This is a genomic window from Olivibacter ginsenosidimutans, from assembly GCF_039542865.1.
In the GTDB taxonomy this organism is placed as follows: domain Bacteria; phylum Bacteroidota; class Bacteroidia; order Sphingobacteriales; family Sphingobacteriaceae; genus Olivibacter; species Olivibacter ginsenosidimutans.
On record NZ_BAABIQ010000041.1, the window covers coordinates 115344 to 173014 of the forward strand.

The window sequence follows — 57671 nt, forward strand, 5'->3', positions numbered from 1 at the left end:
TATTGTCCTTTATGGTAATAATGGCTTTGACAATACCCGCATTTTCACAGAATGGTCTTATTTCGGGAAGGGTTGTAGACAAGAATGGCAGACCGGTAGTTGGTGCAACCGTTTTGCTGAAACAGCAAAGTACCCGAGGTATAAGCGATAGCCTAGGTAAATTCCAGATCCATACAACTACGACAAAAGGTACACTGGTGGTATCTAATGTAGGGTTTATTTCGAAAGAAGTTTCCTTTAGCACGCTAGAACCATTACAAATTGTGCTGCAGGAAGATCAGACCCAGTTGGACGAAATTGTTGTAGTGGGCTATGGCAAACAGAAAAAAGTGAATCTGACCGGATCGGTGGCTACTATTTCGGGAGATGAAATCCGGGAAACGCCAACGACCAATTTGATGAACGCTATTGGTGGAAGACTTCCGGGCGCCGTAACGGTTAATGGAAATGGTAGACCGGGCAGCGGGTCTAGTTTGCAGATTAGAGGGTTTAGCACCTTGAATAATAATGATCCTTTATATGTAGTTGATGGTGTGGTGCGGACTGATGGGATTGGTAATTTAGATGCGGCGGAAATAGAAAGTATGTCTATTTTGAAAGATGCTTCTGCTGCTGCGGTATACGGAGCTAGAGCGGCAAATGGTGTAGTGTTGGTAACAACAAAGAGAGGTGCGTTGGGAAAACCGGTATTCAGTTATTCGGGTTTGTTTGGTATACAAACGCCTACGCAGTATCCGCGTATGATGAATGCGCTGGAATATGCGACTTTTCGTAATGCGGGATTACGTAATATGGGATACGATATTACGAACCCTGCCCATACCGGTATGTTTTATACGGACGAGGAAATTGATGGCTTCCGTAATGGTGGAACGGATTGGTATGACCTCACCTTTAAGAAAAATAGTGTGCAAACCCAACACAGCCTGACGATAAATGGGGGGTCGGAAGCGATCAGATATTTTTCTGCATTGGGGTATACGGATCAGGATGGGATGTACGACAACATCAATTTTAAACGGTATAATTTACGTACGAATGTAGATACCCGTATTAATAAGCGGTTTCAGATTGGATTGAACCTGGAAGGGCGTCAGGAGGTATCTAAAACTCCGGGATGGGATGCGAATCAATTGTTTCAGTACATCCAACTTTCTAACCCAACATTACCGGCCTATACAAAAAGTGGGCGGCCATTTAATACCAATGGTGCGCATCCGGTAGAGATGATTTACAATTCGGGTTACGGAAATAATCAATACAGTGTTTTCCAAGGGACATTGCAGCTTGACCATCAACTGGATTTTATTACAGAGGGATTGTCAATTCAGGGTGTTTCATCCTATTATAAGCAACACCTTTTTAACAAGAGTTTTGTTATGCCGCATACGATGTATGAGGAGGATGAGAATGGCAATATCACGAATACGAAGGTTACGGGTGATCCGACTTTTTTAACGGAAACGTTTCAGGAAATCAACAATGTTACGCTCAATGCCTCGCTGCGCTATGCGCGCACCTTTGGAGATCATGACCTGAGTGGGCTGATGCTTTTCGAACAGTTTAAATCATCGGGCAATGGCTTTGATGCGGCTAGACGCGATTTCCATACCAACATTAAAGATGAGTTTTTTGCCAGTGGCCCTAATAATCAAACGATTGGCGGCAGTGGTATCGTAAATGATGCCCGCCGCAGCTTGGTGGGAAGGGCAAATTATGCGTTTCGCGGGAGGTATTTGTTTGAAGGGACTTTCCGTTATGATGGGTCGTACCGGTTTCCGGAAGGGCGTCGCTTCGGTTTTTTTCCTGCATTTTCTGCTGGATGGCGGTTGTCTGAGGAAGGGTTCTTTAAAAATTCGGCTGCCTTGGGTTTCGTGAATGATCTTAAGCTACGAATATCAAAAGGAGTGATTGGTAATGATCGTGTCTCAGCATTCCAATTCATGGATGCATATACCATCGTAACGGGCTCGGGCCCTATATTCGACGGGCAACCACAACCATTGATTAATTACGGGGTTTACCCTAATCCCAACATCACCTGGGAGAAACAAGACAATACTAATTTTGGTTTAGATGCTTCGCTTTTTAATAGCGTGCTGGGTGTTGAGTTTGATTATTATTTCAGGAATACGAAAGATATCTTGTGGTCGAGAGACAGATCGGTGCCGGCAACTTTTGGTAGGGGGCTGCCAAATGAAAACTATGCCGTGGTGAAAAGTAAAGGCTTGGAATTTACCATAAACCACCAGTATCATATTGGTCAGGTAAATTATCACCTTCGCTTAACGGGTAGTTATGCAAGCAGTAAGGTAACGCAGATAGATGATCCGGCTAATGCGCTTGATTTCCAGAAACAGCTGGGCCGCCCGGTGGGCTTTCTTGCAGGCTATCAAGCGGAGGGAATTTTTCAAAATCAGGAGGAAATAGATAACTGGTATGGGGGTACACAGTTTGGTTATAAACCACAACCTGGAGATATTAGGTATGCTGATCTGGACGGTGATAATCGGATTACCATCAGTGATCAACAGGTTTTATCGGATTATGGGGCTACGCCACGCATCATGTATGGGATTGCCGGCGGCTTTAGCTGGCGTAATATTGATCTCGACTTTCTCTTTCAGGGGGCTACGCAACGTGCCATGTTTTTATCGGGTACTGCTCGGGTGATGTACAACAATGGTTCGTACAATAATTTTGCTTACCTAGACGATGCATGGTCGGCCGAAAACCGGGAAGGGAAGTACCCCGAAGCATGGGTGGGATCTAACACTATCAATGATAGGAACTCTAGTCTGTGGCTACGGAATACGGGATACATACGCTTAAAAACGCTTAACCTGGGCTACACGTTTCGCTCGGAATGGTTGGCATCGCGGCATATCCAACGCTTAAAGGTGTTTGTTTCGGGATACAACTTGTTTACTTGGAGCGGATTTAAAGAGTTTGACCCGGAGGCAGAAACCGGGGGTGGGTGGTATTATCCACAGCAACGTAATATAAATATTGGTATCAATGCATCATTTTAATCGCTTATAACGATGATTAGGAAATATTTAACAAGCTTAGTGTTGGGCAGCATCGTGCTTCTGCTGTGCGCTTGCAACAAAGATTTTTTAAATCCGGATAATCCGGGAGAAATTACCGACGAAGATGTATGGAAAGACGAAAATCTGATACGGATGTATGTCAACAGTTTATACAACACACGTGGTGGATATGATTATCTGAATACGCTGGATAATATTACCGATGAGGGTCGGAATAATTATCCGCAATATGCGCCCAACTTGATTTTGGCCGGGCAGTGGGATCAGATTTCGAACCCAATGGATATTTGGGGGGGTGCTTATGAAGGGATCAGAAAGGCTAATGAATTTTTCGCCCGTATTGATGAAGCTCCTGTTGAGGAACAGGCGAAAACAGAGATGAAGGGGGAGGCGCGCTTTCTGAGAGCTTTTCTATATTTTGATCTCCTGAAACGTTATGGTGGTGTGCCGCTTATTGAACATGCGCAGAGCCTGGAAGAAGATCTGGAGGTAAGCCGCAATACGCTAGACGAATGTTTTGCTTTTGTTGATCGTGAGCTGAGTTTAGCGGCGGAAGAACTTCCGGTTTCAGTTCCGCGAGGTAGGGCATCAAAGGGTGCGGCAACGGCATTGCGGGGCCGCTTAGCGCTTTACTATGCTAGTCCTTTTTATAACGAAGGACAGGATAACGAACGCTGGAAAAATGCGGCTGATATCAACAGGTCTATTATTATCGATGGAGGCTATAGCCTCTATCCGGATCTCAATCGACTCTGGCTGGAAAAGGGTGCTAATCCGGAAGCGGTATTTGAGGTGCAGTATCGATTACCTGAAAAGCAGCATAGCTGGGACTCCGGTCTGAAACCGCTTATTTTTGCAAACGATAATGCGGGGCAGCTATCCCCGCTACAAGAATTGGTAAACGCTTTCCCGATGAAAAATGGTAAGCTGATCGCCGAAGCTGGTTCGAGTTATGACGAAGGCCACCCGTATGAGGGGCGTGATGATCGGTTTTATGCTTTTATTGCCTATAATGGCTCTAAAATGAAGGGAACGAATAGTGGCCCGCCGGTGAAGGAAACAACGTTGCAGATCTATCAGGGTGGGCGTGATTATGATGCAGACCCCACGGCGAAAATATACAACACCATTACGGGGTATTATACACGGAAGGCTATAAATCCGGAGAACACGGAATATATTGGGAATAGGGGGAGCGACCAACCGTGGATAGAAATACGCTATGCCGAGGTATTGCTGAATTATGCTGAAGCGCAAAATGAATATTTAGCTAGCCCTGACGCAAGTGTTTATGAGGCGGTCAACGCTATTCGGGCGAGAGCGGGTATTACGAGTCCGCTTGTTATGGGGAGTTTGAATAAAGATGCCATGCGCTCCTTGATCAGGAATGAGCGTTATGTTGAACTTTGTTTTGAGCAGAAGCGGTACTGGGATATCAGGCGCTGGAATTTAGCGGACGAGATGCTAAATGGGAAACGCTATACAGGGGTATTTATCAAGCGCCAGGCGGATGGTAGTTTTACCTACGAATACATTCCGGTGGATGCGCGGCCAAATGTATTTACGCCTGCCATGAAGTTTATGCCTATTCCGCAACAGGAGATTACCAAGAACAGAAATTTAGAACAGAATGAAGGATGGGATTAACGATTAAAAAGATCGTATGGCTATTCATTTGCCAGGCGGTGATCATACCGTTGTGTACGGCACAGGACATCATCAAGCCAAACGATTTCATGTTCTTAGAAGGCCTGACCAAGGCGGTATTGGATAGCTCGCGTATACAGCCGGGGCAGCAATTGGTAGCACCTTTTGGTGCCAATAATACGGGGGGTGTCTTGATACGGCCCGGAGGTAGAGCAACATACCCTTCTTTTTGGATCCGGGATTACGCCATGACGCTTAGTAGTGGCTTTGTTGCTAATGAGGAGCAAAAGCATATGCTCCTGCTGACGGCTTCGACGCAATGCAACCAATCGTGGATCACGAAAGGGGGGAGCTTGGTGCCGCTTGGTGCAATTGCAGATCATATACGGGTGGATGATCGTAAGCCGATCTACTTTCCAGGCACCTATGATTATGAGGAGCAGGGCGTAGAGGAGTTTGGTATGACGCCTCCTTATTGCGATCAATTTTATTTTATCGAGATGGCCGATTATTATCTTCGGACTACAAATGATGATAAAATTCTGGAGGAGAAAATCAAGGGTACCCGGCTGATAGATCGACTGGAAATGGCCTTCAAAGTTCCTCCTTCACGGGCACAGAGCGCATTGGTATATACTACCGATAATTTCCGAGGTGTTGATTTTGGCTTTCGGGATGCTATTCGTATTACGGGCGACTTAAGCTATCCCTCGATCTTGAAATACCGAGCAGCGCTTCAATTGGCGGCTATTTTTGATCGGCTAAAAGATCAGGAGAAGGGAAAAATTTACCGGCACATCGCGCAGCGATTAAAGGAAGAAATTCCGCGCACTTTTCTGAATCGGGATGGGATGTTAAGGGCAGCTAATGGGAAGAGTGGGCAGCCTGATGTATGGGGAACAGCGCTTGCCATTTACCTTGGTATTTTGGAAGATGGGGCAGCGTTATGGGCTGCGCAGCACTTGGCTAATGCTTACCAAAATGGAAAACTTGCGTATAAAGGGAGTGTTAGGCATATTATCGCTGGAGAAGATTTTAGCGAAGAAACGGCTTGGGAAGATGCCATCGTACCGCATAATCAATACCAAAATGGTGCTTATTGGGGAACCGCCACCGGTTGGGTTGCGTTTGCAATAGCGCAAGTTGATGAGTCGCTCGCATCACAGCTGGTAAGCGAATATATCGATGGTCTTCGGGAAAGTGATTTTAGAAAAGGTGGTGAATTTTCAGGGCCTTATGAGTGTTATTACCCACCACAATACACGCGTGGACCTGTTTACCTGACAACAGTAAGTTGTCCTTATAGTGTATTAAAATCGATGCTCCAGAAAAAATAGCATATTAGCACGTAAATTGATTGTTCGGATAATGAAATCATTGAAAAACTATCTTTTATATCTCCTGATCTTGCTTCCACTATGGATGATGGGAAGCACCATTCGACCAGATGAGCTAACGTGTGAGTACCTGAAAAAACCTTTGGGCTTGGATGTGCACTTGCCCAGGTTCAGCTGGACTCTTGCGGCAGATAAAAGGGATCAGCAACAAATGGCTTATGAACTTATTGTAGCGGATAATTTGGAAGCTATTCAAAAAAAGAAGGGTACGGTATGGTCTACGGGTAAAGTAGTTTCTGAACAGAATATACAGGTGGTGTATAAGGGTAAGCCGCTTCAATCGTTTACGCGTTATTATTGGTGTGTGCGGGTATATGATAAACAGGGTAAGGTTTCTGATTGGAGTGAACCGGAGTGGTTTGAAACGGCAATGTTGGCTAGCTCGGATTGGACAGGGCAATGGATAGGGGATGGCAGTAAGCAATTTACACGAGATGAAAATTTTTATGGTGACGATCCTATGCCCTTGTTCAGAAAATCATTTCATGTTTCCAAAAATATGGTGTCAGCTCGTTTGTATGTAAGCGGTTTAGGTTATTATGAGGCTTATTTAAATGGTAGCAAAATTGGTGATCATGTGCTGGATCCGGGTTGGACAACTTATGATAAACAGGTGTTGTACTCGGTTTACGACATCAGTAAGCAACTTAGCAAGGGAGATAATGTAATTGGGTTTATGCTGGGTAATGGTTGGTATAATCCTTTGCCCTTACGTTTTTGGGGAAATATCAATATGCGCGATGCCTTGGAAACGGGACGACCTAAGGTAAAGGCAATGCTTCGTTTAACGTATCGGGACGGAACGGTTAAGACTATAGCGACTGGTGGCGACTGGCAAACTGCTCCGGGGCCGGTAATTCGAAATAATATTTATTTGGGAGAGCATGACGATGGGCGCCGTTATGATCCGGATTGGTGTACCGTATCAGCATCTAGTAATGGATGGAAACAGGCGGTTGAGGTGGAAGGGCCTGCTGGGGTATTAACCGCTCAGCGACAGCCGCCTATACGGGTAACGAAACGGATAAAACCTGTTCGTATTCGGGAGACTTCGCCGGGTACCTTCGTAGCGGATATGGGGCAGAATTTTGCCGGAGTGGTCGGCATTCGTGTAAAGGGGCCGGCGGGAACAAAGATAGTGCTGCGCTATGGGGAGGATGTTTATCCGGATGGAAATGTGAATGTAATGACTACTGTTGCAGGCCAGATTAAGCAGGGTAATGGTGGCCCGGGGGCACCGCCTGTGGCCTGGCAGGAAGATAGCTATATTCTAAATGGGAAAGGAGTGGAAACCTGGGCTCCTCGTTTTACATTCCATGGTTTTCGTTATGTAGAGATAAAAGGATGGCCGGGAAAACCTACTGTTGAAGATATTGAGGGGCTACGCATGAATACAGACCTCGCAGAAAAGGGGCAATTTGCTTCGTCTAATGCATTATTTAACCAATTACAGGAAAATATACGCTGGACATTTATGAGTAATGTATTCAGTACAATATCCGATTGCCCGGGCCGTGAAAGATTGCCTTATGGAGGCGACATTTTGTGTACGGCAGAAACGTTTATGTACAATTATGGAATGGCCAATTTTTACGCTAAAATTATTCGTGATTTTGCAAATGAACAACGTACACTTGGCGGAATTACAGAAACGGCTCCTTTTGTAGGTATTGCCGACGCCGGGCCGGGAGATCAATCGGGCCCTTTGGGTTTTCAATTGGGCTTTTCATATATAATTAAAAAAATGTACGATTTTTATGGTGATAAGCGCATTGTGGAAGAAAATTACGAGGCGGTGCGCAAACAAGTCGAGTTTCTGCGTACTAGGGCGACTCAACACCTGCTTGATACGGACTTGGGCGACCATGAATCGCTAGCAGAAAAATCGATACCATTGACTGCCTCAATTTTTTATTATCAGCAGGTGTGTTTATTGACGGATATGGCAACGATTCTTGGCAAGGGAAATGATGCTACGCTTTATGCAAACCTAGCTAAAGCGATCAAGAAGGCCATTATTCAAAAATTTGCACAGGGTAAGGGGCAGTTTGGTAAAAATACACAATCAGACTTGTTGTTTGGATTATGGAGTGGGGTAGTGGATACGGCAAATGATGAAGGCCTATGGAAAACATTGATGGATGCCTTTGAAGAAAAGAAGGGGCATTTGTCTACCGGTATATTTGGTACCAAAATGTTATTTGATGTTTTGAGGTCAGCTGATGAGTATGAAATGGCTTATCGAATAGCCAACCAACGCGATTTTCCGGGTTGGGGATATATGGTTGCGCATGGTGCTACCACACTGTGGGAAACATGGAAGGCCTCTGATAATACGTTTTCAAAAAATCATCCCATGTTTGGTTCTATAGGCGAATGGTTTTTCCGATCGTTAGTTGGGATTAATGAAGCGGCGCCAGGATTTAAGAAAATTATAATTAAACCACAGCCGGCTGGGGATTTGTGCCATGCAAAAGGATCGTTTCAGTCGGTTTATGGAAGGATTGGCAGTGCATGGAATATTAACGAAAAGGGTTTTAACCTGGAGGTTGAAATTCCGGTAAATACTACGGCAGAGGTATGGGTGCCCTTAGCTTATGGCAAAGAAGTAATAGAAAATGGCACACCGTTGAAAGACGTGCCTGAGCTTAGGTTTTTGCGTAATGAAAGGGGGTATGCGGTGATTGCAATGGGTTCGGGCCACTACCGTTTTGCGACAATGAAGTGAAAGGATCAACGTTAAAAAAAGCGATATGCAGACGAAGACTATAAAAGCTTTTTGTGTGACTGTAATGCTGGTAGCGTTTGTGTTTTGTCATGCGCAAAAGCAAATACCGCTCTATGAAAACAAGATACCCAATTCGAAACCGGCAAGTAATCGGGAAAGGAAAGAAGCGAACGAACAGGTAGATACCTTGGTTTATCGTGTTTCGATCCCTGATTTGACCGTTTTTCAACCACCTCCGGATAAGGCTAATGGTACGGCCGTAATTATTTGTCCGGGTGGCGGATACCATGTACTCTTGTTTAAGCGGGAAGGATCAGATATCGCAAAAGCATTGGCTGAACACGGAGTTACCGCATTTGTGCTAAAATACCGCTTGCCTGATGAGGAGATTATGGTTGATAAAGCTATTGGCCCGTTGCAGGATGCACAACAAGCGATACGGATTGTACGTGAAGGGGCGGCTCGTTGGGGGATAAATCCGAGAAGAATTGGAATGATGGGATTTTCCGCTGGTGGACATCTAGCTGCTACTGCAGGAACACATTTTGGAAAAGCGTATGTGAACCATCCTGAGCAGATTAGTCTGCGGCCGGACTTTTTACTCCTAATTAATCCAGTGATTAGTATGACAGATAGCATTGGTCATGTTGGTTCGCGGAATTGTCTCCTGGGCGCAAATCCTCCGTCGGAACAAATCAGGCTGTTTTCCAATGAACTACACATTAATGCACAAACACCGCCTACTTTTTTGGTTCATGCGGTAACGGACGAGGTTGTGCCTGTAGAAAACAGCTTGTCGTTTTATCAAGCACTTCGAAAATACCATGTGGCTGTCGGATTGCATATTTATGCTAAGGGTGAGCATGGTTTTCTATCGGCGCCACCATTTAAGGAATGGTTTGGGCGTTGTATTTATTGGATGGAAGCGCAAAATTTACTACAGCGATAGATGGTATAGTAAGAGCAGCTGTTAAGTCTGTACAACAAAATAATCATATCGCATTTGTCGTAAAATAGCACTTTCGTCCTAATTTGATGCTTTTATCCGATTACGCGTTAGTTTGATACTTCAAACGAGCAATAAGGATATAAAATAATAAAAACTATAAAACCTATAGATTTTATTTGTTTTAGATTGAATTTCTCTTACATTTGTTGCCGATTACGATCAACAGCAGATGCCATCATTACGAAAACGGACATTTAATAAGCAATTGCATAGATTTTTTTCTCAAGAAAATCGATGTTGTTGTTAACGTTTTGATTTATGGAAATCTGTGTCTCAACAACCTACTATTTAGTAAAGAATAATTTTTAAAAGAAAGGAGTGCCTTATATTTTATATATGTAATTAACTAGAAATTTTTTATAAAGAAGCCGCCAAAAGCGGCTCCAGGATTTAAAGATTAAGAGACAGGCATTCAATTGGCGTTGGCACCTGTTTCTCGTGTTCCATTAAACCTTTAGCAAAGCTATGCAATTTCATAACAAAGTCTGGAAGACTTTTGTAACTTTATCTTATACGTGCACGTTTGTTGCTTTTACAACCACCTTATTTACAGTATTGCCTGACGCGATATATGGTCAGAACAAGCCGATGGTGAATGCGGTATTAAAAGGTCAGGTGCTTGATGCGCAGGCGAATACTGGCCTCAGTGGTGTGTCCGTGCAAATAAAAGGGGTAACCAATGGTACTACTACGGATGACCATGGTGCCTTTACGTTATACACCGGACAAAAATTACCTTTTACCTTAGTGGTTAGCTACATCGGTTACGAAACGCAGGAACTCGTGGTCGATGGAAGTCCAGTCACCATTCACTTAAAAGAAGCATTTAACCAGCTTAATGATGTGGTGGTAGTGGGTTATGGTACGCAAAAACGAAGCGACCTGACGGGATCGGTAGCTTCCCTGCCTAAAGAAGCATTGAACCAACAAGTGAGTTCCTTTGAGCGCCTGTTGCAGGGTGCAGTACCTGGTGTGCAGATTACGCAGACTTCTGGGCAGCCGGGCAGTCCGGTAAGTGTCCGGATTCGTGGTGGTAACTCGATTACCGCAGGTAATGAACCACTTTATGTGGTTGATGGGTTTCCCATTTATAATAACAATGGCGATGCCAGTGCGGGCGTTGCCAGTGGTCCGAATATCAATGCGCTATCGGGACTTAACCCGAGTGATATTGAATCCATTGATGTGCTGAAAGATGCATCGGCAACAGCCATATATGGCTCTAGAGGGGCAAATGGTGTGGTATTGATCACTACAAAAAAGGGAAAGGCGGGAAGAAATGTGGTCACCTACGATGGGTCATACGGTGTACAACGGGTAGGTAATAAGGTGGATGTGTTAACAGACGCAAAACAGTGGGCATTGCTGAAAAATGACGCCCGGGTGAATGCAGGAAAAAGTCCTTATTACTCGGATGAGGAATTGGCCAATTTAAGTGGGGGTACGGATTGGCAGGAGGCAGCCTTTCGCACAGCGCCTGCGCAAAATCATCAGTTAACGATACTGGGAGGAGATGAAAAAACCCACTATACCGTTTCGGGTAATTATTATAAACAAGAGGGGGTGCTATTGAATACCGATTTTGAGCGGATTTCCGGTCGACTGAACCTGGATCGGCAGGTATCTACGAAATTCAAGGTGAGCGCCAATTTCACTGCCAGTAAAACAAATGCACAGATTGCGGAAGATAATATTGTACGTTCTCTATTGCTCATGCCACCAACGGTTCCTATCTGGGATGCCAATGGTGCCTATACCTATCAAAGTGCCTTTGAAACGCCCTTGGGAAACCCTATCGCTACGTTAACACAGGAAACAAACCAGAGCAATACAAGTCGGATTCTGGGAAATGCCTATGGTGAATATCAAATAGCTGATGGCTTAACGGCTAAAATATCTTTTGGTGCTGATATCATCAACAATAAAGAGAATCGCTATATTCCAACCACGCTTTATCAAGGGGCTAATTCAAATGCTACGGGTACAGCTGCTGTGGGTGCTAAAACAGTATCGTCCTGGCTGAACGAAAATACCTTGAGTTATGTAAAAACTTTTGGGGAAAAGCATACCATCAATGCAGTAATTGGTTTTACGCAACAAGCCTATCGTGCAGAAACAGTAACAGCCGGTTCGCAGGGTTTTAGTACCGAACAATTAACTTACAATGACCTCGGAAGTGGCGTGGTATACACCAAGCCTACTTCTGGTTCGTCTGAATGGGCCTTAAATTCTTTTCTGGCGAGGGTGAATTATTCCTTAGACGATAAATACTTATTTACGGTTACCGCTCGTGCTGATGGATCTTCGCGCTTTGGGGCAAATCATCGCTGGGGTTATTTCCCATCTGCTGCCTTTGCCTGGAATGCGAGTAAGGAGCGCTTTTTGAACTTACCTGATGTGATCAATAACTTAAAACTTCGCTTAAGTGCTGGATTAACCGGGAATCAGGAAATTGGGGTTTATCAATCGCTATCTACGTTGGCATCCAGTACCTATTTTTTTGGAGGCGCAACGGTCATTGGCTATGCGCCTAACCGTATTGGTAATCCGGATTTAGGTTGGGAATCAACAGCACAATATGATGCAGGTATTGATATTGCCTTAGCCAATAGTCGATTTACCTTTACCGTAGATGCCTATTATAAACATACTTCAGACCTCTTGCTGGATGTGCCACTACCGTATACTACCGGACAGTCTACTTCCTTGCAAAATTACGGTAAGGTTTCCAATAAAGGACTGGAGTTTGCACTGAATTCCCAAAATACCAGTGGCGCATTCAATTGGAGTTCAGCGCTAACCTTCTCGCTTAACCGCAATAAGGTGCTGAGTTTGGGCGAAGGGGTGGAAAGTATTATTTCTGGCGTTAGTATTGCTCAAGTAGGACAGCCTTTGGGATCTTTTTACGGGTTAAAAACCAATGGTATTTTTCAATTGAGCGATGATATCGCTAACCTTCCAGTGTACTTAACGAAAAACCAACCCGGCGACCAACGTTATGTGGATAAAAATGGGGATAACGTCATTACCACTTCGGGCGATCGCTTTATCTTAGGAAATGCACAACCTAAATTTTTAGGTGGATTGAGCAATAATCTGAGCTATAAAAATGTTGATCTGAACATTCTTTTTCAGGGATCTTATGGAAACAAGATCTTTAACCAAAACAAACAGCAGCTGGAAATTTTGAGTGGACAACAAAATGCATCCATAACGGCATTGGATCGTTGGACACCCGAAAATCAGGGCAATGTTATTCCGCGAGCATACGAAGATCCTGCGGCAGAGGCTTCTGACCGCTATGTGGAAGACGCTTCTTACTTACGCTTGAAGAATCTCACTATTGGTTATACCTTCCCTCTGCACCTATTGAGCACAACTTCCAATGCGAAACTCAGAATTTATGTTGCTGCACAAAATTTGATTACCTGGACAAACTATACCAGCTATGATCCAGAGGTAAGTAAAAACGGACAGAGTACTTTAACGCAGGGAATTGATTATGGTGTATATCCAAATGCCAAATTGTTTACGGGCGGTATCAATCTTACGCTTTAAGGATGGAAGGTTAAAACGATTATGCTGATGAACAAGAAAATATATTATATGGGGCTGCTGATCGTAGCCCTTTCGGCCTGCGCGAAATTAGAAGAACAGCCCGATTCTATCTTAACAACCCAACAATTTTATAAAACGAGCGAAGATGCCATAAGTGCGGTAAATAGCGTCTATAATGCAGCTTTAAACAATGGTGGTATAACCATGTACAATCGCTTGTTTCACCTGGCATTCGAAATTCAAACCGACGATGCCATTGCCGGACAACGGGTAACGAATATCGACGTACGGGCAATGGCTGCTTTAACGCAATCGCCCTCGAATGATCGGGTGGATGAGAATTGGCACGAACATTATACGGCAATTAACCGTGCGAATATTGCTATAGACAATATTCCGAATATTGATATAGATGTCACGCTCCGTAACCGGTTGGTTAATGAAGCTAAATTTTTAAGGGGATTGTTGTATTTCAATTTGGTGCGGATTTGGGGTGATGTGCCTTTGGTTTTGCATGAGACAACTTCTTTGGATAAAGATGCGATACAGGTGGAAAGAACATCAGTAGAAACGGTGTATGAGCAAATCATTGACGATTTAACGGCCGCGGAAGATCTACCCGATACCTATGATGCTAAGGATGCAGGCCGTGCAACGGGAGGGGCTGCGAAGGCCATTTTGGCTAAAGTTTACCTGACACGGCAGGATTGGGATAAGGCGGCAGCGAAAAGCTTGGAAGTGATTCAGGGGCCTTATGGCTACGGATTGTTTGCGGATTTTGCCGATGTTTTTAAGGTAGAAACAAAGAATGGAAAGGAGCATATTTTTTCCGTGCAATGCTTGGGAGGAAATGGACAAGGAAATCGCTTGGCTTCTTCTTGTACCCCGGTAGGTATTCCGGGCATTGCGGCAGCGGGTACCGATGAGCCTACAGAAGAGGCTTATGAAATTTTTGATGATCAGGATAGGCGTAGAGATGTTACCTTCTTCACGTCTTTGGTGAGCCCAAAGGACGGCAAAACCTATACATTTGCTCCTCATTTTCGTAAATATTGGGATCCGTCAACGATTGCCAATCCGACAGAGTCTAACCAAAATATTCCGGTCATCCGCTTTGCAGAAGTCCTATTGATTTACGCAGAAGCCTTGAACGAAGCGAACCACGGACCGACGATGGAGGCGTATAACGCTATTAACCAAGTAATACGGAGGGCTTATGGCAAGCCTACTACGGTGGCTGATGCAACGATTGATCTGGTGGGTTTATCGTATGACCAATTTCAAGAGGCAGTTTATGTGCAAAGGCGTAAAGAATTGATGTTTGAGTTTCAGCGTTGGTTTGATTTAATCCGTACCCATCGTATGGTAGAAGCCTTACATGCCGTTGGAAAAACGAACGCCGCAGAAAAGCATTATTTGGCACCCATACCTCAGCGGGAAATTGATCTTAACTCGGCTTTAACGCAAAATTCGGGATGGTAACCATGTTTAACGTTAACCAAGAAAACCATGTATAAACGATTGATCTTGCTTAAAACGTGTCTGTTAGGTGTACTTCATTTATATGCCGTTAGTTCGGAGCAGCCGAAGAACAGGCAGGATGCACCGAATATTGTGTTCATTATAGTCGATGATCTGGGTTGGAGAGACGTGGGATATAAAGGAAATCATTACCTGGAAACACCGAACATTGATCAGCTCTCGAAAGAGGGAATGGTATTTAACAATGCTTACTCGAACGCGCCAAATTGTGCGCCAACGCGTGCAGCCCTGATATCCGGACAATATGGGCCGAGAACGGGTATTTACACGGTAGGTACGGCAGAACGAGGAGAGACAAAAAACAGAAAATTGATTCCGGTAAAAAATAAAACCGAATTGGATAGCGCTGTGTACACGCTTCCCGAAGCATTGAAGGATCACGGTTATGCTACCGGAATTTTTGGAAAATGGCACTTGGGAACCGGTAGTGAAAACGGACCAGAGGTACAGGGATTTGATCGGAATGTGGGAGGTGGAAAGGCAGGTTCGCCCAAAAGCTATTTCAGTCCGTATCATAATCCGCAACTAAAAGATGGCGTGGTAGGGGAAGAATTGACTGAAAGACTGACCTCAGAAGCCATTTCCTTTATAGAGCAGTCTAAACATCAACCTTTTTTTGTCTACTTGCCTTATTATGCGGTACATGTGCCTTTGCAGGCAAAGCCCGAACTGGTGGAAAAATATAAAAAGAAGGCCACGGATGAAGAGCGCTATAACCCAACCTATGCAGCGCTTATGGAAACGGTAGATACACAGATTGGACGTTTGTTAACCTACTTGAAAACGGCGGGCTTAACGGATAATACCTTAGTGGTTTTTACTTCAGATAATGGGCCTTTTTTTCCGGTAACATCGGCTGCTCCCTTAAATGGATCGAAAGGAATGTTGTATGAAGGGGGTATTCGGGTACCGCTTATCGTTAAATGGCCAAATAAAATAAAAGCGGGTTCCGCCAGTGACGAGCCGGTAATGAGCATCGATTTTTTTCCTACTTTTTTAAAACTTACCAACGCGAAGGTGCCTGAAACAAAGGCTTTAGATGGGGTAGATCTGTCGCCCATATGGTTAAAAACGGGCAAAATTGCCGAGCGAACGCTGTACTGGCATTTTCCCGCTTATTTGGAAGCTTATAAGGGAATGGATCAACTGTGGCGGCAGAAACCAGGAGGAGCCATACGCAAAGGAAATTGGAAGCTCATCCAGACATTTGAGGATAACCGTGTGGAACTTTTTAACCTACAACAAGATGAATATGAAAGGCACAATCTGGCACAGGAACATCCTGATAAGGCGGCTGAATTGTTGCACGACCTGCAGCAATGGCAAATAGCCATTAAGGCACCTATTCCTACGGCATTAAATCCCTTGTATAAACCCTAGAATGTATTGTATGAAAAGACGAAAGAAAAGAACTACTCATCCAAATGGCTTTTTAATAGGATGGTTCTTGGTCGGAATTTTCGCGGCGAATCCGACCTATGCCCAGCACAGTCCGCAACAGCCCTTTAAAGGCCATATTGGAAAAACGCTGGAAGAATCGGTTCCCTATAAAATAACATATAATAAAAAAGCCGCGCCGGGTTCGCCCAATATCGTATGGATATTGATTGATGATGCGGGCTTTGGGGCTACTAGTGCCTTCGGTGGATTGGTGGAAACGCCTAATATCGAAAAATTAGCCAATAATGGACTTCGGTTCAGTAATTTTCATACCACGGGCATTTGCTCGCCAACAAGGGCTTCGTTGTTGACCGGCAGAAACCACCATTCGGTGCATATGGGGATGCTCACACCGGCCACTAAAGACTTTCCGGGCTACGATACTTGGATGCCTTTTGAAAAAGCGAATGTTGCCGAAATTCTGAGGGAAAACGGTTATAACACCTTTGCAGTGGGCAAGTGGCATCAAACACCGGTAGTAGAAAATGGGCAGGCAGGGCCATTTAACCGTTGGCCATTGGGTAGGGGATTCGATCACTTTTATGGCTTCTTACCGGGCGCTACGGATCAGTGGCATCCTGAACTCTGGGAAGACCAAACGAAGCTGGATATCGAACCTAATGCAGATCATCTAAATAAATTACTGGCCGATAAGGCGATTAAATACATTTCCAACCAAAAATCGGTCGATCCGGAAAAGCCTTTTTTCCTGTACTTAGCTACGGGAGCTACACATGCTCCGCATCAGGTGGCTAAAGAATGGATTGATAAATACCGGGGTAAGTTTGATATGGGTTGGGATAAGTATCGGGAGCTGGTATTGGAAAAACAAAAGAAGTTGGGCGTGGTACCGGCCAATGCTACGCTTCCGCCACGTGGGCAGGATGTTAAGGCATGGGAATCCTTAACAGCAAAGGAAAAAAAAGCTTCTGCAAAATTCATGGAGGTATATGCCGCTTTTTATTCGTATACCGACTATGAGATTGGTCGTGTGATCAACTATCTGGAACAAATTGATCAGTTGGAGAACACCTTGATTTTTGTGGTGCTTGGCGATAACGGAGCAAGCAAGGCAGGTGCACAGACGGGAAACCTGAACGGAGAAATTAACCAACTGAAAGGTGAAGAAAAGCTTGACGCGATACTAGCAGCAGGTGATATTATGGGAACCGACTTATCGCATATGGATTACCCGAAAGGATGGGCGATGGCAGCCAATACACCATTTCAGTACTGGAAGTCTGATGCAAATGCTGAAGGGGGGACCCACAATCCTTTAATTGTCTATTATCCGAAAGCGATTAAGGATAAAGGTGGCGTCAGAAACCAATACGGCCATGTGATGGATGTGTTGCCAACGACCTTAGAACTGATTCATGCTGAATATCCCGATACCATTAATGGCTATCCGCAGGAACCAATAGAGGGGGTGAGCTTAGCCGATGCTTTGCAGCATGCCGATGCTCCTGATAAACATAAGGTGCAGTACTACGAAATATCAGGCTCACGGGCAATCTATAGAGACGGTTGGAAAGCAGAAACCTGGCATAAACCCGGTGGTAATTTTGATCAGGATGTTTGGGAACTCTATCACTTATCAAATGATTTTAATGAGCAAGTCGACTTGTCGGCAAAATACCCCGATACGTTAAAAGCCTTGCAGAACTTATTTGACCAACAAGCCTGGAAATATAACGTTTATCCGCTAAAAGATTTTACAAGCGCCAGATTAGCGCAGAACAGAAGTGTGTACAGTAAGGTTTCGCAATTAACCCTATACCCAGGTGTAGACAACCTCGTGGGGGTAAGTACGCCGGTTTATAATGGAAAGTCGTTCGACGTGGTTGCGGAGGCTAGTATTATCACGGGCAAAGAACAGGGGGTGCTCTTTGCTATAGGGGGTATTAAAAGTGGTATCAGCCTCTTTATTCAGGATGGTAAACTACAGTATGCCCATAAAGTTGATGATCAAGTGCAGTACCTCGTGGCGGATAAGGTGCTTCCCAAAGGAAGAGTGCGTTTTAAATTGGCCTATCGGGTAAACGGTGCTGGCAAAGGTCGAACCGGCACAGAAACGCTCTACATCAATGACGAAAAAGTGGGCGAGCGCAATTTGTCCGATGGCCAATTACAGATCGTAAGCGAAAACCGGGTAGATGGAACAGATGTTGGCCGTGACCTGCATGCTGCGGTGGCCGACAAATACCAAAGTCCGTTTAACTTCTCGGGCAATTTACATAAAGTAAGCGTAAATTTTTTGAAATCAAAAGACGCGGCTGCTTCGGCTAATGCGGATACGGAAGAATAATACGTCAAAACAATGAACCGAAAATGGATACCGATGGTTTTAGTGGCTATGCTGCTGAACCGCTATTTAAGTTACGCACAGGAAGGTGCGCAACAAGTTTATCAGGGTATAGTGGGAAAAACACTTGCCGAATCAAAGGAATGGTGGCCTGATCCAGTGAAGGCTCCGCAGGGGGCGCCAAATGTAGTCTGGATTTTACTGGATGATGTGGGCTTTGGCGCATCGAGTGCTTTTGGCGGCCTGGTGGAAACGCCTGTATTTGATAGTTTAGCGAATAATGGCATCCGGTATACCGACTTCCACGATGCGGGGATCTGTGCGCCAACGCGGGCTGCTTTACTTACGGGGCGTAACCACCATTTTGTGCATGAAGGTGGTTTCTCCCATCGGAGTAATGCTGCGGGCTTCCCGGGATGGGATGGCCGTATACCGGCAAAAGATGGGACGATAGCGGAAATTTTGCGGGAAAATGGATATAATACCTTTGCCGTGGGCAAATTTGGCTTGACTCCAGATGAAGAAGCTACCGATGCGGGTCCGTTTGATCATTGGCCTTCGGGTAAAGGCTTCGAGCATTTTTTCGGTTTCCTGGAATCGGCCACGGATCAATATAAGCCCAATTTGGTGGAAGACCATACCCATATCAAACCTGATGGTAGACATTTAAGCGAACAGATAACTGATAAAGCCATTGCATATATCGGCCGACAGAAAAAGGCGTCTCCCGATAAGCCTTTTTTCTTATACTATGCACCGGGAGCTACCCATACCCCACATCAGGTGGATACGGCATGGAGCAACCGGTATAAGGGTAAGTTTAAGGAGGGCTGGGATGTTTACCGGGAAAAAACCTTGGCCAATCAGATTAAACTGGGCGTGGTACCAGCAGATGCCAAGCTAGCGGATCGAAACCCCAATGTGAGAGCTTGGAAAACATTAAATGCTGACGAAAAGCGTTTGTATGAACGGTTTATGGAGGTCTATGCAGGGTATTTAACGTATACGGATTATGAAGTGGGTCGACTAGTGAACTACTTGAAGTCGATTAATCAATTAGATAATACGCTCTTTTTAGTGATCATTGGCGATAATGGAGCGACAAAAGAAGGAGGTTTCCATGGAGCGATCAATAAAAATCCTATACGGAACTATGAAGGTGATTTCTTTGCCGAGAATTTAGCGAATATCGACTTAATTGGAACACCTAAGGGGCACCATACCAGTTATCCCATTGGCTGGTCACAGGCATTAAATACACCATTTAAATATTGGAAGAATGATGCCAATGCGGAAGGGGCTACCCATACGCCACTGATTGTCTTTTATCCTAATAAAATTAAAGAAAAGGGTGGTATACGTAAACAGTATGGTCATGTGATTGATTTACTGCCAACCACCTTGGATTTTGTTGGATTGAAAGCTCCTCAAGAAATCCGCTCGGTTAAACAGGATACGGTACAAGGCGTTTCGCTTTATTATTCAATAGCGGATAAGGAAGCACCATCCCGTAGGCATACCCAATATTATAGTATCTTTGGATCAAGAGCCATCTATCACGATGGATGGAAAGCCGGTATCTTTTATCATCCTACGCAAATTGATTTTCTACGCGATCAGGATAAAGCCTTGACGAATACTTATGATAACGATCAATGGGAGCTTTATAATTTGAGTCAGGACTTCAATGAGCGGATTGATTTAGCGAAAAAGCACCCTGCAAAATTAGAAGAGCTGAAAAAGCTTTTTGATGAAGAGGCTAAGAAGAATAATATTTATCCAATTATTGGTTGGGATGATATTTATGAAGGAAAAGTGCATCAAAATTTTAAAGAATGATGAGTTTCATGCGTATCCGTTTTAGACGATCATTGGTGGTTTCGCTAGCTGTGTGTATTGTTGGATTCAGTAGCTACAAGACAAAAGATGGCGATGAAAATGAATCGATTGACGTTGCGTTCTCAACTGCAAAACCATTGAATATAGTGCTGTTTACTGCCGATGACCTGGATCGTAATTCCTTGAGTTGTTATGGATCTACGGTAAAGGATATAACGCCGAATATTGATCGTTTTGCGAAACAATCGCTGAATTTTAAAAATGCTTATGTTAATGCTGCGATCTGTGTACCGAGCCGAGGTATTTTGGCAACTGGGCGATATCCGCATAATAATGGGGTAAATGGTTTCTTTAAAATGAAAGCGGGTAATCCGACCCCTTTACTGATGGAAATCCTGCGTAAACATCACTATACGGTAGGCATCTTAGGAAAATTAGGACATTCTACACCTAAATCGGATTTTATATGGGATTATGCATTCGATCAGGCCGATTTAGGTGACGGCCGTAGTCCATCTTTATATTATGAACGTACGAAAGCTTTTTTTGAGCAATGCAAGAAGGGGGACAAGCCTTTTTATTTCATGGTGAATTCCCATGATCCACATCGACCATTTTTTGATCCAGAAATTCCTTTGAAGAACGGACAGGAAAGACCTTCAAAAATTTACGCACCGGAAGACATTACCGTACCGGGTTTTGTGCCTGATTTGCCCGGTGTACGAAAGGAACTCAGTTACTATTTCAACTCTGTACGCCGTTTGGACGATACTTTCGGGCGCGTTATGCAGGCCTTGGAAGAATCAGGTTATGCAAATAATACCTTGGTTATCTTTCTTTCTGATAATGGTATCGCCATTCCTTTCGCTAAAGCCAATGCGTATTATGCGAGCAACCGGACACCATTTCTGGTGCGTTGGCTGGGAGTCACAAAAGAAGGAACTGCGAATGATGATGATTTTATTGCCACGGTAGATTACCTGCCTACGCTATTGGATGCGTTACACATTCCACTTCCAGATGGTGTTGACGGACGATCGTTTCTTCCACTCTTGCAGGGAAAGCAACAGAATGATAGGACTAAGGTGTATGCTGAAATAGATTATAAGGCAGGTGGCGGAGCTACACCGATACGAAGTGTACAAAACAAGCGCTACACCTATATTTTTAATGCCTGGGCAGATGGGGAACGTGTTTATGCCAATAATAATGAAGGTTTAACACTGAAGTCGATGATAGATGCTTCTGCCACCAACGCCAAGGTTGCCGCGCGCGTAAATACCTACCAGCTACGGGCTCCTGAAGAATTTTACGATTTAGAACATGATCCGGATGCGTTGCATAATTTGATTCATGAACCCCGTTATCAAGGCGAAGTGGCTAGATTTCGTAAGGATTTGGAGGCTTGGATGGTGAGGACGTATGATCCTTTGGTAAAGGTTTATCAGTTACGGAATAAACCCTCCCTAGCACTTCAAGAGTTTTATAAACTTTACCCGGAAGCGAAGGAACTGGACCAGGATAAACAACGCTACAGTCGGGGAGGATTGGGGAAACGCGATTAGCAACAGAGTAAACAGACGATATCTTTGCTTGGATAATTGTATTTTTGCTTTTTAGCATATACAGATGACAAGTGACTTTTCGTTAAGGCCAGCCAAGCCTAGGGATCAAAATAGGATCTGGGAAATCCTCCAGCAGGCCATTGAACTTCGGAAACAGGAGGGAAGCCAGCAATGGCAGGATGGTTATCCAAATCTGAAAGTCGTGCAGCAGGATATCGATAAGGGATATGGCTATGTACTGGTTACGAGCAATGGATCGATTGTAGCTTATGCTGCGGCTATTTTTGATGGCGAACCAGCTTATGATGCCTTGGAAGGAGAATGGCTGAGTAATCAGGATTACCTGGTCATACATCGGGTGGCAGTGGCACAGGATAATAAAATAAAGGGAATGGCAACCCATTTAATGAAAGTATTAGAAGGGCTTGCTCTTTCCCATCAGGTCTACAGCATTAAAATAGACACCAATTTCGATAATAAGGCGATGTTGCGGATTTTAGAGAAATTGGGCTACCAACATTGTGGAAAGGTCTACTTTCGCGGGAGTGCACGGGAAGCTTTTGAGAAACTTCTTACAGCATAGCATGTTGTAAGAAGTAATACCCTTATACCACCAGTAGTGTTTATTTGTTTCGTTTGTTCTTATAGAAACCGCTCATCAGTCAAGGCTTTATTAACCATTGCTCCCGTCATATTTCCGGTAGCAACGGCTTGGGCTACCGATCGCATAGGAGATACACTATCGCCACAAGCAAATATTCCGGAGACTGTAGTGTTATAGAAAGAGTCTACTTGAATGTGCCCTTGTTCGGTAAGAGTACATCCTAGACTGGCAGGAATATCACTATGTTGTTCAAAGGGTACAGCGGCATATAAGGCCCGTAAGGGGAGCGTATGACCATCTTTTAGCTGTACCTGTTGTAACATGCCTTGTTGATGGACAATGGTGGTAATTTCGCTGGTGACAACCGGGATACCGTGACGCTGAAGTATGGCATATTGCTCTGGCGTGAATTGTGCCTTCCCATTGGTCAAAATCCGTAAATCAGTACTTAAATTATGTACGAGACCCGCTAAATGAAAAGCGCGTTCGCCATTGGCCAATATGCCTGTTGCCTGATTGTGATATTCGTAACCATGACAGTAGGGGCAATGAATGACTGAGATACCCCAACATTCGGCAAATCCAGGAATTTTAGGTAACAGATCTTTTATTCCGGTAGCAAAAATTAACTTGCTGGCGGTGAATGTTTCGCCAGTCAGCGTCGTTATGGCAAAACCTGCTGCTGTTCGATGACCTTGCGTGACAGTATCGTTTAACAATCGGACATGAGGGTACTGCGCTATTTGCTTGCGCGCCTGTTGGCTGATGGCTTGTGGTGTTTCCCCATCGTGGGTTAAGAAATTATGCGAATGTGGTGTTTGTGCGTTGCATGGTTTGCCGCTATCGATAACCAAGGTTTTTTTCAAGGAGCGCCCTAGGGCCATTGCCGCCGATAAGCCGGCATAACTTCCACCAATAATGATGACGTCGAATGCAGTTACTGTTGTCATAGCTTTTATATGCAATTATGTTGCAAACATACAGCTAATCTTTTATTGTTTCGATAATAGAAAAGTCATTTATTTCGATGGATAAGTCATGTATCCTAAGTAAGTTTCTAGAAACTTACTTAGGATACATGATTTTTTTAAAATGATTTATGCCTATGCTCGTTTGCGTGAAGGCTATCTAGCATTTGTGGCCACGGTAATACTTGATGGCTATCTGCCCATTGCTGCCAGGCAGCAGCTAATGTTTCTACTTGCTCAGGCATTTCGCCAGCTAAATCATGCTGCTCGGTACGGTCTTGCTGAATATTATAGAGTTCCCAGTGTTGTTGCTCTCCTTTCCCGTCTTGCCATTTCATCACTGCTTTGAAGTTGCCCAAACGGACGGCCTTATTCCCTTCATGCTCCCAGAAAATGGGTTGATCGTGTACCGGTTTATTTTTGCCTTCCAATAGGGAAGAAAGGCTTTTGCCGGCCATAGCTGGGATGGGTTTTCCATCTTTCTGAAGTGCATAAGTAGCTCCGGAGATGTCTACGAAGGTGGCCATAATGTCGGGCAAAAATCCATATTGCTGAATGAGCGTACCATGTAATTTTTGAGGGATTTTTGCCGGCCAGTGCGCAATAAGCGGTGAGGATATTCCACCTTCATGTACCCAGTGTTTATATTCACGATAAGGAGTATTGGATGCATTGGCCCATCCTTTACCGTAAGAGAGAAAGAAGCCGATTTTTGTTTCCAAATTTTCTTTTTTGCCACCACCTAAATCGCCTCCTTCTGCACAAGCACCATTGTCGTTAATAAAGACAATGAGCGTATTTTCATAAAGGTTATGTTTCTTGAGATAGGTTACTAGCTTGCCTATGTTTTGATCCATGCGGTCGACTTGAGCGGCATAAATGGCACGTCTTAGGGCCATTTCGTCTTGCTTTTCCTTACTTAGGGTTTCCCAATCAAAAATGTCTTGTTTGCTTAAAGGCCAGCTGTCATCTACCAGTCCCATCTGAATCATGCGCTGATAACGCTCTTCACGTAATTTGCCCCAACCGGCATGATAACGGTCACGGTACTTATCAATCACTTCTTTAGGAGCTTGCAAAGGCCAATGTGGGGCATTATAAGCTAAATATAAAAAGAAGGGACGTTTGCTATCTTGCTGCTTGCTCTGGTCAATAAACTGAATAGCATGGTCTGTAAAAGCATCTGTTGTATAGTAGTTGGGATCTTCTATATTGACAGTGTCGTTCTCAAGTGTAATGCCTCTGGGATAGGTGGGACGGAAATAATTGGCTCCGCCATCTAAAATACCGTAATAATGGTCAAAGCCTCGTTGCAGGGGCCATTGTTCCTTGCGCTCCATACCCAAATGCCATTTGCCTGTCATGAGCGTAGTGTAGCCCGCCGTTTTTAATACTTCCGCTAAGGTATGGGTCTGTGGGTTCATCTCTCCACGATAGCCCGGTACATGATAGTCGTGCTGCGTAAAATTTTCACTGGGATTGGTCATGTGGCCAATCCCGGCCTGATGAGGGTATAAACCAGTCATTAGTGATGCACGTGATGGACAGCAACGAGCACCATTATAAAATTGGGTAAACCGTACGCCGGTAGCTGCTAGACTATCTAAGTTGGGTGTTTCGATTTCACCACCATAGCAACCGAGATCTGAATAACCCATATCATCAGACATAATCAGAATGATGTTGGGTTTTGTCGATTGCTCGGCCGGTGGTTGCTTGCAACTGGAAGAGAAACTGCAGATCGCCGTGACGAGGAGACCAGCAGCGGACAGGGTATAAATACACTGTTTTTGTAATAACTTCATGGTGTTACGTAATTTTAAGGGTTTAAAAATCAATAACCATCATTCTGAACAAGATTGGGATTAGCGTCCATTTCGCTTTGTGGAATGGGAAACAATTTCCGGAAAGCTTGTGCATGCTTACCCCGATCGATCGCGTTTTGTAAGAATTGATCTTGGCGCAGTAAATCTTGCCGTCTGCGGCCTTCACTGAAAAACTCCCATTTACGTTCATTCAAAACGAGCTCAATAAAGTGATCTTGATCCGGAATGTCTACTTTGCGATAAGGAGCTAATCCCGCACGAGTATGTACCTCATTGAGATAAGGTAGTGCATCGGCTATATTTTTACCGGCCATCACGTCTGCTTCTGCTTTGATTAATAGTATTTCAGCATAACGCAAAATAGGAAAGTCCATGCCGCCGTGCCGTTCTACTTGTGCCGGATCAAGCGGATATTTAAAGCTGCGCGGATTTTGGTATTCCTCACCAGTGGTAAGATCGATAACGGCACCGTTTTTATTGGTGTAGCGCGTTAAAATCAATTCTTTGCGCTGATCACCGTCGGTAAATGTTTGATAAAATGCTAAGGGTAAGCATACCTGTGTGGCGGTGTTCATAACGTCGGTGGGGTAACCGGGAGGTAAGGCATTGGCTATCCACACATTGCCATAACCGGTCATAGCAATGGCTGGAGCAGCATAAATCATTTCTTTATTACCTTCATTATTCAATGCAAATAAGGTGCGTACATCTGACCAAAGGCCATATAATTTCAAATCCATTACTTGTTGGGCCGTCTCACTGGCTTTTTCCCATTGGCGAGTTTGCAGGTAGTATTGTGCAAGTAAGCCCAACGCAGCTCCTTTAGTAGCCCGGCCATATAGTGGTGTGGTTGTATTCAGCTCATCTGCCGCTGCTGATAAATCGCTTTCGATCTGCGCACGGGTTTCGGCATCGCTTGATCGGGCAAGTAACAATTCGCTATCTGGTGTAACGAGCGGTACCGACCCGAACCAGCTATATAAATAAGCGTAGGCAAAACCGCGTATAAAATGCATTTCGCCACTTAGCTGGCGTTTTTCGTCATCATTCAACTGCGGATGCTCCGGAATGGCGTTCAGTAATAAATTGGCATCGCGGATGGCACGGTAGTTACTCCGCCAGAAGTCTTGAAGATAACCTTGTGAGGCGGCCCAAGTAAAATCCATAAAGGGCTGTAAATTGCCATTTAATAAGCCCCTGAAATTAACGAAGACATCGGTACACGATTCTTCGACATAAATACGGTTTACGCCGGCATCTCCCGTTAATAAAATATTCTGATAGGCAGAATTGGTGATGGCTTCGATGCCTTCTTTGGTATTTAGAAAATCTGACGAATATTGTGAACCGGGTTGCACATCTAGAAACTGTTCGGCGCAACTGCAGGCTAAACAACTGAAGGCGAAGCCGATGATGAATGTTTTAAGGGATATATTCATGGTATATTTTTTATCGTATTAGAAATTGACATTTAAACCGAGCATATACGTTCTAGACGCTGGATAAGCATTCCGATCATAACGGATATTGCCCGTTCCAGTAGCATTGACATCAGGGTCAAAGCCAGGATAGTCTGTAAATAACGCTAGATTTTGGCCAGACAAAGACACTTGGATGCCTTTAATGGCTTTGGTGTTTTTAAGCGGTATCTGGTAAGACAGTTGTACATTTTTGAGGCGAATATACGAGGCATCCAAAATGGTGAAACTATTTGTTTTAGAATATTGAAGTTGTGCGATGGATACGCTCGATGGCCATTCGTTGGTAGGGTTTTCAGGTGTCCAGCGATTCAATAGCGGTGCAGCCATGCGATTGCGATACGGGTCATTCGCGTATAGCGCATCTACCGTTTGCCAATGGAAAAGATCTGCTCCGAATGCTCCTTCAAAAAATATCTTTAAAGCAAAGTTTTTATAAGTGAAATCATTACTGAATCCGATATTTAGATCGGGATAAGGGTTTCCCAGAATAACACGATCGCGCTCGTTGATGACCTTGTCATTATTGATGTCGTCCCACTTAGGATCGCCAGGTTTGGCGTTGGGCTGTGCCGAGGCGCTAATCTCTTCAGCTGTTTGGAAAATGCCCACCGATCGATAACCAAAATAAGAAAACAGCGCTGCTCCGGGGCGAACGAGCGTGGTAGGTTCATTCGAAGGTACATATTCGTTAATGGACCCTAAATTATCTACCTTATTGGTAATCTTGGTTAAATTAAAAGTACTACGCCAACCGAAGGTTCCGGTGATATTATCTGAAGTGACGTACAGTTCAATACCTTTATTGCTGATTTTGCCGATATTATCGGTATAAATGGCAAATCCAGAAGAACTCGGAATAGGTAGATTGAACAAGAGGTCTTTATTGGTTTTGATGAAATATTCTACGCTTCCACTGATCCGACTGTTGAAGAATCCGAAATCGAGCCCGATGTTGGTTTGTTGACTGGTTTCCCATTTTAAATTGGGATTGGGGATACGTGCAGGAGCGATGGCTGTTTGTAAGGCCCCACCTAATACGACATTGCCGCTTCCGGCATAGGTGGATAAGCTGGTGCCAATACCAATATCGTCGTTTCCAATCTGGCCCCAGCCCAGACGTAATTTAAGTACGGAGATAGAAGAGGCTTGTTTTAGAAAATCTTCTTCGGTAAGATTCCAAGCAGCAGAAAACGAGGGGAAAAGTCCAAATCGATTGTTCGCTCCGAAGTTGGAGGAACCGTCTGCTCGGATGGTTCCGGTAAAGAGGTATTTGTTTTGGAAGCCGTAGTTTGCACGGGCCAGGTAGGATAGCAGGCGTCTGCGGCCAAAATAACTGCCAGCCGTATTAAACTCGACGGTACCTAAACCAAGATTGTTTGTGCCAATCACATCGGAAGCAAAACCTTTTGTACCCACGCCTACGGTGCGTTCGTCAAACTGTTGTACGGTGGCGCCGGCAACCAGATGGAGCGTATGGTCTTGTTGGATAGTTTTATTATAAGTGAGCAAAGCCTCTACCAGAAAATTATTCAATTCGCCCGACTGTACGGAAGCGCTGCCGTCTACCGAATTACCTACTTGCGAAATACGGCTCAGGTAGAGGTCGCGTCGTTTGTTTGATCGGTCTGAACCGATATTGATACGGGCCTTTAAGCCAGGAATGAGCGTGTATTCGCCAAAAAAGTTAGCCAATGTTCTATTAATACGGTCAGTTGCCCGCTGCCCTTCTACGATAGCCAATGGGTTATCCAATGTGACCGAAATGGGTTCACCGCTTTCGGGTCGATAGTAGGTGCCGTCAGGATTACGAATGGGAAATATGGGCGGTGTGTTGAGTGCGGAGTTGATGGCGTCCGCATCTTGATTGATCGCAAAGCCATTAACGGGTACCGAATAATTATTTTCTTGCGAGGTATTGAAGTTAAAGCCGAATTTGAATCGCTCGCTTACCGTGTGTTCGAAATTTAGCCGACCTTGGAGTCGTTGATAGCGAGTATTGGGGATGATACCGATTTGGTTGGTATAGCCCAACGAGGTATAATAATTGGATTTACCTACCCCACCGGATAACGATAGGTTATGGTTTTCGCTATGCCCTTTTTTGAATAGGGCTTGTTGCCAATCGGTGCCGGCACCAACGGACGCAATAAAGGCATCGTCAAAGACAGGGTTTCCACCACGGTCTTTCGCCAGATCGTTCATGACACGGATGTATTCATCAGTGGTGAGCACGTCTATTTTTCGGGCGACTTCGTTCGTACCGAAAGTGCTATTTAGATTAGCGGTAAAAGCCCCGCCACCGGTTTTGGTGGTGATTAAGATGACACCATTTGCACCCCTTGAGCCATAAATGGCCGTTGCGGAGGCATCTTTTAGGATCTCAATGGAGGCGATGTCTGCCGAATTGATGATATTCAATGGGTTAGAGGGAGGGAGATCGCCACTAAATGAGCTTGATCCTTTACTATCAGCGGTCGCGCGATTATCGATTGGAACCCCATCGATAACATATAAGGGTTCGTTACCGGCATTGATTGATCCAATACCCCGAATCCGAATCGTGCTTCCTCCGCCAGGGGCATGGCTGCTTTGAGTAATCTGTACGCCAGGGGCCCTTCCTTGTAACATCTGGTCGGCAGAGATGCTATTGACTGCATTTAAGTCTTTCGGACTGAGCGAGACAACGGAACCCGTAACGTCTCTCCTTCGTAAGGAACCATAACCTACGACAACCACTTCGTCTAATTTAGCATCCGTCATGCGTAAGACAATGTGCTCCAAATCTCCTCCTGCTGCTATTTCAAGGGTTTCATAACCCACGTGGGTTATACGCAGGGTCGCATTTTTGGACACCTGTTGGAGTACAAACCGACCGTTCTGATCGGTACTTGCTCCTTGTTGACTACCGACCACGTGGACCGCAGCACCTACAAGAGGATTATTGTTTTCATCTTGTATTTTTCCACTAATGGCTTGTTGTATTGCGGGGACCATAGCAAATGATTTATCTGCTAACGAAGTGTCTTTTACTTTGACCACAATTTCTTTGTTGGCGATAACAAAATCTAAACCCTTATCGGCTAAAATCTTACGTAGTGCAGGTTCTAAGGGCTCGTGATCCAGAGAGACGGAAATGGGTGGGATATTCTGGACGTATTGTACACTATAAATAACCGAATAACCGGTTTGATTTTGAATATCCTTAAAGATTTCCCGTAAATTGGTTTTGTCTTTTTTAATGGTTAAGTATTGGGCTAAGCTGTCGGCATGCGACTGGAAAATGAAAATCATCAACAAAAAACACGTTAATTTCATAATTTTCAATGTTTTTAAGACATAAGCCCTAAAGGTGCCATTATAATAGCTTGGCAATTTGATAAGCATAAATAATGTATTTCGGAGGCATACCTATACTTTTTTGCTTGCTTTACGGTACATTTGTATAAGCAGGCAAGGTTCGTTAAGTTTGCCTAGGTTTTGACTGATGGACAACCTGATGTTTGAACGCTTAAGGCGGTCCAAGTGAATTAATGCAAATGGTCAGAACATATCCGGAGGGCTTCAACCTCCGGATTTTAATTCCCTACTGGTTTAAATGGTTTAATAGTTGGTCACAACAATCCTCCTTTCATAAATTTTGAATCGAACTTGTTCGGTTAACTCTAATCTTCGCAAGACTTCAGAAACATTTGCGTATCGAGATACCCTACCACCAAAACGGAGGGAAGGATTCACATCCTGATAAGCGACATCGACATTATACCATCGGCTAATTTGGCGCATGATGCTTGCTAAGGTTTGCTCATTAAAAGCAATATATCCGGATTTCCAAGCGGTTTCTTCATCGGCATCTACTTCACTTATGGTTCCTCCATTAGATGCTATTGTTGCGCAGTAGCCGGGATGAATGATTTCCGAAAAACCGTTACTTTCTATTTTGATCTTTCCAGCAACTAGCGTCGTGCGTTCCAGTTGTTCATCTGGATAAGCTTGCACATTAAACGATGTTCCTAAAACCTGTATGGTTTGAGTTTTAGTTTTAACGCGGAATGGACGATTTTTATCTTGGGCTATTTCGAAATAAGCTTCGCCAATAACTTCTACTTCTCTCAAATTTCCTGTAAATTCACTGGGAAACCGAAGTGAAGAGGCTGCATTTAGCCATACCTTAGTGCTATCTGACAAGACCACTTGGTATTGCCCACCTTTCGGTGTTTCCAATTCATGATAAGTAATCTGTTGTGGATGATTGCCAACATCTTGATGAGCAATGGGGGCACCATTTACATAACTAATCGCTGAAGCATGGATGGCAATACCTGTGTTTAGACTATCCAGTTTGATGGTACGGCCGTTACTTAATTTCAGCGTAGCCCTGTTACTGCCAGAGGGTATGTCGACAACCTGTTGGTTTGAGGAAGAAAGAGGCCTCATGGCCGTATATTGCATGATACCGAAACTTAACGCTAGTAATACTACTGCCGCAGCGCCGTACCGATACCAATGGTTTTTACGTCTTCGCAAATGTAGATGCTCCTCAATACCTTTCCAGACCTCATCTTTGGTTTGATCATCGGCTTGAGCGGATTGCATCGTATGGCTATGCAGATAAAGGCTCTCGACCATGACCTTTTCTTCCTCGGTGCAGGTGCCGTTATGATAGCGTTTTAGGAGTTTAGTTAGTTCTTCATTCGTCATATTGTCGTGGTTAAGTGGATTTTCCCCTAACGTATTGAAAAGACGAATGAAGGAGCGTTTAGGGTAAGAAAAAAATTAAAAAAAGGAGAAGTAAGGATTTTTTTAAACGAATTAAAGCATTTTTGATTTGACGATTTACATTATCCCGGGAGATTTGGAGGCGCTCGCTAATTTCTTGATGACTAAGATGATCTGTGCGACTAAACTCAAAAATGGTACGCATTTTAGGAGGCATTTTTTCCAGACAAGCTTCGAAACGCTGGATTAATTCTTTCTCAAATAATAGGTAATCCGCTGTATAGCAGCCTTATTGGTGGTTTTTTGCCAATGTAGCCTTGTAACGTTCAGCATATTTTGCGTGGGTAGATCGGTCGATTATTTTATTCAACGTAGTTCTGTAAAGATAAGCACGGAAAGAACGTTTGAGTTGCAAATCTGTTCGTTTCTGCCAAATGGAGGTAAAGACGTCTTGGATAATGTCTTTTGCGTCATCCGCATTAGTAGTACTCGAAACGTAATGCCAAAGCGTATCCCAATACCTTTCATATAGCTCCTTGAAAGCCAAGTCATCTCCCTGGCAAACCCTGTCGAAAAGTTGTTCGTCGGTATACAACGTGTATTTGGGCATAAAAGGTAAACTTATTTCGATTTATTTTTTTGGCTCATGGCAAATATAATAGATTTTTTAATGTCATGATCATCATTAACGTTTGTAAAATCGCACTGGATAGAAGAAATGGAAACAGCTAGGTTTATCATATACATTAATATTTATTAATGGGGCAAATATAATAGTATTCTAAATATAATCTATAAATTCTATAGACTTTATTTTATATAATGATGTGTACGCATGGTGTTATAGATAAGGATATGAATATGTTGCCTAAAGATGAATAGTCCACGCGATTAGATGTTTAATGTGATTGATAACCTTTCTATATCTAAGGCTATGTTGTGCTTATTCCTGACTGTTGTAGTTTTTACGTTTCAGTCATGTAAAAAAGAAGAAACCGGTTCAGGAAATACCGAAGAACAGTTTTTAGGGTGTAAAATAAATGGGAAATCCTATACGTTCAATGCGCATGTAAATGCAAACGATAGGCCATCGGAGGAAGTGGTTCATTTTGTCGTGATCAGCGGCTGGGAAAATGAGGATACTGCTACCTCTCCGGGCTTTGGTATTGACTTAGTTTTACCAGAGGGGGCGGAAGAAGAGACCTATTCGGTGGCTGGAGGTAGTACTTCGGAACTAGATGGCCAATACTATATCCAGAATTTTAAGGATGGAAAACACATAGGGACTACGGTTTACGACGGAGGTAGAACGGATGGTACCAAATTTACCTTGACGATAACAAGCTTGACTGATTGGGGAGTAAAGGGAACTTTCTCCGGTGTATTGAAGCTCGTTGGGGGTAGCGAATACTTAACCGTTACGGATGGCGAGTTTTCGGCACCATATAATTAATTTATCTGAAAAACATGTACAGCAACGTGATTTCTCTCATCGAAAGGATTGTTCCATTTTAAGATGTAGGAAACTGAACGAGGAAGGTGGTGCCTCCCGATATATTTGTGCTATAACTGATATGGCCTCCTTGGGCTTCAGCGTACTGTTTACACATGGTTAGACCAAGGCCTACATCTTTTATATTTCGATCCGTAGGATTGTTGATTTTCTCAAATAGATCTTTAGCTATCTGCCGAGCTTTGCCTGTTCCGCTATCAGCTACGGAAACAATGGCCGCATTACCTTCTTTGCGGGTTTCTAAACGGATTTCTCCTCCTTCGTCCGTAAATTTAATGGCATTATCGATTAGGTTTCGGATAATTAATAAGGTCATTGCTTCATTACCCGTCACACGTAGATGTGCTTGCGTTTGGATAATGAGGTTAATTTTCTTATGTTGAGCCAGATGGGTATAAAGCGCTGTACTTTGCCGCAAACATTCTGCCAGGTCTATTGTGGATAGCTGGACTTGCTCAACATGATAATATGCTTTGGACCAAGTTAACACACTATCCAATAGCTGTTGCGTTTGTTGTGTTAAGCTGAGTAGTTGCTGTTCGACGATTCGTTTTTCTTCTGCCGAAAGATTTTCGTGAAAAAAGCGATTCAAATAAGTTTGTATGCCTGAAATTGGCGCACGAAGATCGTGCGAGAGAATGGATATCAACCGGATCTTTTCATCATTAAGTAGACCAAGTAATTCGGATTGTTGCTCTACCGTTTTTCGTTCAACATTATAATGATATACAAAGGTAATAACTCCCGCAGCAGTTAATAAGGATACGATGAGATAGGTAATCAGGTTATCTAAAAAATACACTGAACGTTCTGAATAAGTTCCCCTAATGGTGTTGGGAAAATTAAATTCGATGCCTAACAAAACAATAATTAAAATACCATTGAAAACAGTCCAAAAGATATATTGGTCTTTTGGAGATAAAACCATCGTTGCTAGATACACACCTAACAATAGCAATAATGTTGGCCCGGCTACGCCAGCATTATAGAAATAATTAATACCTAACAATAAATTTAAGCAGATAATCATGATTACAAAACTCTGTATATAGCGTTTCTTTACTGTAGATTGATAATAGGATGAAGCGAAAAGTAGACTAATAACCAAAGAGATTAGTGCGGAGTAATAAAGACCGGAGAAACTGTTAAATATGAGTGTGGCTAATACGAGGATAAAACCAATGAAAGTGAAAGCATTGAATAGGCGGTGTTGTAAGGAGAATTGGGTTGGATCACCAACAATTTTTGATAAAATATTTCGGATGTTAACATGTTCAGAAAGCATAGGTTGCCGATCGTTGTGTTAGCATAAGCATTTAATGAGCAAATATAGTGTTTATTACCCTGTAACGTGTAAGTAAATTAAGTGGCAACGCCAATTAATAAACGTATTCAAACCAAAATAGCTGAATAATATGCCAAAATACGTGACTACATTCTCGGAAAAATATAATACTTATGCACTATACGTATAAATCAATGCATGGAATAGCTTGTTAACATGGTAAATCTACAAAGTAAACCGCATTTCGAGATACTTGATGGTCTTAGGGGAGTAGCCGCGATATCGATAGTTGTGTTTCATTTCTTAGAATTTGTATATCCGGATTATAGCGAAAATTTCCTCGGCCATGGTTTTTTGGCTGTCGATTTCTTTTTCTGCTTATCTGGATTTGTTATTGGTTATGCCTATGATGATCGTATACGTACAATCGGCGTTTGGCAATTTTTTAAAGCGCGGTTAATTAGGTTACATCCGCTGGTATTATTAGGGTCTGTGTTGGGATTAATTGGTTTTTTTATCGATCCATTTGCTAATAGTTGGGAAACGTATAATACGATAGAACTGGTATTGATCTTTTTAACGTCTGTTTTTCTTATTCCTTATCCGGTAATGGCCGAACGTGGTTTTGGTTTGTTTGGCCTCAACACACCTTCTTGGTCGCTGTTTTTTGAATACATGGCGAATATTTTTTATGCCTTGTTCCTGTATAAAATTAGTCGGCGCACCTTATGGACACTTTGGGGAATTGCGGGTTTAGGCTTATGTTTAGCTAGCTATCGGGCTGGTACATTGATTGGTGGTTGGGATAAGAGTAGCTTTTGGGATGGGTGTGCCCGTATTAGTTATTCTTTTCTGGCGGGCCTGCTTATATTTCGATCGAAATGGCTTGTAAAAACACGCATTGGTTTTATTGGCCTTTCTATTTTGTTGTTGCTCGCCTTGTTGGTACCCTATTTTAGCTGGAATTGGTTAATGGAAGCGTTGATTGTGCTCTTTTATTTTCCGTTGCTTATTGTGCTGGGTAAAGGTACGGCGCTTAATGCTGGCTTCAAAAGCGTATGTGTTTTTTTTGGTAATTTATCTTATCCATTATATATGACTCATATTCCGATGATTTGGATATTTGGTAGTTACTATACTACACATGAAGTAAGTACTGCTCAATTGAGTTGGATGATCATCCTCGGAACAGCTTTCTCCATGGGGCTAGCTTATGTTGCTATGGTTTTTTATGATACGCCAGTGCGAAAATATTGGCAAATAAAACAAGGGTTATAGTTGCGTGTCATGCTCTTCACCTGGATAATTTTCTATAGCTATAGAAAGCTTAATATGCTTTGTTGACTTTTTAAGGATAGCCGCGCGATTCAAAGCATACAGGAGCTGATTGGCGAAATCCTTTTTTAGCGCATAGGCCATCACCTCTCCCTTTTGGTCTAAGATCGTGAATAGTCGGTCGTTTTCTTCTATATAATACATTTTTTAACTCCTTTCGGTTGACCAAACTTATACGCGTATAGGAGAATGGTTATGTTGTTTTTCTGTGTCTAACGAATATCATGCCAGTATTATGTGTTTATTTTACATCTATAGAACGAGTAGCTAGAAAATAAGAATTATCATTTTGTCCAATTTGGAGCATTCGTTTGTTATGGAGGTATAACACTTACAATAAATTAATATCATGAAACAACGAATCAATTTTCAAGAAAAAGGACAAAACGCTTTAAAGGCATTATTCGGATTAGGGACGTATTTAAAAAAATCAACTTTGGATAGAAAGTTGCAAGAATTAGTTAATTTTAGAATTTCGCAAATGAATCAATGTGCATACTGTTTGGATATGCATTCGAAGGAACTACGAGCCATGGGAGAGACAGAACAACGCTTATACGGCTTAAACGCTTGGCGTGAAACACCATATTATACGGAGAAAGAACGTGCAGCTTTTGCATGGGCAGAGGCCGTCAATGCTTGCCAAGTACCTGATGAAATATTTGAACAGGCGAGAAATAGTTTTTCGGAAGAAGAACTGGTTGATTTAACCTTATCCATTGCTGCTATAAATGCTTGGAATCGGATGAATATAGCGTTCACGACTATACCTGGAGATTACCAAGTAGGACAATTTGGATAAGCGACACTTTAATATTTGATATGACGAAGCATGAATGAGTTCTTATTAATTTTTCGCAGAGACTTCACAACAAAAGAGGGTCAGCTATCACCAGAACAATTGCAGCGCTCTTTAAAAGATTGGCAGGATTGGTTTGAAAAAATTACCGAACAGCATAAATTGGCTAGGCCTCCGCAACGATGGGATGGTAAAGGTAAGGTGGTGAAATCCGACAAGATGGTAACCGATGGCCCATATGTGGAAGTTAAAGAATCTATTGGCGGTATGATCTTTATCAACGCCAAAGATTATGAAGAAGCGGCTGAAATTGCCAAAGGATGTCCAATTTTAGCCTTGGGAGGGAATGTAGAAATCCGTAAAGCAGTAACACCTGAAGCCTCGAAATAAGACAAGTTTTCTCGCATGTTTAGAAAACATGGAAGCAACTAAACTAAGGCTTCCATGTTTTTTTGTATCAATACTTTATCATTCTCCGAATGGGCAAGTTGAAGCGCTGTTTGGAAATGAGCATAAGCTTTTTGTTTATCGATACCTGCGTATAGATTGCCTAATAAGGTATAATAGAAATGATTATCGGTAAGCTTAAGCGCTTCTGCTACTGCGATGGCTTTTTCGTTTCCGTATACTTTTGATAAAGCAAAAGCTCTATTCATGGCGATAATGGGTGAATAGGTTAATTTAATTAGATGATCGTATAATTGAAGGATGTTTTCCCATTTCTCTTTTAGATCTTCTTTCTGGGTATGCCAAAAGGCGATACCGGCTTCCAAGTGATATTTAGTTAGTTCATCACCTGTAGCAGCTTTATTAAGGTAGTATTTGCCTTGTTCGATCAATTGCTGGTTCCATTGACTTTCGTCTTGATTCGCATATAGGATGATTTCGCCGTTTTCATTGGTTCGGGCATCGAATCTGGAAGAATGAAAACACATTAAGGCGAGTAATGCGTTCACTGCTGGTTGGTTAGTGTTAGGATTTTCTACCAATAAATAGGTTAAGCGTATGGCTTCCGTACAAAGATCTTGGCGTAACGTGCGATCTTGAGAGGCAGAATAATAACCTTCAGAAAAAAGTAAATACAGGGTGGTCAGTACAATGTCCAATCGATCGGCAATCTGTGTTGCATTGGGTTGTTCAATTCGTATAGCCATTTCCCTTAGCTTTTCTTTTGCACGGTTGATTCGTTTATAAATTACTTCTTTATTGGTTAAAAAGGCATCTGCAATTTCTTGTATCCCAAATCCACATAATAGATTCAACGCTAAGGCAACTTGCGATTCTTTGGAAATGCTTGGGTGGCACACGGTAAAGATCATGGCTAACTGACTATCGGCTATATGCTTAGTCGACAAATCAATTTCCATAGTTTCTTCCGCTTGCGCGTTTGTATACCTAAATTCGGGTGATACTTTCTGCTCAAAAAGTGTATTTCTTTTGAAGTAGTTTCTTGCTTTGTTTTTGGCAACAGTATAGAGCCATGCGGTAGGGTTTTGCGGAATGCCTTTCAGACTCCAATCTTCGGTAGCGGCGAGGAAAGTATCGCTCACGATGTCTTCGGCGATCGCTAGGTGTTGTATGCCGAAACGATAACTTAGTACGGCTACCAATTTTTGATATTCTGTTCTAAAAAGATTGGGTAGTAATGCATTATGTTCGTACATATAGCTAAAAATACCTTGGTATTATTTTACAAAGGTATTTTTATTTTAAAGCTAAACGAATAGCTCGTTTTTATCTTTTGCTGTCTCGGAACAATAACATGCTATTGATGATACCGTAAAGGGCAGTGCAGCTATGAATGAGGAATGCGGGCATATTGCTGAATCCATGAGCCTGATATACTACGCTGGCGTCTACAATTGGGATGCATGTGGCAAACATAAAGATAAATGCGGTGGCCCTTACATTCCTACTATACAATAAGTAAGCGAGGGTCAATCCCGAAAAAACATCTCGAATACCCTTAATGCTACCATATAAGGCCGTTGGACCGTCGGGTAGGGATAATCCAAAGGCTATTGAGGCTTTTAAAGGTTGAAGGGCATAACGGATACCAATAAAGGTAATGCCTAGGGAAATGAGCGCTGCCATCCAGAAGGAAATGGTTCTAGGGCCCCATGTAAATTGCTGTTGTTTCATTGTTATTGACTTTGTGTAAAACCTTATGATGAACGACACAAAGATCTAGTAGGCAGCAGTCAATTTCGTTCACTTGGGTTAATTAATGTTTTTTGCGATTCTTGTGCGGATGCGGTAAAGAGACTGGGGTTTTATGCCGACATAAGAGGCAATATAATATTGGGGTATACGTTGTACGTCTCCTTCTTCTAACAGGTGTTCACAGGGATCCAGGCTTATTTCCTTAAATAATGTGGGGATAAGCTGTTCTTCTGCAGGAGAAAGATTAATAAATTTGGTGATAGTTTTGATCAGTGTTTCCATTTTTCTAATGCTTATATGAAGTGGTTGTGCAAACGTAGTAAATTGTTTATAAGCTATAAATTATTCGTATTCTTTCTGCACCTTTTTTATTTTAGTGACTTTATATATTTTGAGTAGATGATGGATCATCAAAAAATAGCAGTTTCTGAACCGATATCTTTACTTGTAAGGGATATCTGGATATTTGAAGATACGGATACCAACGGAGATACCCACCTTCCTTTCTTTGCAGATGGTTATCCTGGTTTACTGTTTCAGCAGACCCAAAATGGTTTATTTATAAAACCACATCAGAAGCTAATGCCCGTTTCTTTCTTATATGGACAGACGATACAACCTATAACCATGGAATTGGAAGGGGCTTATCTGCTGATTGTTTTCCGTCTTTTTCCGTTTGTGTTTAAAAGCTTTTTTGATGTAGATCCAAAAACGTTGAACGACGAATGTTATGATTTAGAAACTTTTCAGGGTATCGATATTCCATCTTTTAACCAAGAACTGTTAAGACTTGAAACGGTAGCTCTCAAGATTGATGCTATTAGCGAGTTTTTGGCCACGTTACTTAAGCAGAAAAGGGAAAAACTGGATTTTAAGATTAAACAAGTTATAGAACGGATCATTCAGACACAGGGAAAAGAAAACATCCGAACGATAGCCGAAAGGCTACATATACATGTTCGGACACTTGAACGTCGATTTATGCGTGAAACGGGGCTCTCTCCCAAGCAGTTTGCAAAGATTATTCAATTTCAAGGATCTTTGGAAAAGCTTACGGTTAAAGACTTCCAACAAATGAACGAGGTTGTTTACGCCCATGGCTTTGCTGATCAGTCACATTTCATTAAAGTATTTAAAACCTTTACCCATCAGACACCAGGTGCATTTCAAAAGGGAATAAACGAAAAGAATTGACTGTCGTTTTTTTTCTATTTTCTCACTTAAAGGCTACTGAAATTTGTGTTAGTATAAACATTTAATTTATTCGATCATGAATTTAATCATTTTTGGAGCTACGGGAAGTATCGGTATACATCTGGTAGAACAAGCACTGCAAAACGGCCACCGGGTTACTGCTTTCACTAGAACACCGAAAAAATTAGATGCTATTCGGCATCCACAACTAACTGTATTTAAAGGAAGCCTTACCGATAAACAGGCTGTTCATTCAGCGCTAGCTAATCAAGACGCGGTATTATGCGCCATAGGGGATGGTCGTAAAGGGAACATCCGTGCTTTAGGAACGAAAAATATTATTGAGGCCATGGAAGTACTGGGTTTACGGCGGCTAATTTGTGAAACTACATTGGGCTTGGGAGATAGCAAGCAGAGTTTGAATTTTTTCTGGAAGTATTTGATGTTCGGAATGCTGCTCAAAAAAGCATTTAAAGATCATCAATTACAAGAAACATATATTTTTAATAGTACACTCGATTATACCATTGTAAGGCCATCCGCATTTACCGATGATGACCCTTCAGGTCGTTTTAAAGTTGGGTTTTCCGGACGTACTAAAGGATTAAGTCTTAAAATTGCCCGAGCAGATGTGGCGGATTTTATGTTGCAACAGATTGAATCACAAGAATACTGCAGAAAGCCGGTGAGCATTTCTAATTAAGGAAATTAACCTCGGAACAGCATCTCGTTACTTCAATTGCGCGCAAGATATATCCGCTTAAATTATTCTATGGTAAATCGGTAAATGCAGGTACTTTGATAAGTAGAACCGGGCGCTAAGATGGTCGATGGCCAGTCAGGTTTGTTAGGTGCATCGGGATAGTGCTGTGTTTCTAAACAAACGGCACTGAATTGTTTAAGCGCTTTACCTCCCTTACCAAGTTGTGATCCATCCAGACTGTTGCTGGTATACACTTGAATACCAGGTTCATTCGTGTAAACGGAAAGTGTAATTCCATTATTGGGTTCACGTAAGCTTGCTGCTAATATACTGGTGTCTCCTTTGGTATTTAATACCCAGTTGTGATCTAGGCCGCCAACAAATTGTAGTTGCTGATGCTTAGGATCGCGATCCATCCCTGTTTGGATAACTAGCGGTTGTCGGAAATCAAATGGTGTGTGAGCAACTGAAGCAATCTCACCAGTTGGAATAAGATTGGAATCCAAGGGGGTGTAAGTATCACCATTGACATATAAAATATCGTTCAAAGCCGATTGTTCTGGGTTGCCCGAAAGATTAAAAAAACTATGATTAGTTAAATTGATAACCGTCTTTTTATCCGTTGTTGCGTGATAGTGGATGGCTAATGCGCCATCATGGGTAAGGGTGTAGGTAACCTGTGCCTGAACATTTCCGGGAAAACCAGATTCACCATCAGGTGATTGATAAGATAGTTGTAAGGTACTATCATTAGGTTGATCAGCAGCAAACACTTGACCTCGCCACCCTGCGCTACCGCCATGGATGGCATGCTCGCCGTTATTCTTGTCTATCATAATGGTATCGTTATCCAATACAAATTTTCCATAACCAATGCGATTGGTTACCCGGCCCATAGTGGCTCCAAAAGAAGATGGTTGTGCGAGGTAATCAGCAATGCGGTTAAATCCTAAAACGACATCAGTTGCTTTTCCATTTTTATCGGGTACAATCAATGAAACCAGACGAGCGCCATAGTTAGTAATGCAGGCTTCCATTCCTTGGGTGTTACGCAGGATGAATAGATCAGTAGAGTCGCCATGAACAATCGTTTGGAAATCTTTGCGGAGTAAACCTGATTGTGTACGCTCCTTGTTTGGTGATGGACTGCACGCGAATAATATTCCTAAAGAAACGAATAAAAGGGAAATGTGAATTTTTTGGGTATTCATGGAATTTTTAGATAGTAACTAGTTTATTGCCAAACATACATAAAAAAACTTACCTTTATTTTATTTGTTAATTAGAATGATTCTTAATAATATTGACGATGATTAGTTTATCGATATGGCAAAGGTAAAACCGGCACTTTTTGAAGTGCTACACGATACCCAAGTGGAAACGGTGTTAATGCGTTTATATAAAGCAGCTTTACGACAGGGATGGCAGATGCTTTGGCATTTTTTACCAAAAGTATTTCAGCTATTAGGTAAGGGAATTGATTGGAAAACAGAAGAAGAATCCTTCTATAAAGATAAATATATACCCATTCTTCCTGATCAGGGTACTTTTTTGTATTTACAAGCGCGAGCAATCAGCGCGCAACATATCTTAGAATTTGGTACTTCTTATGGTATATCAACCATTTACTTAGCGAAGGCTGCAAAAGATAATGGTGGAAAGGTGATTTCTACAGAATATTTACCACATAAAGTACAAGCGGCACGCAAGCACTTAGAGGAAGCGGGACTTTCGGATTGGGTAGAAATTTTGGAGGGCGATGCCCGCGAAACATTAAAGGAAAACACCGTGAGTTTCGACATGGTATTGCTAGATGGTTGGCCGGATATGGTTTATACTATTTTTAAACTCGTTGAACCTCGGTTAAAAAAAGGAGCAATTATTTTGGTAGATGATGTGGAAGGGTTTAGACCCTCTATGCAAGACTATTTGGATTATGTCAGGAATCCGGTTAATGGATACTTATCGAGTACCATTTCGTTGCGTAAGGGACTGGAATATACGGTGAAAACTTAAAGTTGAGGGTATCGGTGGTACTGATTTTTTAGCATAGAACTTAGAAAATAAACGAATGAAATTTAAAAGCATACAAGCAGCATTACAGGTGAGTCGGAAAAAGTGGATTACACCACATTATATCCGAATATTTTTAACAGGAGAGGACGTGTATCGGATAGCCAATACAACGGTTGGTGTGAATAATAAAATTCTAATTCCTCCCAAAGGGGTAGATAAAATTTATTTTCCGGAGTTCAACGATCAAACGATGGAGTGGGTACATCCTCCTGAAGCAGTACGGCCGATCGTTCGCACCTATACTCACCGGGGAATAAACCTGGAAACCAATGAGATTTGGATCGATTTTGTGGCCCATGGCGAGGAGGGGCCAGCATCTGCATGGGCAACGCATGCTGCAGTAGGTGATGTATTGGGCGTTTTAATGCGTGATGGAAAGTCTGAACTTTTTCCCTTACGCGAAAAATACCTTTTGGTTGGCGACGCTACAGCCCTACCGGTGCTTGGCGCTATTTTGGAACACCTACCTGCTACGGCCAAGGCGATATGTATATTGGAAGTGCATGATAAACAGGATGAGCAGATATTAAAAACCGATGCTGATGTGGAATTCATTTGGTTGCATAATGACGCTCCTCAAAAGGGCAGTCTTTTATCTAAATTGATAGCGCGAATACAACTACCTGAAAAATCGCGATTTGCGTATATAGCAGCTGAATACGATACCGTAAAGTCTATTCGTTCCTATCTCCGTCAGGAAAAAAATTGGCAGCGCGATGAATTATATGCTTACGCCTATTGGAAGGCTGGCGTGGCAGAAGATAAGTCATCGGCCGAACGCCATGCCGAAAAAGAAAAAACAACATAGAGCGGCACGTCACGTAAGCGATTAGGGAAATGGCGCTTAAATTTTAGTATTGCTCTTTTGATTTCGAATAATAACATAATACAATAGAAAGCCCACTGCAATAAAAACGAGTTCGACACCAAAAGGTAAGGGTGAATTTCGTAATGTTGCCTCTGGGATGAAATCAAGCACGATTAAGCCAGCGCCACTAAAAAATAACAATAGACCCCACTTCAGCGAAGCAAGTTTGGAGTCAGAAACGTGGTTTAATAATTTCAACGATTCGGCGCCAATCTGTCCAGAATTGATTAATCGATTCTTTAAAATAAAATCAAAAATTATCCGAACTAAAAGAAATACTGTTGCGAAAAAACCAATGGGAACTAAGATTCCAGCTAAGTCAAACATCATATTTTTTTATTTAGTGTTAACGATTTTGTTTTCCCAATAGACAATGTCGTTCATCAAAAGGTTGCAGTTTTTTTCAGAAAAAACTTTTGCAGCATTTTTTCCAAATATGCAACATTTATCCTAAGGCGCTTGTCTAATGAGGGTATGTTCACAGAGCGGGAGTTAGTAGCCAAAATTGTCAGCGGAAATGTAAAAGCGTTTGAACTGTTGATTAAACGGTACGAAAAGCTTGTGCTTCATATGGTATCTAAAATGATTAGCTGTGACGAAGATGTACATGATGTCTGTCAGGATGTATTCATTAAGGTATATCATCAACTACACACATTTAGTTTTCAGTCTAAATTAAGCACATGGATTGCGCGAATAGCGTATTTTACAACAATTAATCATTTGCGAAAGGTTCATCGCGAACAATTGCGGATAACCAACGATGATCTTTTGGCTATTGAAAATAATTATTTTACAGAAGAAACACCAGAGCAGTTGTTGATTAAAAAAGACGCATCCGCTTATATACAACATTTAGTGCAACAATTGCCTTTGGCATACCGTTCTGTACTTACGCTGTTTTATTTGGAAGAGTTCAGTTATCAGGAGATACAAGAGGTGACAGGGATGCCGGAGGGAACGGTAAAAAATTATATTTTTCGCGCTAAGAAGCTCTTGCGTGAAAAATTAGCGCAATATGTCCTCTTAGAAAACAAGCTTTGAATGGTAATGGAGAAGACGAATATATATGAAGACAATTAGCTAAATTTGCATAAGGAAGATTTTTATGAAGGAGGAACAAGAAAATCCTATCGATATCAATGCGTTATTGGAAACTGCATTAAGGCGGGAACCCGATACGAGTTTGCCTTATGGTTTTGCAAGGACAGTAGCTCGGAAAGCTTTTGCCCAACGTGCTCGATTTATAGGATATATAAAATCGTTGGGGATCGGTGTCTGCCTTGGTGTCGTTATGCTGATGGTTTTATACCTATTTACACCCACTTTTGGCAAACAGATCATGGGATTGCTGTTTCATTGGAAGTACACAGTGATTTTCATTGTTAGTGTGGTGACCATAATCCAATATTTCGACTATAAATTGAAGATCGTTCATAGATGGGATGAATGATAGTGATCATCATCTTAAACAGGCATGGCTTGAGCCATTTCTTTTGCTGTTTGGCCAGGGTAGCAAGTTCCTTGATACAAGTGTTTGTTTATGCTTGTTTCAGTTTTTTAAGGAATCAACTTTCGGCTGTCGCAATCATCACGTGTTAGAGCAACAAATCAGAAACATGAAATACCCTGTCTAATACCACTGCCGTAATCCCAACCAATAAGATACTTAATAATTTGAGAGTAAACTCTTTTACTACCTTCTTATTACTGATTGTTCTCCAAACGATGGGTAAATCTATCAGTGCACTTGCCATAGACGATATAATAGCGACACTTCCGGCCACGGTGGCTGTAATTTCTCCATGCTCAGCCATGGTTGCAGCAGCAGCAGTAGTACTCGCAGAGCTGATAAATCCTCCAATAAGTCCGGTGACCATAATACCAAGGCTACCAAATACCCTAGTTAAAAGAGTACCCGAGGTTTGAATAACAATGAACAATATACCGAACCATAATACCTTACGGAGAGAAATAGGCGAGCTTAGTTTAAGGTCTATTTCCTGTTGGACATCTTTGTGTCTGATATAGTCTCTCCATATCCATAATGCGGCAATAGCAGCCATAGCTACCAGTGGAAATAAGGTTGCCGCTAAGGAAAGAGGTACGAAAAGCGCAGCTAAAACCATATTGCGGACAAACATAGAAATGTTGATTAAACTGGAGAGGGTGGTGATTTTTTCCGGAGTTCCTGCATCTTCAAGCCGACTGCTAATTTCTGCCACCGTGGCCGTGCTATTGACCAGTCCGCCGAAAATAGCACCCAAGTATAGACCATGCGATCGATAAATTCGGAGAAAAACGTAGTTGACAAAACCTATTCCGGCTATCGCAATAATGCTAATCCAAGCATCACTTGGGTTAAATAACTGCCACGGATCTATAAATCGATCGGGCATGATGGGGTAAATAACAAAGCCTATCAACCCTAAAATAATAGCGCTTCGGATTTCAGAGGGCTGCAAACCGCCGGCAAATCGGTTCAACTCCGTTTTCCAAGCAAGAAGCATGGTTACGATAATCGTTCCGGCAACTGGTGTGAAAATATGGCCTAACCCGACCAAAACACCCAGCAGGTAATCGGCAATGAGTGCAGCCGACGTCGTAATTTCCACGGTGTTATCTGTTTTCAGACTGCGGGCATTGGTGACAATGATTAGTAAAAAGACACCTACCATGGCCGCTATTATAACAGATGGACTAATTACGGCGGCAAACATACCCAATAAAGCGACAATGGAGAAGGTACGGATACCGGCTTCTTTATGAGACCATTTCCTTTCCATGCCAATGAGCATACCCATGCCTAACGCTACGGTCAGCTTTAAGGCCATAGGACCGACAGGATAATTAAGAAATTCTTGTTGCATCGTTATACCGTTTAGAACTCGTTTAAACTTTTTCCTTTTTGAAGGGTTTGAACTTTTTCAAGGCTAATACAATAAAAGCAAGATAGTTAAACCCTGTCCAGCTTGCCACGGTAGTATCAAACCTGTTTAGTAACGACCGGAAACTGTCCATCCATGCATTGGTACGCTCGATGACATAGTGTTGGTCATAAAGTTCTTTGTCAAAATAGTCATCTCTGTCCCTGTCACCGTTGCGTCTGTTGAAGCAGATATTGGCATTGATTTGCTCTTGGGCACAAGCCTGTCGAAAATCTTTGGAATCAAAGCCCGCATCAGCATTGAGGAATAATCCCTCCACACTCAGGTCAGCATCTTTCAGCGTGCCAGTAACGACTTCAAACTGCACCTCAATGTCATACAGGTCATTATGGTTGCCTGCCAGAGGTTCAGACATCGCCAAAGGTAGCCCCTGCCTTTCGCTAAGATACAGGGCATTAGTGGTTTTACGCCTCTTACGAGCTTGATATTCTACTTGTTCCCCACCCTTGATAGCCGAGGTGTGACTGCCATCCAAGTCCACGCTGGAAAGGTCGAGTTTTGATTTATGGCGGTGGAGAAAGTTCACCCAACAGTCTTTCCAAAAACCACATAGGCACCATTTCCGGTAATGGTAATATACCGACTGCCAACTGAGTACTTTACTGTCAAAAAGGGCTTTTACAGGCAATTGATACCACTGAACACCCGTTTTGAGTTTGTAAAGAATGGCGTTAACAATCTCTACCAATGGAACCGTCGGGGCAAATCCTCGATTCGTCTTTGGTATGTAAGGGACTATTTCCAATGCTATTGTATCTTTGTCAAGTACAGAGTACATAAAGGGTTGGTTTTGATAATTGTATGTTTCGCAACACAAATATCTGCAACCCTTTTTTATTTTTAAAAAAAAGTTTAAATCACTTCTTAGCTAAATAACCGGACAGGTGATTTAATATAAAATAATCAGTATGCGTCTTTTGTTCGACTACCGTTAAATTCGAATTGTTTTGAAAGCAAGAACAATCCATTGGTCGCCTTCTTTTTCCAATTTGAATCCACCGACTAAGCCGGTTTTTTTATTCAGGACTAAGCAACTTGCTCGGTTACTACTAATACTGATATGTTGTAGTGCAACAGATTGAGGGCTGTTTTGTTTGAATTCGTCATAAGATAAACATTGTAAAAATATAGCGGTGGTGTCATTATGGGGATAATCAACTATCGATTTAGGGTTTCTCAAAGGGTGCTGTTTTTCCATTTTACCTTTCTGGCAAGATAAAAATAGACAACAAAGCAATCCGATGGATAAGTACTTATTCATTTAACAGGGGTTTAAGTGAATAGATTTTCGAATGCAAAAATAGATGCCTAATAAGAAATAATATAAATTTTTACACCAAAGTGCTTTTATCTTACACATAAAGGTTATTTTTAACCTCATCATGCGTTTGTCTACCATTTTAAGGTTAAAAGAAGGCTTTATAGGTAGCGAACATATTTATACCTTTGGAGTTAATAGAATATATGCATAGTTATTTATCAATAAAGCAGAAAAAAATACGGATCGGAGATATTAGTATTGCTTATTTGGAAAAATTTGCTGATAATCCCAGAAAGACCATCATTTTTATTCACGGTTTTCCTTTTAACAAGAATATGTGGATAGATCAGTTGGCTGCATTACCTTCTGATATACACGGCCTTGCGTTGGATGTACGTGGGCATGGTCGTAGCACAATTGGACACGGATATTTTAGTATAGACGTTTTCGCGAAAGATTTGATCCGTTTTATCGAACAATTAGGTTTATTTAAAGTGGTATTATGTGGTATTTCTATGGGAGGGTATATCGCATTACGCGTTAACGAGCTGATGCCTACACTTATTGAGGGGTTGGTTTTGGTAAGCACAAATGCGCAAGCAGACAATAATGCCGCGAAGATTAAACGCTTTGATACCATACAATCTGTTTTAAAATTTGGGCGAAGAACATTTGCTATAGGTTTTGTAAAAAATGTTTTCTCAGAAGAAAGTTTGAAAACGAAGCAGGATGCCGTAGAGCTCATCCGAAGTAGTATTCGGAGAAATGATGTCAGGAGCATTTGTGCTACTTTATTGGCGCTGGCTTCGCGAACAGACACCTCGGCAAGCTTAAACGGTATTCCGTTCCAAGTGCTTATCATAAAAGGTGAGGAAGATAAGCTCATGACTATGGAACAGGCTAACCAACTAAAAATGAACATACCCCAGGCGGAACTGATGATCATGAAGCAATGTGGTCATTTACCGAACTTGGAAAGTCCAGAGCAGTTTAATCAGTTGCTGCATCGATATTTAGGTCATTTAGATTAGTTATGTGTGTTATGTTTTGTTGGAGGTTGCTCACTAAATTTCCGTTTTGTAGCCGGTGATTTTAAGACCGGTTTTTCCTTTCGGTAAACTTTATCGCTTGTTCTTTTTACGACTTTATCATCGATAGGTGGGTGTTGTTCGGAATCTGTGGGTTGATATTTTTCTGAATTTTCCTGTTTTTTCATATTTGATGCGTATTTTTTGATGGTATTTATTTTAATTGATTTACTTTATTTTATAGCAATCATTTAGCGCGTTAAGTTATAATTTACCTAAATTTAACAGATAAAAATAGCTTTTGTTTAACTAAGGAGACGATATTCCTTAACTTTGTTTTGCCTAAGCTATAGGCAAAAAAACAAGTAAAAAACCAATGAGGGTAGCAATTAATGGTTTCGGCCGTATCGGTCGGAATGTATTACGAAATATTATACGAAGAAATGAGGCATTAACCATCGTTGCCATCAACGATTTGGCCGATAAGCAGACGTTGGGGCATTTATTTAAATATGATTCTGTACATGGTCCATTTGAGGGCACTGTTGCTGTTACAGCAGACGGTTTAACCATTAATGGCGTATCTATAAAAATCATTAATGAGCGTATACCATCTCATTTACCTTGGGCTGCTTTGGATATCGACTTGGTTTTGGAATGCAGTGGAAAATTTACGTCGAGGAAAGCGACAAGTGAACATTTGGATGCTGGAGCACGACAGGTGGTGATTTCCGCTCCTTCAACTGATCGAGAAGTGCCTACTATTGTTTTAGGTGTTAATGATACAGCTATTGATCTTCACGCTGAAATCTTATCAAATGCATCTTGTACGACAAATAATGTTGCTCCATTGATCAAAGTACTTGATGAACGATGGAAGATCGTTGACGGATATATAACTACGGTTCATTCCATGACGGGTGATCAGAATTTACATGATGCTCCACATAAAGACTTAAGGAGAGCCCGAGCAGCCTCTTCTGCGATTATTCCTACTACTACTGGGGCAGCAAAGGCGGTAACAAATGTATTTCCACATTTAATGGGGAAATTAGGGGGAGCCGGTATTCGTGTACCAGTGCTGAATGGATCATTAACTGATTTTACGTGCATTTTGGAAAAGCAGCCAACGGTTGAAGCGATTAATGAAGCCTTTGCTTTTGCAGCAGAAAATGAATTGAAAGGAATTTTGCAGTATACGGAGGACCCTATCGTTTCTGTTGATATTATCAATTCAACCTATTCTTGCGTTTTTGATGCCTTATTAACTTCTGTAGTTGGTGGCTTGGTTAAAGTGGTAGGATGGTATGATAATGAATACGGCTATTCGAATAGGTTAGTTGATTTGCTGGTCAAAATTAAACAAGTGCAATAGCAAATGGCTTATTGTATAAGCACACATTTTTATATATGTTTGCTTTTTATAACAAGTAATCCAACCTCAATAAGCTGGCGTAGTAAACCGCACTTGTTTCGGTTATGAACAATAGTGTTTAGACTTGTTTAAATGCATAACACGTAAATTAAAGACAAAAAATTTAAATGAAAACGATTGACGATCTGAATTTCTCTGGAAAAAAGGCATTGGTAAGGGTAGACTTTAACGTTCCTTTAGATGAAAATTTTAATATTACGGATGATAACCGCATTAAAGGCGCAAAGCCTACCATAGAAAAAATCATAAAAGATGGTGGAGCAGTAATTTTAATGTCACACTTGGGACGCCCAAAGGAAGGACCGACAGACAAATTCTCTTTAAAACATATTGTAAAACATTTGTCGCAAGAGTTGAATGTTGATGTGCAATTTGCGGATGATTGTATCGGACAACAAGCAGTGGATAAGGCAAAGAACCTAAAACCCGGAGAGGTATTGTTGCTTGAAAACTTACGCTTTTATAAGGAAGAAGAGAAAGGGGATGATGCTTTTGCCGAGAAGTTAGCTGCCCTAGGGGATGTATATGTAAATGATGCTTTCGGAACGGCACACCGTGCACATGCGTCGACTGCTGTTATTGCACAGTTCTTTCCAAACGCTAAGTATTTTGGTTACCTAATGGCCGCAGAATTAAAAAATGCCGAAAAAGTGTTGAATAATCCGGAGCGGCCTTTTACAGCAATAATGGGAGGCGCAAAGGTTTCCGATAAATTAGAACTTATTGAAGCGCTATTGGCAAAAGTAGACAATTTAATTATTGGTGGAGGTATGGCGTATACCTTCGTTAAAGCTAAAGGAGGTGAAATTGGTCAATCGTTAGTAGAACTAGATAAACTCGATTTGGCAAATAGCCTCGTAGAGAAAGCAAAGGAGAAAGGAGTACAGTTAATTTTACCTACTGACTCACAGATCGCTGATAAATTTGCGAATGATGCGGAGGTATATGATGGACCTAACAACGAAATTCCGGCGGATAAAATGGGCTTGGATATTGGTTCAGATTCTGCCAAGGCGTTTGCCGATGTCATTAAATCTTCTAAAACGATTTTGTGGAATGGGCCAATGGGGGTATTTGAAATGGATACCTTTGCAAAAGGAACAAAGGCTGTAGCCGAAGCGGTAGTAGATGCGACTAAAAATGGTGCGTTTTCATTAATAGGGGGAGGAGATTCCGCTGCAGCTGTCACGAAATTCAATATGACTAAGGATGTTAGCTATGTAAGCACGGGTGGTGGCGCTTTGCTTGAATACATGGAAGGTAAAGAATTGCCTGGTGTTCAAGCAATCAATGCTTAGTGCTAAAAAAAGGTTTACAACCAACAAGGTCTTGGTACCTCATTTAATAACAAAATCATTAACATATAAAAGAGGATACCGATCAAATCGGTATCCTCTTTTATATGTTAATGTGCCATCGAAACCGAATCTGTTGTCACTTGCATTTTCTGCTCAATTGTAGCCTTATTAATTACAGATTTCACTCCTTTTGTTTTTTTAGCTAATGTTTGTGCGGCCTGCATGCTAGCCTCGTCTGGAAAGGTGCCGGTAAAGGTGGCTACGCCATCGGATACGGCTACTTGCGCACCCGGCTCCAAGATGTATTCAATTTCGTGTTGAGCACGCTGATCTTTTAACGACTTTGAGCTACAAGATATCAACCAAAAGCATAAACCCATTACTATAATGGATAATATGCACCATCGTTTGAAGTCCATCATTTCTACATTATTTTTTCTTTTATAATTGGCCGTCTTTTATGTTAGACGGTGTACTGTGCTGATATGTTGTGATGCTTGTATTTAAAAAGCCTCTCGACATTTATCATTTCCTATAAGCTTTTTATTACTGTTTACGGTCTCTTAAACAGGCTTATTTCATAAGTAAATTTAATTAAAAAAAACGACTATTGCAATAATTTAGTTATCATAAAAGTCTACGATACAGCTATTTCCATCGGCTTATTCATAAAGTAAGCTTATTTATAACGTCCCCGGTTTAAGCCGCATATGCAATGATCAACAGCGTATTAATTTTATGACTATCGGATAAATTATCCAAATGGGCATAACACGTCACCTCAACTGTAGTGAAGAACTCTTATTCCGAACGTAGATGAACTACTGCTCTAACTAAAGCTGCTTTAACTTCAGAGCAAAATCTCTGTGTAAACGTTCAGATAGTCATTTTAATTTTTGTTCATAAAAACTCCAATAAAGATGAGGGGCATGACCGATAAGATAGCGGTGAGAATCTAATAATTAGGAGGCGTTGTGGGAGAAAATATAGTGTGGAAAACTTTTTTGTGGGAGAAAGTGGGAGAAAGTGGAAGATTTATCTAATTTTACATTGAATATTTGGATAAACTGTATAGATGGCTCATTTTCTCGGAGAATTTGAATGTAAGCTCGACGCCAAAGGAAGAATGGTGTTACCTGCCGGCCTCAAAAAGCAAATACCTGAGGTTGAACGGGAAGGGCTTGTTATTAACCGAGGGTTGGAGTCGCATCTGGTGATTTATCCTAGAAGGGAGTGGGATAGGATTATGGAGGAGTTAAGTAAGCTTAATACGTTTGAACGTAAAACAAGGGACTTTGTGCGGAAATTTATGCGTGGTGCCACAGAGCTTAGTTTAGATTCGGCAAATCGGGTATTGATTCCAAAATCCCTTTTGGAGTATGCATCAATCGATGGAGAGGTGGTGCTGGCAAGTCAGTTTAATAAGATTGAGGTTTGGGCAAAAGAAACGTATGATGCCCAATGGGAAGATGAGGGGGATGATTTTGCGTCGTTGGCAGAAGAGGTTATGGGTAATTTGAATAGGAGGGTAGATGGATAGGGTGTACCATATACCAGTTTTACTAGAGGCGTGTATGGACGGATTGGACATAAAATCCAACGGAGTTTATGTCGATGTGACCTTTGGTGGTGGGGGGCATTCGCGTGAGATTTTAAAACGTTTAGGGGAAGATGGGCGTTTAATTGCCTTTGATCAAGATCCGGATGCTTTAAAAAATGCCCTTGTTGATAAAAGATTCGCATTGATACATCAAAATTTCAGATTCTTAAAGAACAACTTGCGTTTGGAAGGGATAAAATTGGTAGATGGAATCTTAGCTGATCTCGGGGTGTCTTCCCATCAATTCGATGAGGCAAACCGGGGATTTTCAACTCGCTTTGATGCCGACTTGGATATGCGGATGGATCAAATAGGAGATTTGGATGCAAAAGGGGTCTTAAATCGCTATGCAGAAGATCGATTGCAAGAGGTGTTTGGAAGATATGGTGAGATCAAAAATGCGAAAACACTTGCTCGCACAATTGTCTCGGCAAGGTTGATAAAACCGATTGTAACCGTGGGTGATTTAAAAACAGTGGCGACTGGATTGGCCCCAAGAGGAAAAGAAAATAAATATTTTGCTCAGCTTTTTCAGGCGTTGCGAATAGAAGTTAATAAAGAATTGGAAGTATTGGAAGAGTTTCTGCGACAAGCGGAAACGGTTTTAAAACCCGGGGGTAGATTGGTGGTCATGTCTTATCATTCATTGGAAGACAGATTAGTAAAAAATTTTATGGCCAAGGGTAAATTTAGCGGTACTGTAGAGAAGGATTTTTATGGTAATGAGATTAAACCATTTAAGTTGGTGACACGTAAGGCTATTGTAGCGTCGGATGAAGAAATAAGCATGAATAATCGAGCTAGAAGCGCCAAATTGAGAATAGCGGAAAAATTAGTGAACTAATTTACAGACGTATGCTGAATAGTTATAAAAATGAGGAGCTAAGTGAGGAACAGCAAGAAGCCTTGCAAGATGATGTAGAAGCGAAAGCGGATGAGTCAAAAGACTTTTTAAGATCCTTGTTTACATTTAACGGATTTTCCTCATCGAAAGCAGTGGCAGCGGTTCCTTTTATCGGCTATTTGGCCTTGTTGGCTATTATATATATTGCTAACCGGCATTTTGCAGAAAATAGCGTTCGTGAAATAGATAATTTATCGCGGGAAGTTAAATACTTAAGTTGGGAATATAAGTCTTTAAAAGCAGACTTAATGCAAAAGAGTACGCAAAGTGAAGTGGCTCGAAAGGTGGATACATTAGGATTAAAGGAATTGGTTGAACCTCCGAAGAAAATTAGTTTAGGCTTGGATAGTATATAAGGTACTGTACATGAATATCAGAACAGACATATTGTTACGCGTTTACCTATCTTTTGGGTTGATAGTACTGTTTGCGCTGGCGGTTTTGTATAAAATGTTTGATTTGCAAGTTGTGGAAGGCGCACATTGGCAGGCGATGGCGGATAGCTTATCAACCAGGTATCAAACGGTGGAGGCTACGAGAGGAAATATATTTTCTGTTGATGGAAGTTTGTTGGCGACTTCAGTTCCTGAATATGATATCCGTATGGATATGATCGCACCTGGTATTTTGGAAGATGATGTTTTTTATTCAAAAGTAGATTCACTTGCAGCGAAACTGGCTTCTTTTTTTCAGGATAAATCGGCAGAGCAGTATCGTCGTCTATTACGAAAAGCTAGAAAAGATAAGAATCGTTATTTTCTGGTAAAGCGTAATGTGAGTTTTCAGGATATGAAGGCGGTGCGTACCTTTCCGATTTTTAAACTGGGTAAATACAAAGGCGGCTTAATTGCAGAACAAAAGAATAAACGTATTTTACCCTTTAAAACGTTGGCAGCACGTACTATAGGTTATAAAAATGAGCATGTGCAACCGGTGGGCTTAGAGGGAGCGTATGCAGAATACATGGATGGAGAAAGCGGTAGTCGCCTAGTGCAACGCATCGCTGGGGGTAGTTGGATGCCTATTAATGAAGACACAGAAGTGTCTCCTAAAGATGGTGCCGATATTATCTCGACCATTGATATTAACATGCAGGATATCGCTCAGAAGGCTTTGGAAAAACAATTGATAGCAAGCGATGCGGATAACGGTTGTGTGGTTCTAATGGAAGTCACTACGGGGGAGGTAAGGGCGGTAGCAAATTTCACCAAGGTGAAAGAAGGCGTGTATAAAGAGAAATTTAATTACGCCATTGCCCAAAGTGCCGAGCCTGGTTCAACCTTTAAGTTGGCCTCTTATATGGCTGCTATTGAAGATGGTAAAGTGGATACCAGTGATATTATCGATACCGAGAATGGAACGTTTAGGGTGTATGGCCACACGATTCGTGATGATCATGCTGGTGAGGGTAAAATTTCCGTAAAAAGGGCGTTTGAAGTGTCATCAAACACCGCCGTAACCAGACTTATCTATAAAAATTATAAAGATAATCCATCGGCATTTACCAATAGGTTATATGCGATGCATTTGAATGAGCCTTTGGGCTTACAAATACCGGGGGAAGGACAACCTTTGATAAAAACACCAAAGAGCAAGTCGTGGAGTGGATTGACATTGCCACAGATGGCTTACGGTTATGAATTGAAATTGACCCCATTGCAGATGCTTACATTATACAATGCGGTGGCTAATAATGGTAGGATGATTGCCCCATTGTTTGTGAAAGAAGTGCGACGCCTGGGAAATACTGTAGAGAAATTTGAGGCGCGCGTGATTAACGAAAAAGTGGCCTCTGATGCTACTATCGCAAAAATGAGGGGGATGCTGGAGGGCGTAGTGCTAGAAGGCACGGCAAAGCAATTAAAAAATTCGCTCTTTACCGTGGCTGGAAAAACGGGTACAGCCCAGATGGCAGATGGTGCGGCGGGTTATCGGACCAATAGAAGATATCAAGGTTCATTTGCCGGATATTTTCCGGCAGATCATCCCAAATATTCCATGATTGTGGTGGTGCAAAACCCAAGAAAAGGGGGGTATTACGCGGCTACTGTTGCGGCTCCGGTTTTTAAAGAAATAGCAGAAAGGGTATACGCTACAGATAACCAAATGTATCAGAATTTTACATCCCTGAAACTCGCTTCTTATGGGGCAACACCTGCTATAAAATACGGCTTTCAAAAAGATAGCCAATTGGTGTTTAATGCATTTGGAATAAAATCTATCCCCTCGGCCAAATCAGATACAGTTAAACAGCTGTTGGGTGAAGACGATATGGTATATGGTAAAGTTCCAGATCTAAAAGGTATGGGATTAAAGGATGCCATGTATCTCTTAGGCAATGTGGGAATGAAAGCCGTTGTAAAAGGTCAGGGAAAGGTTGTAAAACAGTCAATAAGTCCGGGTGAATTGGTGAATAAAACGGCTATAACAATTGAATTGGAATGATATCGCTAGTAAAAATATTGCATGGAGTTTCCATAAATGAGACCATAGGTACACTGGATTTGTCGATCCGTCATTTAACCTTTGACTCGCGTCTTGTGGAAACCGATGACCTATTCATAGCGATCAAGGGTACATTTCAGGATGGCCATGCCTTTATTGATAAGGCGATTGCTTTAGAGGCAAGAGTTATTGTTTGTGAGCAATTACCAGCGGTAATTAATGACCACGTTACTTATTTGCAGGTTGAGGATGCCAGTTATACTCTGGGTTTGATGGCAGCTAATTTTTACGATAATCCTGCTGCTAAACTGAAACTGGTGGGTATTACTGGTACTAATGGCAAAACTACCGTAGCAACCTTATTGTATAAGCTATTTACTGAGCTTGGCTTTCATGTAGGCTTGCTTTCTACCGTACAAAATAAAATTAATGATCAGGTGATAGCATCTACACATACTACACCTGATCCTATCAATTTGAATAAGTTGCTACAGCAAATGGTAGTTGAAGGCTGTGATTATTGCTTTATGGAAGTAAGCTCTCATGCCATTGTGCAACATCGGATTGCGGGATTATCATTTGTTGGAGGCGTTTTTACAAATTTAACCCATGATCACCTAGATTTTCATAAAACCTTTGATGCTTATTTAAAAGCCAAAAAAGCTTTTTTTGACGGTTTGGGAAAATCAGCTTTTGCCTTAGCGAATGTTGATGATAAACACGGAAAGGTGATGTTGCAGAATACCCTTGCTTATAAGAAGACATATGGATTGAGGAATATAGCAGACTATAAGGGTAAAATCATCGAAAGCCATTTCAATGGCATGCTGATGCAGCTTGATGGTAGAGAAGTTTGGACTCGACTAATCGGGACATTTAATGCATATAATATATTGGCTGTATATAGTGTGGCGATATTGCTAGAGCAAGACAGCACTCGAGTGCTAACCATTCTAAGCAGATTATCTGGGGCGGAAGGCAGATTCGATACGCAACTTTCTGCTTCAGGAATCGTAGGTATTGTGGATTATGCGCATACACCAGATGCCGTGAAGAATGTTCTAGAGACCATCGTAGGATTGCGTAAAAATACAGAGCAGATCATTACAGTAATTGGTTGTGGTGGAGATCGGGACAA

At 42.0% G+C, this 57671-nt stretch carries 49 protein-coding genes (2 of these 49 cut by a window edge); 30 read left to right on the forward strand and 19 right to left on the reverse strand.

Annotation, left to right across the window (positions count from 1 at the left end; translation table 11 throughout):
- The 12 genes from ABD930_RS16270 to ABD930_RS16325 form a co-directional block, all read left to right on the forward strand.
- Positions 1-3032 carry the 3' portion of a SusC/RagA family TonB-linked outer membrane protein gene (locus ABD930_RS16270; RefSeq protein ID WP_345233052.1) on the forward strand. 31 nt of this gene lie to the left of the window's left edge, so only the last 3032 of its 3063 coding nucleotides appear in the window; its start codon lies beyond the left edge, outside the window; it ends in the stop codon at positions 3030-3032.
- A gap of 12 nt (positions 3033-3044) precedes the next feature.
- Positions 3045-4700, forward strand: a complete 1656-nt coding sequence (locus tag ABD930_RS16275; protein ID WP_345233054.1) for a RagB/SusD family nutrient uptake outer membrane protein — start codon at positions 3045-3047, stop codon at positions 4698-4700.
- Positions 4691-6037 carry a glucosidase family protein gene (locus ABD930_RS16280; RefSeq protein ID WP_345233056.1) on the forward strand — a complete coding sequence of 449 codons (1347 nt, stop codon included), beginning with the start codon at positions 4691-4693 and terminating at the stop codon, positions 6035-6037. The genes ABD930_RS16275 and ABD930_RS16280 overlap by 10 nt, the downstream gene beginning before the upstream one ends.
- Positions 6038-6068: 31 nt before the next feature.
- Positions 6069-8825 carry a family 78 glycoside hydrolase catalytic domain gene (locus ABD930_RS16285; protein WP_345233058.1) on the forward strand — a complete coding sequence of 919 codons (2757 nt, stop codon included), beginning with the start codon at positions 6069-6071 and terminating at the stop codon, positions 8823-8825.
- Between the two features lie 25 nt (positions 8826-8850).
- The gene (locus tag ABD930_RS16290) at positions 8851-9774 is read left to right on the forward strand and encodes an alpha/beta hydrolase (protein ID WP_345233060.1); all 924 of its coding nucleotides are present in this window, start codon (positions 8851-8853) and stop codon (positions 9772-9774) included.
- Positions 9775-10299: 525 nt separating this feature from the next.
- On the forward strand, positions 10300-13392 hold the full coding sequence (locus ABD930_RS16295) for a SusC/RagA family TonB-linked outer membrane protein (RefSeq protein WP_345233062.1): 3093 nt from the start codon (positions 10300-10302) through the stop codon (positions 13390-13392).
- A gap of 27 nt (positions 13393-13419) precedes the next feature.
- Positions 13420-14874, forward strand: coding sequence for a RagB/SusD family nutrient uptake outer membrane protein (locus ABD930_RS16300; protein WP_345233064.1), 1455 nt, complete (start codon positions 13420-13422; stop codon positions 14872-14874).
- Between the two features lie 27 nt (positions 14875-14901).
- Entirely contained in the window at positions 14902-16314 is a 1413-nt protein-coding gene (locus ABD930_RS16305; RefSeq protein WP_345233066.1) for a sulfatase, read from the forward strand.
- A gap of 10 nt (positions 16315-16324) precedes the next feature.
- Positions 16325-18682 carry an arylsulfatase gene (locus ABD930_RS16310; RefSeq protein WP_345233068.1) on the forward strand — a complete coding sequence of 786 codons (2358 nt, stop codon included), beginning with the start codon at positions 16325-16327 and terminating at the stop codon, positions 18680-18682.
- Positions 18683-18694: 12 nt separating this feature from the next.
- Positions 18695-20518 carry an arylsulfatase gene (locus tag ABD930_RS16315; RefSeq protein WP_345233070.1) on the forward strand — a complete coding sequence of 608 codons (1824 nt, stop codon included), beginning with the start codon at positions 18695-18697 and terminating at the stop codon, positions 20516-20518.
- Entirely contained in the window at positions 20515-22083 is a 1569-nt protein-coding gene (locus tag ABD930_RS16320; RefSeq protein WP_345233072.1) for a sulfatase family protein, read from the forward strand. Before ABD930_RS16315 ends, ABD930_RS16320 begins: the two co-directional genes overlap by 4 nt.
- A gap of 64 nt (positions 22084-22147) precedes the next feature.
- Positions 22148-22666: a GNAT family N-acetyltransferase gene (locus tag ABD930_RS16325; RefSeq protein WP_345233075.1), complete on the forward strand. Its 519-nt coding sequence runs from the start codon at positions 22148-22150 to the stop codon at positions 22664-22666.
- A 59-nt stretch (positions 22667-22725) separates the two neighbouring features.
- Here the strand turns inward: ABD930_RS16325 and ABD930_RS16330 are convergent, their stop codons facing one another.
- The 7 genes from ABD930_RS16330 to ABD930_RS16355 all read right to left on the reverse strand — a co-directional run bounded on the left by ABD930_RS16330 (position 22726) and on the right by ABD930_RS16355 (position 32288).
- A complete protein-coding gene (locus ABD930_RS16330) occupies positions 22726-23637 on the reverse strand; it encodes an NAD(P)/FAD-dependent oxidoreductase (protein ID WP_345233077.1) in 912 nt (303 codons plus the stop codon).
- A gap of 137 nt (positions 23638-23774) precedes the next feature.
- Entirely contained in the window at positions 23775-25460 is a 1686-nt protein-coding gene (locus tag ABD930_RS16335; RefSeq protein ID WP_345233079.1) for an arylsulfatase, read from the reverse strand.
- 29 nt (positions 25461-25489) lie between these two features.
- On the reverse strand, positions 25490-26920 hold the full coding sequence (locus tag ABD930_RS16340) for a RagB/SusD family nutrient uptake outer membrane protein (RefSeq protein ID WP_345233082.1): 1431 nt from the start codon (positions 26918-26920) through the stop codon (positions 25490-25492).
- 18 nt (positions 26921-26938) lie between these two features.
- Complete coding sequence (locus tag ABD930_RS16345) at positions 26939-30277, reverse strand: SusC/RagA family TonB-linked outer membrane protein (protein WP_345233084.1); 3339 nt, start codon at positions 30275-30277, stop codon at positions 26939-26941.
- Positions 30278-30562: 285 nt separating this feature from the next.
- Complete coding sequence (locus tag ABD930_RS16350) at positions 30563-31660, reverse strand: FecR family protein (protein WP_345233087.1); 1098 nt, start codon at positions 31658-31660, stop codon at positions 30563-30565.
- Between the two features lie 58 nt (positions 31661-31718).
- Complete coding sequence (locus ABD930_RS21905; protein ID WP_425571139.1) at positions 31719-31925, reverse strand: sigma-70 family RNA polymerase sigma factor; 207 nt, start codon at positions 31923-31925, stop codon at positions 31719-31721.
- A gap of 42 nt (positions 31926-31967) precedes the next feature.
- The gene (locus tag ABD930_RS16355) at positions 31968-32288 is read right to left on the reverse strand and encodes an RNA polymerase sigma factor (RefSeq protein WP_345233089.1); all 321 of its coding nucleotides are present in this window, start codon (positions 32286-32288) and stop codon (positions 31968-31970) included.
- A 324-nt stretch (positions 32289-32612) separates the two neighbouring features.
- Between ABD930_RS16355 and ABD930_RS16360 the strand changes: the two genes are divergently transcribed.
- The gene (locus ABD930_RS16360; protein WP_345233091.1) at positions 32613-33131 is read left to right on the forward strand and encodes a hypothetical protein; all 519 of its coding nucleotides are present in this window, start codon (positions 32613-32615) and stop codon (positions 33129-33131) included.
- Between the two features lie 58 nt (positions 33132-33189).
- Here the strand turns inward: ABD930_RS16360 and ABD930_RS16365 are convergent, their stop codons facing one another.
- The gene (locus ABD930_RS16365) at positions 33190-34476 is read right to left on the reverse strand and encodes a sensor histidine kinase (protein WP_345233093.1); all 1287 of its coding nucleotides are present in this window, start codon (positions 34474-34476) and stop codon (positions 33190-33192) included.
- A gap of 216 nt (positions 34477-34692) precedes the next feature.
- Between ABD930_RS16365 and ABD930_RS16370 the strand changes: the two genes are divergently transcribed.
- A complete protein-coding gene (locus ABD930_RS16370; RefSeq protein ID WP_345233094.1) occupies positions 34693-35754 on the forward strand; it encodes an acyltransferase family protein in 1062 nt (353 codons plus the stop codon).
- Here ABD930_RS16370 and ABD930_RS16375 read toward each other — a convergent pair.
- Positions 35749-35955 carry a hypothetical protein gene (locus ABD930_RS16375; RefSeq protein WP_345233096.1) on the reverse strand — a complete coding sequence of 69 codons (207 nt, stop codon included), beginning with the start codon at positions 35953-35955 and terminating at the stop codon, positions 35749-35751. The genes ABD930_RS16370 and ABD930_RS16375 overlap by 6 nt on opposite strands.
- A gap of 205 nt (positions 35956-36160) precedes the next feature.
- Here ABD930_RS16375 and ABD930_RS16380 point away from each other — a divergent pair, with 205 nt between their 5' ends.
- Both ABD930_RS16380 and ABD930_RS16385 read left to right on the forward strand, forming a co-directional pair.
- Positions 36161-36613 (forward strand): carboxymuconolactone decarboxylase family protein, encoded by a 453-nt coding sequence (locus ABD930_RS16380; RefSeq protein ID WP_345233098.1) that lies wholly within the window; start codon positions 36161-36163, stop codon positions 36611-36613.
- A gap of 30 nt (positions 36614-36643) precedes the next feature.
- Positions 36644-37000, forward strand: a complete 357-nt coding sequence (locus ABD930_RS16385) for a YciI family protein (RefSeq protein ID WP_345233100.1) — start codon at positions 36644-36646, stop codon at positions 36998-37000.
- Between the two features lie 38 nt (positions 37001-37038).
- Here the strand turns inward: ABD930_RS16385 and ABD930_RS16390 are convergent, their stop codons facing one another.
- The 3 genes from ABD930_RS16390 to ABD930_RS16400 all read right to left on the reverse strand — a co-directional run bounded on the left by ABD930_RS16390 (position 37039) and on the right by ABD930_RS16400 (position 39055).
- The gene (locus ABD930_RS16390) at positions 37039-38274 is read right to left on the reverse strand and encodes an RNA polymerase sigma factor (RefSeq protein WP_345233102.1); all 1236 of its coding nucleotides are present in this window, start codon (positions 38272-38274) and stop codon (positions 37039-37041) included.
- Between the two features lie 70 nt (positions 38275-38344).
- Positions 38345-38752, reverse strand: a complete 408-nt coding sequence (locus ABD930_RS16395) for a DUF4267 domain-containing protein (RefSeq protein WP_345233104.1) — start codon at positions 38750-38752, stop codon at positions 38345-38347.
- A 78-nt stretch (positions 38753-38830) separates the two neighbouring features.
- Entirely contained in the window at positions 38831-39055 is a 225-nt protein-coding gene (locus tag ABD930_RS16400) for a hypothetical protein (RefSeq protein WP_345233105.1), read from the reverse strand.
- Positions 39056-39172: 117 nt separating this feature from the next.
- Here ABD930_RS16400 and ABD930_RS16405 point away from each other — a divergent pair, with 117 nt between their 5' ends.
- On the forward strand, positions 39173-39967 hold the full coding sequence (locus ABD930_RS16405; RefSeq protein ID WP_345233106.1) for a helix-turn-helix domain-containing protein: 795 nt from the start codon (positions 39173-39175) through the stop codon (positions 39965-39967).
- A 76-nt stretch (positions 39968-40043) separates the two neighbouring features.
- The gene (locus ABD930_RS16410; protein WP_345233108.1) at positions 40044-40670 is read left to right on the forward strand and encodes an NAD(P)-dependent oxidoreductase; all 627 of its coding nucleotides are present in this window, start codon (positions 40044-40046) and stop codon (positions 40668-40670) included.
- Between the two features lie 62 nt (positions 40671-40732).
- Here the strand turns inward: ABD930_RS16410 and ABD930_RS16415 are convergent, their stop codons facing one another.
- Positions 40733-41881, reverse strand: a complete 1149-nt coding sequence (locus ABD930_RS16415; protein WP_345233110.1) for an aldose epimerase family protein — start codon at positions 41879-41881, stop codon at positions 40733-40735.
- Between the two features lie 115 nt (positions 41882-41996).
- Here ABD930_RS16415 and ABD930_RS16420 point away from each other — a divergent pair, with 115 nt between their 5' ends.
- The gene (locus ABD930_RS16420) at positions 41997-42686 is read left to right on the forward strand and encodes an O-methyltransferase (protein WP_345233112.1); all 690 of its coding nucleotides are present in this window, start codon (positions 41997-41999) and stop codon (positions 42684-42686) included.
- 55 nt (positions 42687-42741) lie between these two features.
- Entirely contained in the window at positions 42742-43554 is an 813-nt protein-coding gene (locus ABD930_RS16425; protein WP_345233114.1) for a siderophore-interacting protein, read from the forward strand.
- 36 nt (positions 43555-43590) lie between these two features.
- Here the strand turns inward: ABD930_RS16425 and ABD930_RS16430 are convergent, their stop codons facing one another.
- Positions 43591-43944 (reverse strand): hypothetical protein, encoded by a 354-nt coding sequence (locus ABD930_RS16430; RefSeq protein ID WP_345233117.1) that lies wholly within the window; start codon positions 43942-43944, stop codon positions 43591-43593.
- Between the two features lie 144 nt (positions 43945-44088).
- On the opposite strand from ABD930_RS16430, the gene ABD930_RS16435 reads away from it, so the two are divergent.
- Entirely contained in the window at positions 44089-44658 is a 570-nt protein-coding gene (locus ABD930_RS16435; protein WP_345233119.1) for an RNA polymerase sigma factor, read from the forward strand.
- 64 nt (positions 44659-44722) lie between these two features.
- Positions 44723-45067 (forward strand): hypothetical protein, encoded by a 345-nt coding sequence (locus ABD930_RS16440; protein ID WP_345233121.1) that lies wholly within the window; start codon positions 44723-44725, stop codon positions 45065-45067.
- Positions 45068-45212: 145 nt separating this feature from the next.
- Here the strand turns inward: ABD930_RS16440 and ABD930_RS16445 are convergent, their stop codons facing one another.
- The 3 genes from ABD930_RS16445 to ABD930_RS16455 all read right to left on the reverse strand — a co-directional run bounded on the left by ABD930_RS16445 (position 45213) and on the right by ABD930_RS16455 (position 47823).
- The gene (locus tag ABD930_RS16445) at positions 45213-46484 is read right to left on the reverse strand and encodes an MgtC/SapB family protein (protein WP_345233123.1); all 1272 of its coding nucleotides are present in this window, start codon (positions 46482-46484) and stop codon (positions 45213-45215) included.
- 22 nt (positions 46485-46506) lie between these two features.
- Positions 46507-47340, reverse strand: a complete 834-nt coding sequence (locus ABD930_RS16450; RefSeq protein ID WP_345233126.1) for an IS5 family transposase — start codon at positions 47338-47340, stop codon at positions 46507-46509.
- Positions 47341-47493: 153 nt separating this feature from the next.
- Entirely contained in the window at positions 47494-47823 is a 330-nt protein-coding gene (locus ABD930_RS16455) for a hypothetical protein (RefSeq protein WP_345233128.1), read from the reverse strand.
- A gap of 203 nt (positions 47824-48026) precedes the next feature.
- On the opposite strand from ABD930_RS16455, the gene ABD930_RS16460 reads away from it, so the two are divergent.
- Positions 48027-48854, forward strand: coding sequence for an alpha/beta fold hydrolase (locus tag ABD930_RS16460; protein WP_345233130.1), 828 nt, complete (start codon positions 48027-48029; stop codon positions 48852-48854).
- Here ABD930_RS16460 and ABD930_RS16465 read toward each other — a convergent pair.
- Complete coding sequence (locus ABD930_RS16465; RefSeq protein ID WP_345233132.1) at positions 48851-49039, reverse strand: hypothetical protein; 189 nt, start codon at positions 49037-49039, stop codon at positions 48851-48853. The two genes, ABD930_RS16460 and ABD930_RS16465, sit on opposite strands and share 4 nt — an antisense overlap.
- 188 nt (positions 49040-49227) lie before the next feature.
- On the opposite strand from ABD930_RS16465, the gene gap reads away from it, so the two are divergent.
- Together gap and ABD930_RS16475 are read left to right on the forward strand one after the other, a co-directional pair.
- Positions 49228-50226: a type I glyceraldehyde-3-phosphate dehydrogenase gene (gap, locus tag ABD930_RS16470; protein ID WP_345233135.1), complete on the forward strand. Its 999-nt coding sequence runs from the start codon at positions 49228-49230 to the stop codon at positions 50224-50226.
- 167 nt (positions 50227-50393) lie between these two features.
- Complete coding sequence (locus ABD930_RS16475) at positions 50394-51584, forward strand: phosphoglycerate kinase (protein ID WP_345233142.1); 1191 nt, start codon at positions 50394-50396, stop codon at positions 51582-51584.
- 107 nt (positions 51585-51691) lie between these two features.
- On the opposite strand, the gene ABD930_RS16480 is transcribed toward ABD930_RS16475, so the two are convergent.
- Positions 51692-52006 carry a BON domain-containing protein gene (locus ABD930_RS16480; RefSeq protein WP_345233144.1) on the reverse strand — a complete coding sequence of 105 codons (315 nt, stop codon included), beginning with the start codon at positions 52004-52006 and terminating at the stop codon, positions 51692-51694.
- A gap of 653 nt (positions 52007-52659) precedes the next feature.
- Here ABD930_RS16480 and mraZ point away from each other — a divergent pair.
- The 5 genes in view from mraZ to ABD930_RS16505 are tightly spaced (at most 11 nt apart) and all read left to right on the forward strand, a layout consistent with a single transcriptional unit that may run on beyond the window.
- Positions 52660-53124 (forward strand): division/cell wall cluster transcriptional repressor MraZ, encoded by a 465-nt coding sequence (gene mraZ, locus ABD930_RS16485; protein ID WP_345233145.1) that lies wholly within the window; start codon positions 52660-52662, stop codon positions 53122-53124.
- Complete coding sequence (gene rsmH, locus ABD930_RS16490) at positions 53117-54028, forward strand: 16S rRNA (cytosine(1402)-N(4))-methyltransferase RsmH (RefSeq protein WP_345233147.1); 912 nt, start codon at positions 53117-53119, stop codon at positions 54026-54028. Before mraZ ends, rsmH begins: the two co-directional genes overlap by 8 nt.
- Positions 54029-54039: 11 nt before the next feature.
- The gene (locus ABD930_RS16495) at positions 54040-54444 is read left to right on the forward strand and encodes an FtsL-like putative cell division protein (RefSeq protein ID WP_345233150.1); all 405 of its coding nucleotides are present in this window, start codon (positions 54040-54042) and stop codon (positions 54442-54444) included.
- 10 nt (positions 54445-54454) lie between these two features.
- Positions 54455-56533 carry a penicillin-binding protein gene (locus ABD930_RS16500; RefSeq protein WP_345233152.1) on the forward strand — a complete coding sequence of 693 codons (2079 nt, stop codon included), beginning with the start codon at positions 54455-54457 and terminating at the stop codon, positions 56531-56533.
- Positions 56530-57671, forward strand: the 5' portion of a protein-coding gene (locus ABD930_RS16505; protein WP_345233155.1) for a UDP-N-acetylmuramoyl-L-alanyl-D-glutamate--2,6-diaminopimelate ligase. The gene runs 322 nt beyond the window's last position; only the first 1142 of its 1464 coding nucleotides appear in the window; its start codon is at positions 56530-56532; the stop codon falls past the right edge of the window. The genes ABD930_RS16500 and ABD930_RS16505 overlap by 4 nt, the downstream gene beginning before the upstream one ends.

What these genes read in the sequence shown, in the direction of transcription:
- ABD930_RS16275 (WP_345233054.1), top strand. Translation starts at nt 3,045, where the DNA reads ATGATTAGGAAATATTTAACAAGCTTAGTGTTGGGCAGCATCGTGCTT.
- ABD930_RS16280 (WP_345233056.1), top strand. Translation starts at nt 4,691, where the DNA reads ATGGGATTAACGATTAAAAAGATCGTATGGCTATTCATTTGCCAGGCG.
- ABD930_RS16285 (WP_345233058.1), top strand. Translation starts at nt 6,069, where the DNA reads ATGAAATCATTGAAAAACTATCTTTTATATCTCCTGATCTTGCTTCCA.
- ABD930_RS16290 (WP_345233060.1), top strand. Translation starts at nt 8,851, where the DNA reads ATGCAGACGAAGACTATAAAAGCTTTTTGTGTGACTGTAATGCTGGTA.
- ABD930_RS16295 (WP_345233062.1), top strand. Translation starts at nt 10,300, where the DNA reads ATGCAATTTCATAACAAAGTCTGGAAGACTTTTGTAACTTTATCTTAT.
- ABD930_RS16300 (WP_345233064.1), top strand. Translation starts at nt 13,420, where the DNA reads ATGAACAAGAAAATATATTATATGGGGCTGCTGATCGTAGCCCTTTCG.
- ABD930_RS16305 (WP_345233066.1), top strand. Translation starts at nt 14,902, where the DNA reads ATGTATAAACGATTGATCTTGCTTAAAACGTGTCTGTTAGGTGTACTT.
- ABD930_RS16310 (WP_345233068.1), top strand. Translation starts at nt 16,325, where the DNA reads ATGAAAAGACGAAAGAAAAGAACTACTCATCCAAATGGCTTTTTAATA.
- ABD930_RS16315 (WP_345233070.1), top strand. Translation starts at nt 18,695, where the DNA reads ATGAACCGAAAATGGATACCGATGGTTTTAGTGGCTATGCTGCTGAAC.
- ABD930_RS16320 (WP_345233072.1), top strand. Translation starts at nt 20,515, where the DNA reads ATGATGAGTTTCATGCGTATCCGTTTTAGACGATCATTGGTGGTTTCG.
- ABD930_RS16325 (WP_345233075.1), top strand. Translation starts at nt 22,148, where the DNA reads ATGACAAGTGACTTTTCGTTAAGGCCAGCCAAGCCTAGGGATCAAAAT.
- ABD930_RS16330 (WP_345233077.1), bottom strand. Translation starts at nt 23,637, where the DNA reads ATGACAACAGTAACTGCATTCGACGTCATCATTATTGGTGGAAGTTAT.
- ABD930_RS16335 (WP_345233079.1), bottom strand. Translation starts at nt 25,460, where the DNA reads ATGAAGTTATTACAAAAACAGTGTATTTATACCCTGTCCGCTGCTGGT.
- ABD930_RS16340 (WP_345233082.1), bottom strand. Translation starts at nt 26,920, where the DNA reads ATGAATATATCCCTTAAAACATTCATCATCGGCTTCGCCTTCAGTTGT.
- ABD930_RS16345 (WP_345233084.1), bottom strand. Translation starts at nt 30,277, where the DNA reads ATGAAATTAACGTGTTTTTTGTTGATGATTTTCATTTTCCAGTCGCAT.
- ABD930_RS16350 (WP_345233087.1), bottom strand. Translation starts at nt 31,660, where the DNA reads ATGACGAATGAAGAACTAACTAAACTCCTAAAACGCTATCATAACGGC.
- ABD930_RS16355 (WP_345233089.1), bottom strand. Translation starts at nt 32,288, where the DNA reads ATGCCCAAATACACGTTGTATACCGACGAACAACTTTTCGACAGGGTT.
- ABD930_RS16360 (WP_345233091.1), top strand. Translation starts at nt 32,613, where the DNA reads ATGTTGTGCTTATTCCTGACTGTTGTAGTTTTTACGTTTCAGTCATGT.
- ABD930_RS16365 (WP_345233093.1), bottom strand. Translation starts at nt 34,476, where the DNA reads ATGCTTTCTGAACATGTTAACATCCGAAATATTTTATCAAAAATTGTT.
- ABD930_RS16370 (WP_345233094.1), top strand. Translation starts at nt 34,693, where the DNA reads ATGGTAAATCTACAAAGTAAACCGCATTTCGAGATACTTGATGGTCTT.
- ABD930_RS16375 (WP_345233096.1), bottom strand. Translation starts at nt 35,955, where the DNA reads ATGTATTATATAGAAGAAAACGACCGACTATTCACGATCTTAGACCAA.
- ABD930_RS16380 (WP_345233098.1), top strand. Translation starts at nt 36,161, where the DNA reads ATGAAACAACGAATCAATTTTCAAGAAAAAGGACAAAACGCTTTAAAG.
- ABD930_RS16385 (WP_345233100.1), top strand. Translation starts at nt 36,644, where the DNA reads ATGAATGAGTTCTTATTAATTTTTCGCAGAGACTTCACAACAAAAGAG.
- ABD930_RS16390 (WP_345233102.1), bottom strand. Translation starts at nt 38,274, where the DNA reads ATGTACGAACATAATGCATTACTACCCAATCTTTTTAGAACAGAATAT.
- ABD930_RS16395 (WP_345233104.1), bottom strand. Translation starts at nt 38,752, where the DNA reads ATGAAACAACAGCAATTTACATGGGGCCCTAGAACCATTTCCTTCTGG.
- ABD930_RS16400 (WP_345233105.1), bottom strand. Translation starts at nt 39,055, where the DNA reads ATGGAAACACTGATCAAAACTATCACCAAATTTATTAATCTTTCTCCT.
- ABD930_RS16405 (WP_345233106.1), top strand. Translation starts at nt 39,173, where the DNA reads ATGATGGATCATCAAAAAATAGCAGTTTCTGAACCGATATCTTTACTT.
- ABD930_RS16410 (WP_345233108.1), top strand. Translation starts at nt 40,044, where the DNA reads ATGAATTTAATCATTTTTGGAGCTACGGGAAGTATCGGTATACATCTG.
- ABD930_RS16415 (WP_345233110.1), bottom strand. Translation starts at nt 41,881, where the DNA reads ATGAATACCCAAAAAATTCACATTTCCCTTTTATTCGTTTCTTTAGGA.
- ABD930_RS16420 (WP_345233112.1), top strand. Translation starts at nt 41,997, where the DNA reads ATGGCAAAGGTAAAACCGGCACTTTTTGAAGTGCTACACGATACCCAA.
- ABD930_RS16425 (WP_345233114.1), top strand. Translation starts at nt 42,742, where the DNA reads ATGAAATTTAAAAGCATACAAGCAGCATTACAGGTGAGTCGGAAAAAG.
- ABD930_RS16430 (WP_345233117.1), bottom strand. Translation starts at nt 43,944, where the DNA reads ATGATGTTTGACTTAGCTGGAATCTTAGTTCCCATTGGTTTTTTCGCA.
- ABD930_RS16435 (WP_345233119.1), top strand. Translation starts at nt 44,089, where the DNA reads ATGTTCACAGAGCGGGAGTTAGTAGCCAAAATTGTCAGCGGAAATGTA.
- ABD930_RS16440 (WP_345233121.1), top strand. Translation starts at nt 44,723, where the DNA reads ATGAAGGAGGAACAAGAAAATCCTATCGATATCAATGCGTTATTGGAA.
- ABD930_RS16445 (WP_345233123.1), bottom strand. Translation starts at nt 46,484, where the DNA reads ATGCAACAAGAATTTCTTAATTATCCTGTCGGTCCTATGGCCTTAAAG.
- ABD930_RS16450 (WP_345233126.1), bottom strand. Translation starts at nt 47,340, where the DNA reads ATGTACTCTGTACTTGACAAAGATACAATAGCATTGGAAATAGTCCCT.
- ABD930_RS16455 (WP_345233128.1), bottom strand. Translation starts at nt 47,823, where the DNA reads ATGAATAAGTACTTATCCATCGGATTGCTTTGTTGTCTATTTTTATCT.
- ABD930_RS16460 (WP_345233130.1), top strand. Translation starts at nt 48,027, where the DNA reads ATGCATAGTTATTTATCAATAAAGCAGAAAAAAATACGGATCGGAGAT.
- ABD930_RS16465 (WP_345233132.1), bottom strand. Translation starts at nt 49,039, where the DNA reads ATGAAAAAACAGGAAAATTCAGAAAAATATCAACCCACAGATTCCGAA.
- gap (WP_345233135.1), top strand. Translation starts at nt 49,228, where the DNA reads ATGAGGGTAGCAATTAATGGTTTCGGCCGTATCGGTCGGAATGTATTA.
- ABD930_RS16475 (WP_345233142.1), top strand. Translation starts at nt 50,394, where the DNA reads ATGAAAACGATTGACGATCTGAATTTCTCTGGAAAAAAGGCATTGGTA.
- ABD930_RS16480 (WP_345233144.1), bottom strand. Translation starts at nt 52,006, where the DNA reads ATGATGGACTTCAAACGATGGTGCATATTATCCATTATAGTAATGGGT.
- mraZ (WP_345233145.1), top strand. Translation starts at nt 52,660, where the DNA reads ATGGCTCATTTTCTCGGAGAATTTGAATGTAAGCTCGACGCCAAAGGA.
- rsmH (WP_345233147.1), top strand. Translation starts at nt 53,117, where the DNA reads ATGGATAGGGTGTACCATATACCAGTTTTACTAGAGGCGTGTATGGAC.
- ABD930_RS16495 (WP_345233150.1), top strand. Translation starts at nt 54,040, where the DNA reads ATGCTGAATAGTTATAAAAATGAGGAGCTAAGTGAGGAACAGCAAGAA.
- ABD930_RS16500 (WP_345233152.1), top strand. Translation starts at nt 54,455, where the DNA reads ATGAATATCAGAACAGACATATTGTTACGCGTTTACCTATCTTTTGGG.